Source organism: Crocinitomix algicola (assembly GCF_001661595.2).
Classification (GTDB): Bacteria; Bacteroidota; Bacteroidia; order Flavobacteriales_D; family Crocinitomicaceae; genus Crocinitomix; species Crocinitomix algicola.
Window position 1 is genome coordinate 1 of the sequence record NZ_LYPF02000029.1, and the last position, 57671, is coordinate 57671.

49 protein-coding genes (1 of these 49 running past the window's edge) are annotated in these 57671 nt (G+C 35.7%); 20 read left to right on the plus strand and 29 right to left on the minus strand.

Going from position 1 to position 57671, the window contains the following annotated elements:
- Positions 1-109: 109 nt before the first annotated feature.
- The 3 genes from A8143_RS15485 to A8143_RS15495 all read right to left on the minus strand — a co-directional run bounded on the left by A8143_RS15485 (position 110) and on the right by A8143_RS15495 (position 2950).
- Positions 110-964 (minus strand): choice-of-anchor V domain-containing protein, encoded by an 855-nt coding sequence (locus tag A8143_RS15485; RefSeq protein ID WP_139134395.1) that lies wholly within the window; start codon positions 962-964, stop codon positions 110-112.
- A gap of 82 nt (positions 965-1046) precedes the next feature.
- A complete protein-coding gene (locus tag A8143_RS15490) occupies positions 1047-1922 on the minus strand; it encodes a DUF5777 family beta-barrel protein (protein ID WP_070138525.1) in 876 nt (291 codons plus the stop codon).
- Complete coding sequence (locus A8143_RS15495) at positions 1919-2950, minus strand: c-type cytochrome (RefSeq protein WP_070138526.1); 1032 nt, start codon at positions 2948-2950, stop codon at positions 1919-1921. The genes A8143_RS15490 and A8143_RS15495 overlap by 4 nt, the downstream gene beginning before the upstream one ends.
- Before the next feature lie 48 nt (positions 2951-2998).
- On the opposite strand from A8143_RS15495, the gene recG reads away from it, so the two are divergent.
- The gene (gene recG / locus A8143_RS15500; RefSeq protein WP_070138527.1) at positions 2999-5098 is read left to right on the plus strand and encodes an ATP-dependent DNA helicase RecG; all 2100 of its coding nucleotides are present in this window, start codon (positions 2999-3001) and stop codon (positions 5096-5098) included.
- A gap of 36 nt (positions 5099-5134) precedes the next feature.
- Entirely contained in the window at positions 5135-5467 is a 333-nt protein-coding gene (locus A8143_RS15505; protein WP_070138528.1) for a hypothetical protein, read from the plus strand.
- A gap of 1 nt (position 5468) precedes the next feature.
- On the opposite strand, the gene A8143_RS15510 is transcribed toward A8143_RS15505, so the two are convergent.
- Positions 5469-6089, minus strand: a complete 621-nt coding sequence (locus A8143_RS15510) for a DUF4956 domain-containing protein (RefSeq protein ID WP_070138572.1) — start codon at positions 6087-6089, stop codon at positions 5469-5471.
- A gap of 4 nt (positions 6090-6093) precedes the next feature.
- The gene (locus A8143_RS15515; protein WP_070138529.1) at positions 6094-6852 is read right to left on the minus strand and encodes a polyphosphate polymerase domain-containing protein; all 759 of its coding nucleotides are present in this window, start codon (positions 6850-6852) and stop codon (positions 6094-6096) included.
- 509 nt (positions 6853-7361) lie between these two features.
- Between A8143_RS15515 and A8143_RS15520 the strand changes: the two genes are divergently transcribed.
- On the plus strand, positions 7362-7841 hold the full coding sequence (locus A8143_RS15520; protein WP_070138530.1) for a cytidine deaminase: 480 nt from the start codon (positions 7362-7364) through the stop codon (positions 7839-7841).
- Between the two features lies 1 nt (position 7842).
- Here the strand turns inward: A8143_RS15520 and A8143_RS15525 are convergent, their stop codons facing one another.
- On the minus strand, positions 7843-8562 hold the full coding sequence (locus A8143_RS15525; protein WP_083261418.1) for a DUF4919 domain-containing protein: 720 nt from the start codon (positions 8560-8562) through the stop codon (positions 7843-7845).
- A 239-nt stretch (positions 8563-8801) separates the two neighbouring features.
- On the opposite strand from A8143_RS15525, the gene pdhA reads away from it, so the two are divergent.
- Positions 8802-9857 carry a pyruvate dehydrogenase (acetyl-transferring) E1 component subunit alpha gene (pdhA, locus tag A8143_RS15530; RefSeq protein WP_083261419.1) on the plus strand — a complete coding sequence of 352 codons (1056 nt, stop codon included), beginning with the start codon at positions 8802-8804 and terminating at the stop codon, positions 9855-9857.
- A gap of 79 nt (positions 9858-9936) precedes the next feature.
- The gene (locus tag A8143_RS15535) at positions 9937-11190 is read left to right on the plus strand and encodes a pyruvate dehydrogenase complex dihydrolipoamide acetyltransferase (protein WP_070138532.1); all 1254 of its coding nucleotides are present in this window, start codon (positions 9937-9939) and stop codon (positions 11188-11190) included.
- Positions 11191-11245: 55 nt separating this feature from the next.
- Here A8143_RS15535 and A8143_RS15540 read toward each other — a convergent pair whose 3' ends face one another.
- Together A8143_RS15540 and fabD are read right to left on the minus strand one after the other, a co-directional pair.
- Positions 11246-11917, minus strand: a complete 672-nt coding sequence (locus A8143_RS15540) for an OmpA family protein (protein WP_083261420.1) — start codon at positions 11915-11917, stop codon at positions 11246-11248.
- 587 nt (positions 11918-12504) lie between these two features.
- Complete coding sequence (fabD, locus tag A8143_RS15545; protein ID WP_070138534.1) at positions 12505-13386, minus strand: ACP S-malonyltransferase; 882 nt, start codon at positions 13384-13386, stop codon at positions 12505-12507.
- Between the two features lie 378 nt (positions 13387-13764).
- Here fabD and A8143_RS15550 point away from each other — a divergent pair, with 378 nt between their 5' ends.
- Both A8143_RS15550 and A8143_RS15555 read left to right on the plus strand, forming a co-directional pair.
- Positions 13765-14715 (plus strand): SPFH domain-containing protein, encoded by a 951-nt coding sequence (locus A8143_RS15550; RefSeq protein ID WP_070138535.1) that lies wholly within the window; start codon positions 13765-13767, stop codon positions 14713-14715.
- 27 nt (positions 14716-14742) lie between these two features.
- Positions 14743-15798, plus strand: coding sequence for an endonuclease/exonuclease/phosphatase family protein (locus tag A8143_RS15555; protein ID WP_139134396.1), 1056 nt, complete (start codon positions 14743-14745; stop codon positions 15796-15798).
- A 52-nt stretch (positions 15799-15850) separates the two neighbouring features.
- Here A8143_RS15555 and A8143_RS15560 read toward each other — a convergent pair whose 3' ends face one another.
- Positions 15851-16273, minus strand: a complete 423-nt coding sequence (locus A8143_RS15560) for a hypothetical protein (protein WP_070138537.1) — start codon at positions 16271-16273, stop codon at positions 15851-15853.
- Between the two features lie 113 nt (positions 16274-16386).
- Between A8143_RS15560 and lpcA the strand changes: the two genes are divergently transcribed.
- Complete coding sequence (lpcA, locus tag A8143_RS15565) at positions 16387-16962, plus strand: D-sedoheptulose 7-phosphate isomerase (protein ID WP_070138538.1); 576 nt, start codon at positions 16387-16389, stop codon at positions 16960-16962.
- Here the strand turns inward: lpcA and A8143_RS15570 are convergent, their stop codons facing one another.
- Entirely contained in the window at positions 16963-17247 is a 285-nt protein-coding gene (locus A8143_RS15570) for a LapA family protein (RefSeq protein WP_139134397.1), read from the minus strand.
- A gap of 161 nt (positions 17248-17408) precedes the next feature.
- Between A8143_RS15570 and A8143_RS15575 the strand changes: the two genes are divergently transcribed.
- The 3 genes from A8143_RS15575 (at position 17409) to A8143_RS15585 (ending at position 20973) form a co-directional block, all read left to right on the plus strand.
- Entirely contained in the window at positions 17409-18944 is a 1536-nt protein-coding gene (locus tag A8143_RS15575; protein ID WP_070138540.1) for a YifB family Mg chelatase-like AAA ATPase, read from the plus strand.
- Between the two features lie 60 nt (positions 18945-19004).
- Positions 19005-19895, plus strand: a complete 891-nt coding sequence (locus A8143_RS15580; protein ID WP_070138541.1) for an IS1595 family transposase — start codon at positions 19005-19007, stop codon at positions 19893-19895.
- Positions 19896-20163: 268 nt separating this feature from the next.
- On the plus strand, positions 20164-20973 hold the full coding sequence (locus A8143_RS15585) for a universal stress protein (protein ID WP_070138542.1): 810 nt from the start codon (positions 20164-20166) through the stop codon (positions 20971-20973).
- Positions 20974-21052: 79 nt separating this feature from the next.
- Here the strand turns inward: A8143_RS15585 and dnaJ are convergent, their stop codons facing one another.
- From dnaJ to lnt, 3 genes are all read right to left on the minus strand, one after another.
- Positions 21053-22174 (minus strand): molecular chaperone DnaJ, encoded by a 1122-nt coding sequence (gene dnaJ / locus A8143_RS15590; protein ID WP_070138543.1) that lies wholly within the window; start codon positions 22172-22174, stop codon positions 21053-21055.
- Between the two features lie 18 nt (positions 22175-22192).
- Complete coding sequence (locus A8143_RS15595) at positions 22193-22765, minus strand: nucleotide exchange factor GrpE (protein WP_083261421.1); 573 nt, start codon at positions 22763-22765, stop codon at positions 22193-22195.
- 130 nt (positions 22766-22895) lie between these two features.
- Entirely contained in the window at positions 22896-24521 is a 1626-nt protein-coding gene (gene lnt, locus A8143_RS15600; RefSeq protein WP_070138544.1) for an apolipoprotein N-acyltransferase, read from the minus strand.
- Positions 24522-25131: 610 nt separating this feature from the next.
- On the opposite strand from lnt, the gene A8143_RS15605 reads away from it, so the two are divergent.
- Positions 25132-26250, plus strand: coding sequence for an acyltransferase family protein (locus A8143_RS15605; RefSeq protein ID WP_070138545.1), 1119 nt, complete (start codon positions 25132-25134; stop codon positions 26248-26250).
- Here the strand turns inward: A8143_RS15605 and A8143_RS15610 are convergent, their stop codons facing one another.
- The 10 genes from A8143_RS15610 to topA all read right to left on the minus strand — a co-directional run bounded on the left by A8143_RS15610 (position 26251) and on the right by topA (position 41316).
- On the minus strand, positions 26251-28179 hold the full coding sequence (locus tag A8143_RS15610) for an ABC-F family ATP-binding cassette domain-containing protein (protein WP_070138546.1): 1929 nt from the start codon (positions 28177-28179) through the stop codon (positions 26251-26253).
- 98 nt (positions 28180-28277) lie between these two features.
- Positions 28278-29996: a type IX secretion system motor protein PorM/GldM gene (gene porM, locus A8143_RS15615; protein ID WP_070138547.1), complete on the minus strand. Its 1719-nt coding sequence runs from the start codon at positions 29994-29996 to the stop codon at positions 28278-28280.
- A 128-nt stretch (positions 29997-30124) separates the two neighbouring features.
- A complete protein-coding gene (gene porN, locus A8143_RS15620; RefSeq protein ID WP_070138548.1) occupies positions 30125-31120 on the minus strand; it encodes a type IX secretion system ring subunit PorN/GldN in 996 nt (331 codons plus the stop codon).
- A gap of 109 nt (positions 31121-31229) precedes the next feature.
- Positions 31230-32234, minus strand: coding sequence for a type IX secretion system ring subunit PorN/GldN (porN, locus tag A8143_RS15625; RefSeq protein WP_070138549.1), 1005 nt, complete (start codon positions 32232-32234; stop codon positions 31230-31232).
- 89 nt (positions 32235-32323) lie between these two features.
- On the minus strand, positions 32324-34048 hold the full coding sequence (gene porM / locus A8143_RS15630; RefSeq protein ID WP_070138550.1) for a type IX secretion system motor protein PorM/GldM: 1725 nt from the start codon (positions 34046-34048) through the stop codon (positions 32324-32326).
- Between the two features lie 56 nt (positions 34049-34104).
- Positions 34105-34956, minus strand: coding sequence for a type IX secretion system motor protein PorL/GldL (porL, locus tag A8143_RS15635; protein ID WP_070138551.1), 852 nt, complete (start codon positions 34954-34956; stop codon positions 34105-34107).
- A 53-nt stretch (positions 34957-35009) separates the two neighbouring features.
- Entirely contained in the window at positions 35010-36587 is a 1578-nt protein-coding gene (porK, locus tag A8143_RS15640; RefSeq protein ID WP_070138552.1) for a T9SS ring complex lipoprotein PorK/GldK, read from the minus strand.
- A gap of 109 nt (positions 36588-36696) precedes the next feature.
- Entirely contained in the window at positions 36697-37686 is a 990-nt protein-coding gene (locus A8143_RS15645; RefSeq protein WP_083261422.1) for a PorP/SprF family type IX secretion system membrane protein, read from the minus strand.
- A 125-nt stretch (positions 37687-37811) separates the two neighbouring features.
- On the minus strand, positions 37812-38975 hold the full coding sequence (locus A8143_RS15650) for a formimidoylglutamase (protein ID WP_070138554.1): 1164 nt from the start codon (positions 38973-38975) through the stop codon (positions 37812-37814).
- A gap of 34 nt (positions 38976-39009) precedes the next feature.
- Positions 39010-41316 (minus strand): type I DNA topoisomerase, encoded by a 2307-nt coding sequence (gene topA, locus A8143_RS15655; RefSeq protein WP_070138555.1) that lies wholly within the window; start codon positions 41314-41316, stop codon positions 39010-39012.
- 241 nt (positions 41317-41557) lie between these two features.
- On the opposite strand from topA, the gene miaB reads away from it, so the two are divergent.
- From miaB to groL, 7 genes are all read left to right on the plus strand, one after another.
- A complete protein-coding gene (miaB, locus tag A8143_RS15660) occupies positions 41558-42985 on the plus strand; it encodes a tRNA (N6-isopentenyl adenosine(37)-C2)-methylthiotransferase MiaB (protein ID WP_070138575.1) in 1428 nt (475 codons plus the stop codon).
- Between the two features lie 3 nt (positions 42986-42988).
- Positions 42989-44236, plus strand: coding sequence for a sigma-54 interaction domain-containing protein (locus tag A8143_RS15665; RefSeq protein ID WP_070138556.1), 1248 nt, complete (start codon positions 42989-42991; stop codon positions 44234-44236).
- A gap of 26 nt (positions 44237-44262) precedes the next feature.
- The gene (gene lptE / locus A8143_RS15670; protein ID WP_139134398.1) at positions 44263-44760 is read left to right on the plus strand and encodes an LPS assembly lipoprotein LptE; all 498 of its coding nucleotides are present in this window, start codon (positions 44263-44265) and stop codon (positions 44758-44760) included.
- Entirely contained in the window at positions 44754-45866 is a 1113-nt protein-coding gene (locus A8143_RS15675) for a tetratricopeptide repeat protein (RefSeq protein WP_217494824.1), read from the plus strand. Before lptE ends, A8143_RS15675 begins: the two co-directional genes overlap by 7 nt.
- A gap of 1 nt (position 45867) precedes the next feature.
- Positions 45868-46206 carry a preprotein translocase subunit SecG gene (gene secG, locus A8143_RS15680; RefSeq protein WP_070138559.1) on the plus strand — a complete coding sequence of 113 codons (339 nt, stop codon included), beginning with the start codon at positions 45868-45870 and terminating at the stop codon, positions 46204-46206.
- A 175-nt stretch (positions 46207-46381) separates the two neighbouring features.
- Entirely contained in the window at positions 46382-46648 is a 267-nt protein-coding gene (locus A8143_RS15685; protein WP_070138560.1) for a co-chaperone GroES, read from the plus strand.
- 35 nt (positions 46649-46683) lie between these two features.
- Positions 46684-48318 carry a chaperonin GroEL gene (gene groL, locus A8143_RS15690; protein ID WP_070138561.1) on the plus strand — a complete coding sequence of 545 codons (1635 nt, stop codon included), beginning with the start codon at positions 46684-46686 and terminating at the stop codon, positions 48316-48318.
- A 270-nt stretch (positions 48319-48588) separates the two neighbouring features.
- Here the strand turns inward: groL and A8143_RS15695 are convergent, their stop codons facing one another.
- The 6 genes from A8143_RS15695 to A8143_RS15720 form a co-directional block, all read right to left on the minus strand.
- A complete protein-coding gene (locus tag A8143_RS15695) occupies positions 48589-51789 on the minus strand; it encodes a T9SS type A sorting domain-containing protein (protein WP_083261423.1) in 3201 nt (1066 codons plus the stop codon).
- A 197-nt stretch (positions 51790-51986) separates the two neighbouring features.
- Positions 51987-52400: a response regulator gene (locus A8143_RS15700; protein WP_070138563.1), complete on the minus strand. Its 414-nt coding sequence runs from the start codon at positions 52398-52400 to the stop codon at positions 51987-51989.
- Positions 52401-52489: 89 nt separating this feature from the next.
- Complete coding sequence (locus A8143_RS15705) at positions 52490-53086, minus strand: sugar transferase (protein WP_070138564.1); 597 nt, start codon at positions 53084-53086, stop codon at positions 52490-52492.
- A complete protein-coding gene (locus A8143_RS15710) occupies positions 53086-54303 on the minus strand; it encodes a DegT/DnrJ/EryC1/StrS family aminotransferase (RefSeq protein WP_070138565.1) in 1218 nt (405 codons plus the stop codon). Before A8143_RS15710 ends, A8143_RS15705 begins: the two co-directional genes overlap by 1 nt.
- An 18-nt stretch (positions 54304-54321) precedes the next feature.
- Positions 54322-55551, minus strand: coding sequence for a glycosyltransferase family 4 protein (locus A8143_RS15715; RefSeq protein ID WP_070138566.1), 1230 nt, complete (start codon positions 55549-55551; stop codon positions 54322-54324).
- A complete protein-coding gene (locus A8143_RS15720) occupies positions 55548-56813 on the minus strand; it encodes an O-antigen ligase family protein (RefSeq protein ID WP_070138567.1) in 1266 nt (421 codons plus the stop codon). Before A8143_RS15720 ends, A8143_RS15715 begins: the two co-directional genes overlap by 4 nt.
- A 559-nt stretch (positions 56814-57372) precedes the next feature.
- Here A8143_RS15720 and A8143_RS15725 point away from each other — a divergent pair.
- Positions 57373-57671: the beginning of a DUF2891 domain-containing protein gene (locus A8143_RS15725; RefSeq protein WP_070138568.1), read on the plus strand. It continues 781 nt past the right edge of the window; only the first 299 of its 1080 coding nucleotides appear in the window; its start codon is at positions 57373-57375; its stop codon lies beyond the right edge, outside the window.

The window sequence follows — 57671 nt, forward strand, 5'->3', positions numbered from 1 at the left end:
TGGTAAGATTGCGGACAACCCTATAAATCACCATATGTCACGCAAAATAAATCTTGTCTTATTTACTCGATTATAATAATCTCCTTAGAGTTTTATAAAATCAACTCTATTATTTGCGATAGACCACTTTCTTATTATAGACTCTATTCCCAACAAACAGCGCAATTATATACGTTCCATTAACTAAATCATGGGAAAGTGACACCTCTTTATTGTAGCTCCCCTCTAACTCTTTCCCATAATCTTTTTGTAATATCAACCTTCCTGTCATATCCTGAATATTCAACACAATTTTATCTGCTGAAGACAACACATAGTTTACATGAACAATATTTGCTTCTTCATTAATATAAGCGGATAAAGGAGAAGGTTTATCCCGTTCAAAAACACTCGCTTCTGCATCCGCGCTGATATCTTTGGAACCTAAAAATATTTCGTCCCCAGAACTTGCCCCATTATTATTCGCTTTATTTATTGCAAAATACGCCGTAACGGTGCCCATATCAATTTCTGGCGCAACCCATTGAAAAGACCAAGTTTCCATCCCAAGCGAAGCTGAGTGCCGAACATATTCCCGACCACCAAAAGCCGTTACACTGGTATTTTCGCCGGCAATAAATTCTCCTGCTTTTTCATCATCCTCATTCAAAATTGTTAGTTCAAAACCATTTTTTGGTCCTTCAGGCGTTGTTATTGTAGCATTATAGGTTTGCCCTGGTATATAATTAGGTTCACCTTCAAAATTTAAAAAAGCTAATCCTTCTGCTGACATGGTTGACCCAGAATGGCAGGATGTACAATTTGATTCACCTGGCGCACCTGTTCTTCCTGCAGGAGGATTTGCAGAACTCTGCACAAGTTCAAAACCATCAACATGATATTTTTGAATGGAATTAGTTTTAGATAAAAAGGAGTAAAATGCAATGGTTAAGCCCATTGCTGCAAATAAGTAGATTTTTTTCATATTCAGCGTTTTATATATTATTTAACGCTCTACGATTAAAAAGGTTTGGTAACACAATAAATCGTCATTGACAATCAATGCTTTACAATTTAAACTTTCGATTAATTGAAAAACCAAATCGCCATTGTCCATCTAACCAATTAGAAGTGGTGTAGGGAATAAATAAATTTTCATTCAAAGCTCTTGCGTTTGAAAAATTTAAAATAAACGAATGACCACCTGTTAAAATCTCTAATCCAAAACTCAATGGATCCTGGTAGACCTCATCTAACTGTGAAGGTCTATTAATTACGTAATTATATTCAGCTAGAAATCCAAATGTTTTAGTCACTCTCAACCGACCACTTAAACCAGCAAAAAATAAACCATTAACATCAACAAAATCAACGAAATTACGGTGATTATATCCTCCATTCAACTGAACAGTAAATCGTTCTCCGAATTTTCTAGTCAATAATAATTGGTTGGTGAATGATAGCCGATGTATGAATGTTGGATAAGATAGAATTGAACTTTCATCATCAATTGCCTTTTTATAGGGGAGCATGAGAGAGCTTACAAAAACTGCGGTTAAGGGACTCCCTTCATTAGCTTGCTGGACAATTCTATATTTAGCATAACCATCCACAACTCCACTTATTAAACCAACCCCTTTGTTCCGACCGACACCTATGTCCAATTGTTCCAACAGCCCATACTCAAATGCTATTCTAACATCTGCCAAATCATCAAAACCATAAAAATTTTCTAATCCACCTGAAGCACCCGCAATATCACCAAATTTATGTGCAATAATGACCTCTAGAGATCTGTACGGAATCATCTCAACGGAATGATTCGACAAGACTCGTGTACCTGAAAAGTTCTCGGTGACAAAATCTCTATCCTGTCCAAAACCATTATTTCCTATAAACGATATGCCCCCTAAAAAAATAAAGAAGTAGATAATTAGTTTCATTTTTTAATTCCCGTTTTTATGTAATAGAGCAAGTCTAGCATTTGCTCTTCACTTAATTTTTCAAAACTGTACATTGGCATATATTGCTTTCGTCCACTCATTGCATAAGTCCCGTATCTTGTTATATGTGGAACCGCCAAATTATTATACTTATCTTTTTTACGGTGTAAATAATTAAGAGAAAGATTAGAATTGCTCAATGTAAAGTTTGTAATTCCCTTTTCTGCATCATGGCAATGCAAGCAACCTTTTGTGTAAACATATCTACCATTCTCATAGTTTGGAGTATAACCTGGAATTTCAGGAATTTTATTTGTCCCAAAATGCGCTCTATTTGCCTGATTATATTTACCTTTTAACTGTGCCAAGGCTTTATGTTTATCCGTATCTAAATGCTTTAAAAACTGTTTTAATTCAATTGCTGTAAAATTCAAATCTTCTATTTTCAATTGAATTGACTTATAATAATGTAAAACAGACCTAATTTCCCAGCTCTCCATTGGTCTACCTTGAGAGCATTGGGTTGCACATAGTTGAATTGCGTTAACCAGAGAATCTCTGGCAGGATATACCAAATCTCCATATTTTTTCAAATAATCATCATTGTACCAAGTTGACTTATTGTACATACCATAAAAAGTAGAAGCTGGCAAATACGGAATATCATGCAATTTTCCATATTTCAAAACAGCATCCGGCGATTCGTCCGACGGATCTTCGCTTTCCATGACTAAATTATGGCAATCAGTACAAACAAAATACTTCGAAATCCTTGTATTGGAACCATCCAATAGAGCTCCATAACGTATCATCTCCTCTCCCATTCGCGCTGAATCTAAGTCTAATTTTTCAATGTAATGATTGGGATATTCGGAACCACTCAACAATAACGCATCCTCAACGGTTTGGGGAAGACGAACATTATTCGATACTTGATAAGAACCAATGCGACCTTCTTCTTTTATAAAACTGAATCCGGTAACGAGGATCAAAAAAAATAAAGTAAATTGCAAAAAAATCTTCGACATTGTCACGATAAATATTCTCTTAAATTAATTATTTTTTTCAATCTGAGAATGGCAGAACTACTTTCCACCCCCATAGAATACCTCAAAGGAATTGGTCCTAAACGTGGCGCAACACTTAGAAAAGAGCTGAATATCAGTAAATATGGGGACTTACTTTATTATTTCCCCTTTCGATACATTGACCGATCAACCTTTCACGAAATAAAGGAAATTCCTTATTTAAAAGGAGCTGTTCAATTAAAAGGCAAAATAATTTCCGGAAGAGAAATTGGTAGTGGTAGAGGAAAAAGGTATGAAGCCGTGTTTACTGACGGAACGGGTAGAATAAATTTAGTTTGGTTTAAAGGAATCAATTGGATTAAATCAAAAATAACACCTAATTCAACGATCATTGTTTGGGGAAAGCCCACACAATATGGAAGTAAGCTAAATATTTCACATCCCGAACTAGAGTTCATTGATCCAGCTAAACCTATTGAAAAAGGACTTCAACCGGTATATCATAGTGGAGAAAAACTGCAAAAAGCTGGATTTAACTCCAAAGGAATTGAACGAGTAATAAGCAATTTATTACCCACAATAAAAAATCAAATAAAGGAAGATTTACCTCAATGGATTATTCATGACCTCGGTTTAATGAAAAAGGAAGAGGCCGTTTACAAAATACATCTGCCAGATAATGAAGATGAGGCAAAGCGCGCTTCATTTAGATTGAAATTTCAAGAGTTATTCTACCTTCAATTGGAATTATTAATAAGAAAACAGATCGTTCAAAAAAAAATAAAGGGGTTTACTTTTGGTGAGATTGGAGCACCATTCAATACGTTCTATGAAAACCACATTCCTTTTGAATTGACAAACGCTCAAAAAAGAGTAATCAGAGAAATTAGAAAAGACTTAAGTTCAGGCATTCATATGAACCGGTTACTACAAGGTGATGTAGGCAGCGGTAAAACACTTGTCGCACTGATGGTAATGTTAATTGCGATTGGCAACGGATATCAAACCTGTATTATGGCTCCAACCGCCATCCTAGCGACCCAGCATTTTCAGACAATAAACGATATGTTAAGTGAAATGGACATTAAGGTATCTTTATTGATTGGCGCTACAAAAAAATCCGAACGGAATGTCTTGCACGAGCAATTGCAGCAAGGTGAAATTGATATTTTGGTCGGTACCCATGCTTTGTTAGAAGATAATGTGGTTTACAAAAACCTTGGGTTAGCAATAATAGATGAGCAACATCGTTTTGGAGTTGCGCAACGATCAAAACTTTGGAAAAAAAACCTCTTGCCACCTCATCAACTTGTGATGACAGCAACCCCAATTCCTCGGACCCTTGCACTTACCTTTTATGGAGATCTCGACGTCTCAGTAATTGACGAATTACCGCCGGGTAGGAAAGAAATTCAAACAAGTCATCGTTACGAATCTTCTCGCCTACGTGTGTTTAAATTTATTGAAGAACAAATTAAAATTGGTCGACAGATTTACATCGTCTACCCGTTGATTGACGAATCTGAAAAACTAGATTACAAAAATTTGATGGACGGTTATGAAGCAATAACAAAACGATTTCCATTGCCCGAATATAAGGTAAGTATCGTTCATGGTAAAATGACTCCTGAAGATAAAGATTATGAAATGCAATTATTTGCTGCAGGAAAAACAAATATAATGGTAGCCACCACTGTAATTGAAGTTGGTGTTAATGTTCCAAACGCCAGTGTAATGATAATTGAGAGTGCTGAAAAGTTCGGTTTATCTCAGCTACATCAGTTGAGGGGGAGAGTTGGTCGTGGAGCCGACCAGTCCTATTGTATTCTTATGAGTGGATACAAGCTCAGTGAAAATGCAAAAAAAAGATTAAATACGATGTGTGAGACCAACGATGGTTTTAAAATTTCTGAAGTTGACCTTAAACTAAGAGGACCTGGAGATATAATGGGCACACAGCAAAGTGGAATTCTTAATTTAAAAATTTCAGATTTAGCGAAGGACAATCAAATTGTACAAATTGCAAGAGACAAAGCAATAGCATTATTGGAAAAAGATCCTAAATTTGAAAATGAAGAACATCAGTATCTAGGCAAAAAATTAAAAGCTATTATCCAATCAAAACCTAACTGGAGTCGAATTAGTTAAACTACTCAGCCTAAAATTAAATAAAAAAGGAAGTTGATGAATAAAATATTAACACTCGCTGTTTTGCTATTCTCTAGTGGATGGGCCCTAAGCCAGGTTGAAGGACCAGTAATGGATGATCAACGCATAGTCACTGATAGTATTTCATATCAAATAAAGGCGAGTTCAGCCGGCATTCTTGTTTTTGACATTGCCGTGGATAACAATGGCAATGTAACATCATGCACCCTAAACAGAGATTCTTCAACTCATAAGAGTATGAAGTCGGCATATGAAGCAAAAAACAGAATTTTAATGAATTTAAAATTTGAAAAAGGAACAAAATTCCCAGTTCATCACCAAGGAAGAGTCATTATAACTGCACAATAGGTTATTCAGTACCCATCAAATCCTCGTAATAGATTTTTATTTCTGCCGTGTCTCTCAAAAAGTCTACCTTTCCTATTTCTATTCTATGGATTTCCAACCCTGTTCGATCTTGCAAATCAGCCAATAAAATTTCATAGTTCTCTGGTTTAATATTCTGAATTTTCTCGTATGTAATCGTTTTATCCACTTCATTGCTTTGTAACCACCAATTTTCCATAACAAAAACGATAAACCAAACAATACCATTAATAAACAGGAGCTCTATATAACTCAGCTTCCCTGCTAATGCATTTATAACTGCCAACCCAATCACAAGGAAGAGATATGTCATCTCCCTAATCCTCATAGGATTAGTTCGATACCTTATAATGCCAAAAATTGCAAATAAACCAAGCCCCATTCCGACTTCCATTTCGAATTTTTTAAGTGCGAAGCAAATAAAAAATGAAATAACGGAAATCATATAAAAAGTGAATAGGTAGTTTTTACGGGGGGTTTTTTTGTAATAAACATACCTGATAATCACAGTTAAAAAGAGAAAATTTATTGTAAACCGTATCATTAATTTCCAAAGGTCATCATCAAAAACCTTCATTCCTAAAAATGAGAAATCACTATCCATATAATTATTCAATTAATTTTTCTATTGTTCTAATTTTGTCCTTAAAGTTGTTGTATTTCAAATTGGGGTATATTCCTAATGCGCCGATACAGTATTTACTCATACTGTGCTCACGGATCAGATTCTCTTTCATTAAGTTATAAAAAACACTATTCCTATTTGCATATTCTTGTTTAAGTTCGGCAACAACAATATCCGAATAGTTAATAACCTTCTTTTCCCATTTAAAGTTTAAGTCTAAGTCTAATGTCAGTCGTTCATTGTCTGAATTACTCACTAAGGTAATACGTCTAAACTTGTTCCAAAGTTTCGCTTCCAGTGGTATTGCTTCACCGATAGCCGCTTCTATATAAGCATTTGATTTTTCACTAAGTTCGAGTTGAAAATCTGAAAGGCTTATTCTGTTTTTCAACGTTCGACCTTTGTATTTATTTTTAATTTCCAAGAAAAATAGGTCAGACTCTTGGTAATTTCTAATTCTTACTTTATATCTATTGCCCTTACCGTTATGATGGTCTAGATAGAACTGAAAGTTCTGTGTATCAAAATAAAGGGTATTGTAGGTAGAAGCCGAGACCCCTTCAATTGTTAAAACTCTATAGCTAGGCGATAATTTTTTTAAAAAAACAGCTAAATCCGACCGTTTAAACACGAACTTGGTATCGTTCCTATTCATCAATCGTACCTCATCCATTTCAGCCAAAGAAATTGGCTTAAAACCCTTTAACGCATTTAAATCAAGGTATGAAGACTGGTTTATCATCAGGGGTCAAAAGTAATTTATTTTATTGAGAATTGTTATACATTAACAGATTATGAAAGATGAAATAAATAGTTGTCCATAATAAAAAAAAGAGCAAAATAGAATAAGCAAAATATTGCGTTAGGGATTGGCGCAATTGTTTAAGCTCTCCTCTTGTTTGCCGTCTGACACGGACAGACAAGAGGAAGCGAGTGCAGAAAGCCCGACCACCGCACCAATATGTTCTTCAAATTTCACTGAAGTTATAGCGGTGGGAACGCCCAGAAATAAACACATTGTATTATTTAATAAATCAACCTAATTTATGGTTGTCCGCAATTGTACCACCAAATTCTAGCAAACAAAATGCCTTATGCATCTGGGACTTGTTTTAAAAAAATCTGACTGTTATTAATATTGCCTATCTTAAAATATTAAAAAAGTCATACTTTTATGGTTGTCCGTAATCGTACCACAAAGCATTGCGACCACATTAATGATTTAGACCTTCAATAAACGAAACTTCAACTATGGGCTCAAACCGAATAGAAATTTTTTATGATTCATATCATTTAGATGATATTGTGGAAGAAGATTTAAGATCTCAAATTCTATCAACCATTGCTTTTGCTGATAATGCCTATGCCCCTTATTCTAAATTTAAAGTTAGTGCCATTATTCGTCTTGAAAATGGACTATTAGTTAAAGGTGCAAATGTTGAAAATGCCTCCTACCCAGTTTCTAATTGCGCTGAAAGGAATGTGTTATCCCATACTACAACAAATTACCCCAAAGAAACTATAGCATCCATTTGTATTTACGCCGACAAAAACTTAAAAAAACCGGTACCGCCCTGTGGCCTGTGTCGGCAAACCTTGTTAGAAATTGAAAATAGACAAGATTCTCCGATTAAAGTTTATCTCGTAACCAAGTCTAAAAAGATTGTGGAATTTCATCAAGCAAAAGATTTATTACCTTTTAGTTTTGACGCTACTTTTTTAGCTGAATAACTTATTCATCTTCATCGGGCAAAGGTTCTGCTCTAGGTAATTCAGATTGATTAAACGACTTGGACAAATTAGAAAGGGGCATTCGTGCATTAAAATAGAGCTCTTTTATTCTGGTTTTACGCGGCTGCTCGCTTTTTGAAAAAACAAGTAAATCACACACCCCTATTAAATCTTGATGCACCACTTTTAAACCCAGGTCTTTTGCAATTAAATACTCATCATCAACAGACACAACAACAAACCCAGATTCGCAATTATGTCCTGTACCACTGGCATAGATTACTTCTAAAAATGAAACATAAATGTTTGCAAACACAATTGCTTTTTCCGTTTGTCCATTTTTACCATAGAGATAAGTTAATTGAAGTATAACGTCTAGATTAATTGGATTTTCATAAAAAACAGCTAATCCTATATTTAACAAAGAATCACCCGTTTTTTCAGCATCTAGGGCATTATTAAATTGAACCTCTTTTTCTGTTGCTCCATAAGGATGATAATTCTCTTGAAAAACACTACCATAGTATAAGTATCTGAATTCATCAGCGGTTAAATTCGTATCCAACTTTAACAATCGATTAATTAAGTTGGGGTAGAAATACCGTGAATTTGAATCATTGATTGAGTCATTTATTACGTCAAAGTCAATTTTTGATAGCTGTTGAGAAAACGATATACCTCTTGTTGTGAGCATAAGTAAACAAAGAATTAGCTTTGACATTTCAGCAATTTTAAAGGATTAAAGACACCAATAAAAGTAACAATATACCAAAGAGTTACAGCTATTAAGATAATTTATTTGATATTTCATATCATTATTTCGTTTTTACATCGACCAACTGTGATAATTCAAGCAAAATAAATAAAACAAGATAGATACTTATCGATTAAATTTAATCATCGAAAATATTTCAAAATAATCATTTATATTTGTCCATTAAATTAAGTAAAAACGGGATTATGGCGACAAAACGTGCTGCAACCAAAAAGACCTCTAGTTCGACAAGAAAAAGTGGAGGAACAAAGTTTTCAAAGGAGACTTATATCAAGTGGTATAAGGACATGCTTTTGATAAGAAAGTTTGAAGAAAAAATCTCACAATTATATATACAACAAAAATTCGGTGGATTTTTGCACGTTTATATTGGACAAGAAGCCGTTGCTGTTGGAGCAGTTTCTGCCACAAAGGAGGGTGACAAACATATCACTGCGTATCGCGATCACGGACACCCTATAGCTTTGGGAACAGACCCTAGAGTATTGGCTGCAGAGTTGTATGGAAAAATTACAGGCTGTTCGAAAGGAAAAGGTGGATCAATGCACTTTTTTGATGTAGAAAAAGGATTCTACGGAGGACATGGGATTGTAGGGGCTCAAATTCCAATGGGAGCAGGATTAGCATTTGCGGAAAAATATAAAGGCACGGATAATGTAGCATTATGTTCGTTTGGTGACGGTGCCGCTCGTCAAGGTGCACTCCATGAAACTTTTAATATGGCGATGACGTGGAAGTTACCATGTATTTTTATTATTGAAAATAATAATTATGCGATGGGAACGTCTGTAGAGCGTACTACTAATGTGACAGATATGTCAAAAATAGGAGCGTCGTATGAAATGCCTTCGTTTGTTGTGGATGGCATGAAACCAGAAAATGTTCATGAAGCGATTGAAGAAGCTGCTGCAAGAGCAAGAAGAGGTGATGGCCCAACGCTATTAGACATAAGAACCTATCGATACAAAGGGCACTCAATGTCAGATCCACAAAAATATAGAACGAAAGACGAAGTCGCAGAATGGCAAGCTAAAGATCCTATTGAACATGTTCTTGGTGTAATTAAGGAAAATAAATTCTTAAGTGAAAAAGAAATTAAGGAAATTGATGAATGGGTGAAAAAGGAAGTTGCCGAATCAATTAAATTCGCAGAAGAATCACCATTACCTGAACCAGAAGAATTATACAAAGACGTTTATAAACAAGATGACTACCCTTACGTAAAGGAATTTTTAGCATAAGAATTAATAAATGGACTGTATCGTCCGAAAACAAATTAACATCCAAATTAGTGCAGGCTAATTAAAGAAATAAGAAATTATGGCTGAAATCGTAAGAATGCCCAAATTATCAGACACCATGACAGAAGGTGTTGTTGCAGAATGGCATAAAAAAGTTGGTGACACAGTTTCAGAAGGAGACTTACTCGCAGACATTGAGACTGATAAAGCGACCATGGAATTTGAATCGTTTTATGACGGTGTATTATTACACATTGGTGTTGAAAAAGGAGCTGCAGCTCCCGTGAATGATATCCTTGCCGTAATAGGAGAAAAGGGCGAAGATATTGAGAGTATTTTAAATGATGCTGCCAGTGAAACTACTCAACAAGAAGACAAAAAAGTTGAAGAAAGCAAACCCGCTAAAGAAACGTCGGCTCCAGAACCCGTGACCGATACAAAGCCTTCAACAAAAGAAACAACAACATCAGTTTCAACAACTGGCGGAAGAATTTTTGCATCTCCTTTAGCGAAAAGCATGGCTGAAGAAAAAGGCATTGACCTCGCCATGGTAAAAGGAACAGGAGAAAACAATCGCATTGTTAAAAAGGATATAGAAAACTATACACCTGGAGCCTCTGTTAGTCCAGGTAGTGTTATAACTGCTGGTGTTGAATCATATCGTGACGAGCCATTATCTCAAATGAGGAAAGCAATTGCTCGAACCTTGACGGCATCAAAGTTTTCAGCACCACACTTCTACTTAAAAATGGAAGTTGATATGGATAATGCCATCGCAGCTAGAAAAGCAATTAATGAAGATGAAGGAGTAAAAATATCCTTCAATGATATGGTTGTAAAAGCAGTTGCCAGTGCCTTACGTAAAAATCCTAAAGTAAATGCCGATTGGATTGGTGATGCAATTCGTTACAACGACCATATCCATATTGGAGTTGCAGTCGCTGTAGACGAAGGACTTTTGGTTCCTGTTGTTAAGCATACAGATACTAAAGGTTTTGCACAAATTGGAGCTGAAATAAAAGAGCTCGCTCAGAAGGCTAGAACTAAAAAAATTCAACCTCAAGAAATGGAAGGCGGTACATTTGCAATTTCAAACTTGGGAATGTATGGTATTGAAGATTTTACTTCAATTATCAATCCTCCAAATGGCTGTATTCTTTCTGTAGGCCAAATCAAACAAACTCCGGTAATCAAAAATGGTCAAATAGTTCCAGGAAACATCATGAAACTTAGTCTTTCGTGTGATCATCGTGTTGTTGATGGAGCTGTTGGATCCGCGTTTTTACAAGATGTTAAAAAGCTTTTAGAGAATCCAGTTAAAATGATTGTCTAAACAAAACTTATTTATATTAAACGTACCCAGTCAATTCCGACTGGGTATTTTTTTTTTAATCTAGCACAACAACCTCAGTCCGTCTATTTAAAGCCCTACCCTCTATTGTATTATTCGATGCTATTGGTTTTTCCTCTCCGAATCCTTTTGCCTGTAACCTCTCTTTAGCAATTCCTGAAATTATCAAATATTCAACAACAGCCTCAGCTCGACTTTGAGAAAGAGCTAGGTTATCAGATTCCAGACCAACATTATCTGTATGTCCTCCAATTTCAATTTTTAAATGAGGCTTTAAATTGAGGAAGCTAACCAAATCTTCTAGAACTAAATAAGAATCGCTCGTTATTACAGACTCTCCAGTTTGAAAATGTAAATCACTCAATGTAAATGACGATTCCTCTTCAAATTGAATGATAATGTTTACATTATTATAAACTTCATTCTTCGTCAATCTCGGGATTTCGATTGAACTATAATCTTTAACTAAACCAACACTACGTAATCGAATATTATAAACCCCTGGCGGTAAACCCACCTTAAACTTTCCCAATGAATTAGAAATACCGTTATACAATTCGCCGGACGTGGTATTGAAAAACTGTACTTGTGCCCCGCGAATTGGGTTATCTTCAAAATCAGAGACAAAAACATTCGCTTCAGCCTTGTCTTGCGCGCGAATCGACAATAAGATACCTAAACAAAACATAGTTATAAAATATTTAAACATTGTAATCAAATTTTGGTTTAACTAATACATGTAAAATTGTAGAAAAGGTAACTAAACATCCAAGCTATTTCTTGATTGTCCGCAATCTTACCAGTAAAGTTATATTGGTTGATCTGATATAATAGGTATGCTACCTTAAACTGGAAAAATATGATTGTCCGCAATCGTACCACTAAAATTGTTTTATGCCTATTAAGTGTCGATTTGATTTCCTTTTGGTATTTTTTGGAAGATTGGTTTTCACCAACTTGACCATTAAAATAGTATCAGTTAGAATGATAGGGGTACCATAGGTTGGGAAAATACGGTTGTCCGCAATGATACCACTAAACCATCAATGTGCATGTATAAGTCGCGTTAGGGATTGACGCAATTGTTTGAGCTCTCCGATTTTCCGCCCGACACAAACGGGAAGGAAAGAGGAAGCGAGTGCAAAAAGCCCGGCCCTGTCTACAATCAATATAAAAAACTGGAAAACGATGAACAGGGCAACGCCCAAAAAAACAAAATTAAAATCTAGGGTTTGAAGTAAAAACAAAAAACTCAAGCCCATAAGAACTTGAGTTTTTAAGAATTTATTAAGTATTTTAAATTGTTGCGCTTGATGTAGTAAATTTACGATCTATCTTTTTAAACAAACCTTGTAAAACTTTACCCGGTCCAACTTCTACAATCTCTTCACACCCATCAGTTATCATGTTTCGCATTGTTTGCGTCCATTTAACAGGCGCGGTTAATTGTGCTATTAAATTCTCTTTTATTTCATTCGGATCGATAACGGCCGTGGCCGGTACATTTTGATAAACTGGACAAATTGGTTGGTTAAACTCCGTCGAAGCAATAGCCGCGGCTAATTCTTCTCTTGCAGGCTCCATTAACGGAGAATGGAATGCTCCACCAACAGGTAACTTCAATGCTCTTCTTGCTCCGGCTTCTGTTAGTTTTTCGCATGCTATATCAATTGCTTCAATAGCCCCAGAAATCACTAATTGTCCTGGGCAATTATAGTTTGCTGCCACAACTACACCTTCCACTTCTTGGCAAACCTTTTCAACTACCTCATCATCTAGTCCTAGTATTGCAGCCATCGTTGACGGCTCTTTTTCACAGGCCTTTTGCATCGCCAGAGCTCTTTGAGAAACAAGTTTTAAACCATCTTCAAAAGTCAAGACATTATTTGCGACTAATGCAGATAATTCTCCTAACGAATGACCAGCAACCATCTTGGGAGTAAAATTATCCCCTAATACCTTAGCAAGAATTACAGAATGTAAGAATATCGCTGGTTGAGTTACTTTTGTTTGTTTCAGATCTTCTTCGGTACCTTCAAACATTATATCAGTAATTCTAAACCCTAAAATTTCGTTTGCTCTTTCAAATAATTCTTTTGCCAATTCGGAATTTTCATAGAGATCCTTACCCATTCCTACAAATTGTGCTCCTTGTCCAGGAAAAACATACGCCTTCATAATTCAATTTTTTGCTAGTTTTCAGCCAAAGTTAATGTAAAAAATAAATATCCCTATTCAAAACAAGTTCCCTATCAATAACCATGTGATAGTGAATGTAATAAAGGGAAATTTTAAATCCATGCTGAATTTCTCTAAAACATCGTATGAAAAAATCATACGAAAGTATTGCTTTAGAACATCTATTTTCAACTTATTAAAATGCTGCGCTTATCGATTGGTAAAATTGCGGACAACCATAAATTTGTTTAGCAATTAATTAAAACACTTGTCTGCTAAGTAATTTAGTAGAGATATTAACTTTTTTAGTATATTTAGTTCTATGTTGTAAATGCAACTTACTATGTTTAACTCGAGTCATACTCACAAAATCAAATTATGGAAGAGAATTTAATTCCTATAGCTATAATAGCGGGCTTAACACTATTACTTCTCATTAAATCAATAATTCTTGTCCCTGAGAAAAAAATATTTGTAATTCAACGATTAGGTAAATTTCAGCGCATGGCCATGCCTGGGTTTGGAATGATTATTCCTTTTATTGACCAAAAGGTGGGTGTTATTAATATGCGGGTACAGCAATTAGATGTTGATGTTGAAACTAAAACTAGGGATGATGTTTTTGTGCATTTAAGAGTATCAGTGCAGTTTCAGGTTATGAATGATAAAATTTTCGAAGCGCATTATTCTCTGGATAATCATAGACATCAAATTGCGTCATACATTTTTGATGATGTTCGAGCAGAGGTTCCAAAAATGGAATTAGACGATGTTTTTGCTAAAAAAGATGACATTGCACGCGCGGTTCGTCAAAACCTGTCTGACTCAATGTTAGAATATGGATATAGCATAGTAAAGGCACTTATTACAGATATTGATCCTGATGCGAAGGTTAAAGAATCGATGAATAGAATTAACGCAGCGAAACGCGATAAAGAAGCCACTATGGAAAATGCTGAAGCGAATAAAATCACGGTTGTCAAGGCTGCCGAAGCTGATGCGGAGTCAAAACGATTATCTGGTGAAGGTATTGCACAACAAAGATTAGAAATAGTGAGAGGTTTTAAAGAGTCTGTAGAAGATTTTCAAAAGTCACTTAAAAACATTACACATGAAGAAGTGATGCAATTTGTTTTGTTAACTCAATACTTTGATACCTTAAATAATATTGGACAAAACGGTAAAAACACTTCAATTTTAATTCCTCATTCGCCAAGTGCGATGGCTGACTTTCAACAGCAAATAATCAATGGTACATTAATCGGTAAGAAATTAGAAGAGGCAAGTGATGATGATGATGATACCACATCTTCTAGCAGCCTAAAATAATCAGTCTAACACTCAACACCTTGTTTTATGCAAGGTGTTTTTTTATCCTCTATGCCCCAACAGCTGAACCTTATATTATATATTTTGCTCATCTCTCAAGTTGGTATTACCCAGAATCCGCAAGAAAATAACAGTGGTATAAGGATCATGTTTTACAACGTAGAGAATTTATTTTACCCAATAGATGACCCAAACAAAGCTGACGATGAATTCACACAAGAAGGTTTGCGTTATTGGTCCTTTAAAAGATACAATGAAAAGATTAACAATATTGGTAAGGTAGCTCTAGCCATAGGAGAATGGGATCCTCCTGCTGTTATTGGATTATGTGAAATAGAAAATATTGAATGTCTGGAGGACCTTATATACCAGTCGCCCTTAAAAAAATACGAATATGAGATAGCATTTTTTGAGTCGGATGATAATAGAGGGATAGATGTCGCGATGTTATATCGACCTAAACTATTTCAACTCATATATTCGGAACCCATTAAACTAAAGTTTCCTGATCAAGACAGTAGGCCTACAAGAGATATTTTATACGTAAAAGGAATTGCCAACTATGACACTTTGCATCTATTTGTAAACCATTGGCCTTCGAGATATGGCGGTCATCTTGCAACGCTCCCAAAAAGGAACTTTGCTGCTCAAGTCTTACGCTCTAAAATCGACTCAATTTCACAGTCAAATAAAAACTCAAATATTCTTGCTATGGGAGACTTTAATGATCATCCTACAGATGAAAGTATGTCACAAATTTTACATGCAAGAAAACTCACTTCAGAAATTACTAACGACGATTTATTGAATACAATTTGGCAATATGAATTTAAAAAAGGAACGCACAAATACCAGTACGAATGGGGAATTTTAGATCAATTTCTAATCAATCAAACGTTATTAGACTCAACGAATAAACTTTACACTACCTTGACAGACTCACGAATATTTGAGTCAGATTTTTTGTTAGAAGATGACAAAGATGGCATAGGGAAACGCCCAAAAAGAACCTATATTGGATTCAAGTATTACGGAGGTTATTCCGACCATCTTCCCATATACATAGACCTACATTATAAATAAAAAACGCCTCAATATTGAAGCGTTTTTCTAATCAAAATTTTATTAAAATTAATTAGAAATCTCCAGGGCCACCAACCGTTTTATACTTCTTTTGTTCGGGCTTCAATTTCTCAACGAAAATCACATAAAAATGTTGATTTTCTTCATTAATAATTTCTTCTGAAATACCATTTCTCACTCCCGGTGATCGACCTTGTGTATTAACCAGTTTCATGTCCATTAATTCATATGTACCATCTTCATATTGCAAGAATACAGACACAACTCTCCCATTTTCAACTCTTGCTTTACCAGACACACACCAAGACTCACCATTTTCGATGAAACTCACATAAACTTTTCGATGCATATCATCAGAAACTGCAAATGATCCTCTTTTTTCAAATGCTGCTTGCCACTGTTCTAAACAACCTGTTTGTGCGTACATATTTGCATAGAATAATGAGAAAAATAGAAGTAAAATTGTTCTTTTCATAAAATAAATATTGTTATTACTGACAATCAATCTCCCAAATATAAGAGAAGTTTAACAAATGAAGGGAAATTGATCAATACATTTTTGTTACATTTGGTGAAACTTCAATACAGATGAGTAGTAAACAAATAGCAGACCATTTTTTAGAGGCCCAGGATATACTGAAGCAATTCATTGAAAATCAAGACAATTTTATTAAAATCAAAGAAGCCGGCGACCGAATAATTTCGGCGATTAAAAATGGGGGAAAAGTTATATCTTGTGGAAATGGAGGGTCGATGAGTGATGCTATGCATTTTGCAGAAGAAATGACAGGTAGATTTAGAGAAAATCGATCACCATTACCGGCAATTGCCATTTCTGACCCTTCTCATATTTCATGTATTTCTAATGACTATGGATATGATTTCATTTTTTCCCGTTTTGTGGAAAGTATTGGTTCTTCATCAGATGTATTGCTGGCTATTTCAACCAGTGGAAACTCTCAAAATGTTATCAACGCTATTGAGAAGGCTCGTGATAAGGGAATGTTTGTTGTAGGGTTAACTGGAAAAGACGGTGGCAAATTAGCAAAATTAGTCGATATAGAGTTAAGAGCACCTATGAGTAAATGGGCCGATAGAGTTCAAGAAATACACATCAAGATTATTCATTCGCTAATCCACTATATTGAAGAAAACATTGGCTAATTATTTACTTTTTTTCTTTTTTGCTGCTCTAATCTTCAACAATAAAACACCTAAAATTCCACCAATTATTGCAGAGGATAAAATGACGTAAATTATCCTAACTCGAAAATTCATGTTTAAAAATTCTATCTCAATTCGATTAGAATTTTGAACAACAAATGTAATCAACAATATAGCTAATAAGGTTAGGAAAATAATTCTCAAACGTTGTTTGAGTGTAATCTTACCTTGTCCAGATGAATCTTTTTTTTCATCTTTAATCTGTTCCGATTTTTGTGATTCCATCATTTGTTCTTTAGATTAACTAATGTATGAAAAAACTTCGTTATGGTGTTCAGTTTAAAAGAAATGATTATTTTTCACGATTATTTTATCGTCATTATTTTGATTAAAAAATAATCTTACCTATATTTGTAATTCAACCCCAAAACTTAAATTAATCTTTTATGTTGGTCAAGACATACGGTTTCGCCGTTTATGGGATTGAAGCAATTCCAATCACCATCGAAACAAATATTAGTAATGGGATTAACTTTTTCTTGGTTGGATTACCAGATAGTGCTGTTAAAGAAAGTCATCAACGAATTAAAGCTGCGTTTGCAAATACAGGTTTAAAATTTCCTCGTAAAGAGATAACCATCAACATGGCTCCAGCAGACATTCGTAAAGAGGGATCTTCATACGATCTATCAATAGCTATGGGAATCTTGGCGGCGAGTAAACAAATTAATATAGAAAACATTGAAAAATATGTTATCATGGGCGAATTATCTCTCGATGGTGGATTGCGACCAATAAAAGGTGTATTATCAATGGCTATAAGAGCTAAAGAGATGGGGTTTAAAGGTTTTATTTTACCCAAACAAAACGAGCAAGAAGCCTCAATTGTTGAAGGTATTAAGATATTTGGTGTTGAAACAATACAAGAAGTTGTATCCTATATCAACGGAGATATACAATTAGTTCCTGCAACTTTTAAATCAGATGAGAGTGCAATACATACCGAAGAATTTGCAATTGATTTTTCGGATGTTAAAGGACAAGAGAATGTAAAAAGAGCGCTAGAAATTGCTGCATGTGGCGGGCATAACATTTTGTTAGTAGGGCCTCCGGGATCAGGTAAAACAATGTTAGCGAAACGACTACCTTCAATTCTTCCTCCTTTAACGATTGATGAAGCCTTAGAAACCACCAAGATTCATTCTGTCGCCGGTCTAGTAGGTGAGAACAATGGGTTATTAACCACAAGACCTTTTAGAAGTCCGCATCATACAGCATCCGATGTGGCATTAGTTGGTGGAGGACCAAACCCAAAACCTGGGGAAATTTCACTTGCTCATAATGGCATCTTATTTTTAGATGAGTTACCTGAATACAAACGTCAAGCGCTCGAGGTTATGCGGCAACCACTTGAAGACCGTGTTGTATCCATTTCGAGAGCAAAAATGACCGTTGACTATCCAGCTGGCTTTATGCTTGTTGCTTCAATGAACCCTTCACCCTCCGGAAATTTTTATGATCCAAATGATCCCAAATCAGACCCTGAATATATCGTCAAAAGGTATATGAATAAAATTTCCGGACCTTTAATGGATAGAATTGATTTACACATTGAGGTTCCTGCTGTTCCCTTTGAGCAACTTTCCTGTAAATCAAAAGGAGAAACAAGCGAAACGATTAGGAATAGAGTCGTTAAAACCAGAAAAATTCAGGAGCTACGCTTTAGTAAAATTCCGTCAATTCATTACAATGCACAACTGTTGCCAAAACAAATTGAAAACTACTGTCAAATAGATCAAACTAGTCATGAAATCCTAAAAAAGGCGATGGAAAAAATGGGATTAAGCGCAAGATCTTATGCTAGAATTTTAAAAGTCTCACGAACAATTGCAGACATGGAAAACTCAGAGCAAATAAATGCTAAACATATCGCAGAAGCAATTCAGTTTAGAAGTTTAGATCGAGGTTTGAATATAGAGTGATACTAAGTAGGGACTTAGGAAAAATTGGCTTAGAAATTTTGAACTATTAATTTTCCAACGATGCTTTTAAAAGAATTTTATAAAAAATATTGCGATGAACGCACATGTAAGCTTCATTACAAAAGATTGAGAGAACAAAACGGAATTTATTGCAAAAGATGTTCAGGAACTAAACATTATTGGCTTAAATCAAAAGAGCAGTGGCAATGCAAATCATGTAAATTTAGAACTACACTGCGGAGTGGAACTGTCATGGAAAGCAGTAATTTACCTTTTCATTTATGGTATCAAACATTCTACTTATTAACCACAACTAAAAAATCTATATCAACCTGTGAAATACAACGTAAATTAGGGTTAAAAAGGTATGAGCCAGCCTGGTATATGGTGCATAAAATCCGAAGAATAATGTCTAAAATTAATGAAATAGAACAATATTCTAGCGATCAACCTTATGATGAGTTATATCTTACGCGTTTTAATCAACCGGAGAAATCAGGAGTCCAAAACAATCAATTTAGAAGGAAGAAGGGACATTATGGAATTTTAATGACGAGCTGTCTGAATGAAAGATCTAAAACCAACATTTTGGATAAAATTAGATTGTTAGCAGTAGATCAACCCAACGAATATTCCATAAAAAAGGTAAGTATTGGTAAAGTCTACCAAACAGAAAATTACCGAAATTTCAAAATTTTGAATCCATTAGAAAACAATATTAATTTTGGAACCTTCCCAAAGTCGCCGAGGAAGTCACCTTGGATAAACACTATAATACGTAACTTCAAAATTATTTTAAGAGGAATTCACCACCATATATCACCCAAATTGAGTCAATTATATTATGATGAATATTGCTTTAAATATAATCATAGGCATACTTCCGAGCCTTTGAAAACTGTGATGCGATTTGGTGTACTAACATACTGGTACGATTGCGGACAACCATGAAGTATCTCTTTAAGAAATCTTAAAAAGATTATCGAAAATAAGGTTACTTTTGCATTCAAAAAACATAAACATATAAAGGTAAAATGTAGAATGGTATCAAATTTGCCACCATACATAAATCGTACAAAGGCTATTAGATTTTTAACAGAATCTCTTTGTTTTGATGTAGATTAAACTATCTTTATTGACTATTGATTGTGAATTATTCGAAGAATTGATGTCAACATAGATTTTACTTTTTTGTATATTTACTAGTAAACCAACATTTATGGATAAAAGATCGGTACTTGTACCTCACGATTTTACAGCAGTTGCTGACAATGCTGTTTCATACGCGATTAAACTTGCAAAATCAATTCGGGCGAATGTCGATTTATTGCACGTCATAAAGGATAAAAAAGAGCGGGCTAAAGCTGAGTCTAAATTTCAGTCTATCATATCTAATATATCTGAGAAGCCGCAAGATGTCGATATTAATTACCACATTAAAACAGGATCTATTTATACAGACATAGCTGATACGGCAGCCGGTTTAAAATCTACATTAATCATCATGGGGACTCATGGTCCTAAGGGAATGCAAAAATTATTTGGAAGTTTTGCCCTAAAAGTGATTACCAGTACGCACGTTCCTTTTTTAATTGTGCAAGAAGAGTTTACGGGTATTGATATGAGCAAAATTGTGGTTCCGATTGACGAATCTCAAGAGAGTTTACAAATAGAACAAGTAGCTACGGGTCTGGCTGAAATTCTTAAATCAGAGGTTCATGTAGTTTCTGAGAAGAAAATTGATAGTAATTTGAAGTTAAAGGTGGCTGTTCATAGCGGGCTAATTACTAAACAACTTAAAGCAAAAAATATACCATATCAAACTAAAATTCTTGACAAGAAAAAAGGTTATGCGCAAGATATAGTTCGATATACCACAGGAATTGGAGCTAATTTAATTGCTTTTGCATATCATTCTGATCGTTTAATACCTCAATTAGATACGTTTGCGCAGAGTTTAATCACTAACAAAGACGGTGTACCTGTATTAGTACTTAATTCTAAAGAAGCTGGTAATTATTTCTTTTAAGAATTTAATCCATATTTGAACACAAAAAAACCATGGCTTGAACCATGGTTTTTTTGTATAATTAATCAACGTGTTCGGATTAACTATTGAAAAAGTTTTTCATTTTATCAAAAAACCCCTCTTCTTTCCCACCAGGGTTAGGCTTAAAGTTATCTGAGTCCCTTAATTTTTCCAACAAATCCTTTTCATCCCCTGAAACTTTTTTAGGAGTCCAAACATTTAAATGAACGAGTAAGTCTCCGCTACCATATCCTTGAACACTCGGCAATCCTTTACCTCTTAAACGAAGCATTTTTCCACTTTGCGTTCCAGGTTCAATTTTAATTTTTGCTTTACCTTCAACTAACGGAACCTCAATAGATGCACCAAGAACAGCATCAATAAAGCTCACGTAGGCTTCGTAATGCAAATTATTCCCTTCTCTCTGTAATTGATCGTGTTTTTCCTCCTCAATTACAACTAATAAATCTCCTGGAACTCCCTCAAAAGGACCTGCATTCCCTTTTCCACTCACTTTCAATTGCATCCCTTCTTCTACTCCAGCAGGAATTTTAATTTCAACTACTTCTTCACTTCGTTTCAATCCCTGTGAATCCGCCCCAGCCGGTTTTTTATCAATTATTTTACCTGTTCCATGACATGTATGACAAGTTGATTGCGTTTGCATGGCTCCCAGCATTGTCTGTGTAACACGCATAACCCGACCTTGGCCATTACAAGTTGAGCAAGTACTGTAAGTTACGCCTTCCGCATTAACTAGTTTATTAACTTTTATTTTCTTTGTAACACCGTTTGCCACTTCCTTAAGACCGAGCTTAATTTTGATTCGCAAATCGGACCCTCGAGCGACTCTAGACCCACCAGAACCTCTGCGTCCACCTCCGAAGGAACTACCAAAGATATCTCCGAACTGATCAAAAATATCTTCCATATTCATCCCTCCGAATCCGCCTCCTCTTCCTTGTGAAGCTCCGCCTACGCCTTGGTGTCCAAATTGGTCGTATCTTGCCCTTTTATTTTGATCACTCAGGACCTCGTATGCTTCAGCAGCTTCTTTAAACTTTTCCTCAGCAACTTTATCATCTGGGTTTTTATCTGGATGGAATTTTAAGGCAATTTTTCTATAAGCCTTTTTAATTTCCTTTTCATCAGCATTTCTCTCAACCCCTAGTATATCGTAATAATCTCTTTTTTCACTCATTCCAATACTCTTTCAATCTTATTGTCCTACTACTACTTTTGCGTATCTCAACACTTTCCCTCGCAGATTATAACCTCTTTCAATTACATCAACAATTTTCCCTTTATCCTCCTCATTTTCAACGGGAATATTCGTAATTGCCTCATGTTTATCCGCATCAAAAATATCTCCTTTACAATCCATAGCTTCGAGTCCTTTATTCTTTAAAGTTGAAGAGAATTTATTGTAGATGAGTTTAAACCCTTCTCTTAAACTATCGATATCATCAACTTTTTCATTATTGGAGATGGCACGTTCAAAATCATCTAAGGTCCCAATTAAATCAGTCATCAAAGCACCATTCGCTGTACTAATAATATCGGCCTTTTCTTTAATCGTTCTCTTTCTAAAGTTATCGAAATCCGAATAAAGTCTCACGTATTTATTATTTAACTCAGCAAACTTTTCCTCCAAACTAGGCTCCGCTTTCTCTTCATGGTTATTATCAGTGCTCTCACCAGCATTATCTAGTTCTTCTTGAGTTGCTTCATTATTTAAATCCTCTTGCAGCTCTTCGTTAGTTGCATTTGTTGTATTTTCCTTTTCAGACATTCTTCTAATCTTTTTTTATCCCTCAGCAAAAAAACTGCCATTTTAATTTGTAGGACATTCTGTCACTAAACATTAGAAATTCTTTTAAGTATGAGTGGCAAATTGTCTAAAACATGACAAGATTTACAGATTATCGATTCAATTTCATTTTATCCGTGATTCCTTTGCTTTTAGCATAGGTAGTTAAACTATAAATGAACATTGCAATTGCTAAGAACATAGAGATCCTACCTATTACGTCACCATATCTCACAAAAAAAGTTATTTCATTATTCTTCTGTAATGTAATGTTCAACGCTCCTTCAACATCCCATTTGAGTTCATCGATTATATCACCCTTCTGATCAATTCCGCAAGATATACCTGTATTTGCGGAACGGGCCACACTTCTTCTATTTTCGATCGCCCTAATTTGGGAGAAGGATCGATGTTGCTTATAGCCAGGCGTATCTCCCCACCACCCGTCATTTGTTATAACGCATAGAATTTCAGCTCCTCTTGCGGTGAAATATGACACGTAGTCTCCATAAACAGATTCGTAACAAATTAGCGGTGCATACATCGTTTCATTTGCAGTAAAATTGATAGGTTCTTCCCCTAATCCAATCATCGCAGATGTTCCTCCTAATTCAACCGAATACTGTTTTAACCCAGGGAACCAAGATAGAAACGGAACTTTTTCTGCTCCTAGAACAGGTTTAGCCTTATGATAAATTTGTGTTTTTTCATTTGGATCAATTAAAAACGCTGAATTATAGGATTCGAACCATATATCTTGTCCATTTAACTTACGTGCTGCCAAAGAATTTTCATGCGAAAACAATTGATAAGAATCAGCGCCTATCAACATTTTCAAATTTGGAAACTCCCCCAAAAAACGTTTAATTTCATGCATTATTGGCTCTTGTTCCAATTTAGTCTCGTCAACACGTGCCGAAATTGCAGTTTCCGGACAAAGGATCAAATCAGTATGCTTGTCAATTTTACTTTCAGCTAACGAAAGCATCAATGAAAGTTGTTCTGGAAAAGGTGTGAAAAACTTCTCTGTATAAGCATCTAGATTTGGTTGAACTATAACAATATCCACCGGTTCACCTTTTTCGGTATGCGAGTAGTACATAATTATTGAACTAACAATTGGCAAAAATAAAACCAGGCCTCCAATTAAAAAGATTGGTGCTTGTATTCTCCAAGACTCACCACGCAAAAAACGATTTCGAATTAGAAAATAAAAGGAAATATTTGCGAGTAGCACCCATAAAGAACCTCCTGTTACTCCAAAAAACTCATACCATTGGATGAGCCACGGCTGGCTTCCAAATATATGCCCAAAACTTAGCCAAGGCCAAGAAAGTTCCCAAAAGTAATGCGCATATTCAAAGGACAACCAAAAAACAACCAATGCCAACAATCCTTTGTTTTCTCCTAAAAATCGAGCTATAAAACCAAAAAAGAAGAAAGGAATTGTCATTAGTAATGAATTACTAAAAACCGCCATATACATGCCTCCTTCAGAAGCCTTATAAATCCACCAAGTAGTAATAAAATTAAATAAAACGAAGTAAAGGTAGTTTAGTCCAAAACGTTTAAAAAAACGAAATTTATTCGGTTTATTTAGCTCTAAGTTTATTATGATTAAGGGCACAAAACCTATAAATGACAGAAAGAAAAGGCCTCCCGTAAAAGGGAAACTTACCCCCATTAGAGTTCCTCCAATTACAGCTAATAGCGAAAGGTGAAGAGTTTTTAGTTCCATTCGGTAAAGTTAATTCTTTTTCAAGAAGAAAGATTGCAAACAATTACTGTAGCGTGAATTTAATGTAAAATTGATTTAAAGCATAGATTCACAATTAAATGAACATTAATTTTTGCGGTTGTCCGCAATCATACCACCAACGATTATAAAACTATATATACATCACTAAGAGTGATAAAAAATTCACTATAAAGTATAAGCACCTGTACTTAAAGAACAAGGATTTTATGGTTATCCGTTATATTACCATTGACTTATTAGGTTTAAATCTTGTTTCTTGTGCGTTAGGGATTGGCGCGATTGTTTGAGCTCTCTGTTTGTCCGTCTCAGACGGCCGAATAGAAGCGAGTGCAGAAAGCCCGCCCCATAATTTTCTATCTGTTATTCAAGTTCGAAAAAATTATGGGGAACGCCCTTAGTTTTCATAAATATTTAATCAGTAAGCATTTTTTACGACTTTAAACGGTCTGTATTCACCTTTTAAAATGGTTTAATTATTTAAAAATCAACCTTATTTATATCGCAAAGTTTGTTGTGGTATGATTGCGGACAACCAATTTTTTTTATATTTGCTTGAATAGACGACTAGTTTATCCACCGAAACCTACTTATGCCCCGCAGTAAAAGACTACATTTTAAGGATATTAACGCGATTAAAGCGTTGGCCTTTATTCCTGTTTACCTTTTTAGTATCTTATTTTTAATTAATTCTCCTGAACGAGGTGTTTTGTATGATGCTGTAATGATCTTAAAAAACATGGTTTTTGGCAGTATAGATTTATTTTTCTTTATTTCGGCTTTTTTGATTACGTCTCATGCGCTTAGGGAATATAAATACCTGGATAAATTTTCTTTTAGGAATTTCATTATTCGTAGGGTGTTCAGAATAGCCATTGTGCTCATTATTGCTTTATCTTTTGCCTATTTTGTTCATCCCTGGCTTATTGAAGTTCTAGATCTGAAAATGCCTAACCTTACATTCCCTTCTATTGAGCCTTTTTTACTCCTAGTTCCAAACTATTTTGCTGAATTTAACGGCGATCATTTATTGTATATATTGATTATTAGTTCGATTTACATGTTTGTGCAATTTTTCATTGTTTGGGGCCTTGTGCTGCGATTTTTTAAGAAGCAACTCGTGCTGTTAGCATGTGCATTAATTGTAATAGGTCTTATTGCAAGAATCATACACTTTTTTAATGGATCAGCCTTTTTCTTAGACACCTTTTCATATGGCGTAATGATGGGGTTTGGTTCTTTAACCGCAAATATTGTTCGAAATGAAACCCCAATTTTTCATAAAATCAAAGAGCTTTCAAAACGTACAAACACAGTAGTGTATGTTGCAGGATTAGTATTGTTTTTGGGCACCTATATTCTTTGTGCAAACACAATTTTTATGGTATTTACGCCCCTATTACTTGCGCCATTCTTTTGTTTTTTAATCGTAGATCAAACTTTTGGGAAAAATTCGGTGATTCAGTTTAAGAACATGAAAATACTTTCTCACATGGGAAAATTAAGTTATGGATTTATTGTTTACCAAGGGATTGTTGGTGTTCTGATAGTATTAGGAGTATTATCGTTAGATTATCAACTCAATTCGATATTAATCGTTACTGTAATTGTAATTGGTGGATTTATAGCCTCTCTAATTGTCGCTGATATCAGCTTTAAGCTTTTTGAGAAACCGTTACAACGATTTAGACGTGAATTTAAAAAAGTATAACTAAGACTTATAATCTTCTAGCTCTAATAAAGCGTTTTCCCAATTGGCCATAGTTACTTCGAGCTCTTTCTCTAGCTCTTCAAATTCTTTAAGCATTTTTTTATATTCAGGCGTGTCTTCGTATGGCGTGACTTCAATTACTTTAGATTGATTTTTAATTTTATGCTCAAGATCTTCAATACTTCTTTCATACTTCTTCACTTTATTGTTCAGCTTTTTTAGTTTTTGCTGTTCTTCTCTTGAAAGGTTTTGAGACGTTTCTTCTTTTTTCACTTCTTTCACAGCGACTTTTACAGCTGATTTTTTTTGCGCTTGAAGTTCTTCTTGGTTGATGCGCTCTAAAAACTCGTTCACTCCAAAATAGTGCGTCTTTATTCTACCATTTTGAATTTCCCAAATTTTATTACTTAAGCCGTCTAAAAATTCACGGTCATGCGATACTAAAAGTAAGGTACCTTCATAATTTTTAAGAGCTTCTTTTAATATGTCTTTACTTTGAATATCGAGGTGATTAGTAGGCTCATCCATGATCAAAAAGTTAAATTCTTGGAAAAGCAGTTTACAAATCGCTAATCTTGTTCGTTCCCCACCACTTAAAACTTTTACTTTCTTTTCGGAATCCTCTCCTGAAAATAAAAATGCGCCAAGTATTGAGCGAATATCTTTACGCTTTTCACCTTTCGCAATATCATCAATCGTTTTAAAAACCGTTTTTTCACCATCTAATTTTTCGGCAGAATCTTGAGCAAAATAGCCAATTGAAACATTATGACCGTACTCAATTGCACCCTCATATTTTGTCTCATTAGTGATACATTTTATAAGAGTTGATTTCCCGACACCATTTGGACCTAACAGAGCAATTTTTTCACCTCTTCCGAGTACAACTTCTAGATTTTCAAAGATTTTCTTGTCTCCAAAAGACTTGTTTAAACCATTTAAATCGAGCACCCTTTTTCCTGAAGGAGTTTCTAAAGTAAATCGTAAATTAAAAGCTCGACGTTCAATTGTATCTATTTCAATTCGGTCAACTTTATCTAATTTTTTGATCAAACTTTGAGCAAATGAAGCCTTATTCGCTTTTGCTCGGTATTTATTTATTAGATCTTCTGTTCTTTTGATTTCTTTATCTTGATTCTTTTTAGCCTGAAGAGTTCGTTCCATTTCTTCGGCATGTAGTACTAGATACTTCGAGTAATTACATTTATAATCATACAAACGTTGATTGGCAATTTCGACAGTTCGATTGGTTACATTGTCCAAAAATCGTCTATCATGAGATATAAGGACTAATCCACCTTTAAAATTTTTCAAATAATTCTCCAACCACTGAATCGACACAATATCTAGGTGATTGGTCGGTTCATCAATTAATAAAACTTCAGGATCATTCACAAGCAACTTTGCTAACTCAACTCTCATTTGCCATCCTCCACTAAAACTTCCTATTTCATTATCAAATTCCTTTTGTTTAAAGCCAAGACCTTTTAGTACTAATTCAATTCTCTCAGCAAAAGAGTGAGCATCAAGTACCATTAATCGATCATTAATTTCGGTCACTTCTTCAACTAAACTCAAATACGCTTCAGATTCATAATCTGTTCGTGTCGTCAGTTCATTGTTCACAAAGTCTAGCCGCTCGTTTAACCGAGTAATCTCTTGGTTGGAATTTTCAATGTAGGTTCTGACAGAGATGTCCTTTCTAATTTCAATATCCTGTGTGAGGTACCCCACTCTTACCTCTTTTTCAATTATAACAGTTCCTTCAGAAGGTTGAATTTGTTTAGAAATCAAACCCAATAATGTTGATTTACCGACACCATTTTTACCAGTAAGACCAATTTTATCGCCGCGATCAATAAATAATGAAATGTCTTTGTATAAAAATCCTTGCGGCAAATGATACGATAATCCTCCTAATCTGACCATGATAAAATAAATTGAAGCTGCAAAGGTAAAAGATTAACCCGAATTAACGTTGGCAAATTTGCTCTTAACGTAATTCGGGTCTCCTGGTCTAATTTTATTTATCGCACATTGAACACGAGTGGTGAAGCATTTTTTGTAACGCGAGACGGGTCTTTATATTTACAGGTTATGGTCACTCGTTTACCACAAGATTGTCTAAGAATTTGTAAGGCATCCTCATCTAAGCGCCCGCCATTTAAGACTTTTCCTTTCCTATACATCCCTTCAACTTCGACTTTTCCATCTATAATATCAAATACGACGCCTGCAATAGGTACCCCTGGATCGTATTTAAGAACAATTCTATTTTGAACACCAACACTAGAACACCCAGGACGTTGACCATTAGAAATTCCTCCTAAAAATATTTCCGGTCGTGGTAATGGCCTTACATCAAAAGAATTAGTTGCGATTGTCACGATTGAACCATCTTTCTTTTCTCCTTTAACACTTATTGTAGCTTGACGAATCCCTGCGCCAACCTTAACAAAGAACTTACCATTCCGCTTGATAATCTGACAACCACTACTAGCTGATATTGAGATTTTATCTTGAGAAAATCCTGATGCTGCCGCTTCAATTTCATTCTCATACCCACGATATAATAACCTAAGATTTGGTTGTGAAATCACTCCCATTGGCTGACCAACTGTATAATCAAAACTCCAAGGTTTCCATATAGTCTGATTACGTTCTTTTACACCAATTGCGCCTTTTACTCTATGAATTCCTGGAGCCGCCCCGGATAGATTAATTTTTCCACTTGCTGTTTGCCAGTTCTCTGGTAACGTATCTTCATCCATGCCCCATTTTAATGTATACACTTGATTAGAATCATAGGCTGCGATGAGCACTTTTAAGTCCATTGAATCACCCTGATTAATATAACCACTTGGAGCAACGGCCATTGGTTCTATTTTATTGATTACATATATAGGCTCTTTTATCTTATTTAATAAATATTCAACCGCTAGTGCTTCTCCATTTTTAACATCAACTTTTAAACTGGTGAACATGGCTGCTGCCGCAACTAAAGGCGCATGGTTAAAAGTTGCTGACACCCAAGGCATTTCACGTTCTTCACCCACATCATATAATTTATCTGGAATTGTTAAACTCCTATAAAAATGTGCAATTTTCGCAGTATCAATTGGGTTAGATGATTGAAGAGATTTAGATAGATCAGTGTAGTTTTTAGGTGGATCAAATCTGTATTGTTTTCCGTTCTCACTGTAGTTAGCCATGATTGAGGCGATAGTGTCCCGGTAATTATGAATCTTATCTCTAATCAAACGCCCCCTTTCTTTAGGGTTCAAAGGATCTGATCCTATAAATAGTTGAGTTGGGACATCATAATTGTCTTTTATCAGGATATCCTTTAAAGGCTTCAAGGTAACCTGATCATTGGACTTTTTTCCTTCAGGTCGTATAATCCAATCTTCCCCTTCTGCCGTTTTTATCATTTCATTGCACTCAGTCAGTAAGTAGTTAATGAGATTATTTGTTTTACTTTCAACAATCTTCGACTTATCCTGCCAAATTTGAAAGAATGAAATATCTCCCTTTTTCGCTTCAATTGACATTCGTTTTAAGTCAAACGAAGAATAGTCCTCTTGAATCTTATTGTTGATAATAGTCGCGCTACCATCCAATTTATCGTTTATTGTCACAAATGCATTCACCACTTCTTTGGTTACATTTAATGCTAGTAAAGCTGTTAAGACAAGGTACATCATTCCGATCATTTTTTGCCTTGAAGTTTCCTTTCCTCCTGCCATAATTTTTTGAGATTAATTAAGTCAACACTATTGTTGGTTCTTAATCAATCAATTCAGAATGTTGTGAATAGTAACAAAAAAAGAGACACCTTTTCAGTATCTCTTTTAACAATAGCTTTATCGCATCTTTAATAAGCCCATAAATCGTGTTCAAATCTAGAAATTTCACTTTTAATTCGACCGGCCTCAATAAGGGCATCTACTCCCGCTTTATATTCGTCAACTTGCCTATTATAAATATTAGATTCCTTAATCGCGTAAGAATGAAACATCCGTTTCATGAACAGATCATCGAGAGACATCCGTTGTGCATCGTTCTTGCTATTCGCAACGAAATAATTTTGAAAAATGTACCTACATTGAGGAAAATACAACCAAAATAACTCCCTTGTACCCGTTATATTACCATTTACATCTTTTTGATATACTACTGGTGCAATACCGATAATTCTTTTCTCCACCATTGACTTTTCTTTGTCGAAATACCAATCTTCCTTTAAAGTGTAGCTTATTATATCTTGAGAGTTAAACCAAGATGTGTCATTGGGCGGATAAATCACTTTCCATGAACCATCGTCTAATTGAATCATGCTATCAATTGTTGGGTCAAGCATCGAAGTAAGGGGAATAGCTTCTGGATCTACTATTTCATTACCTAAATATAGGAATATTGATTCTTTAAAACTTTCATCAGAATAAAAGGTACCATCCGGAGTGGTAGGATATATTGGATATTTAAACGAATCACCATCTTTCCAACTTTCCCAATTAGGATTAAAAGGTGAATATAAAGTAAGATCTCCCGCTAAGACATGATGACGTATAATTGTCCAAAGACTCCAAATGCTTGTATACCTATTCCAACCAGCATAATCAACTTTATCTAATGGATAATACAGGGAGTGATTTATTTTTTGCCTTAAGTCTATCGAACTCCACATTCTTTTACTCCAAGTAACATCAGCTGCTCTAACATACTCATGTGGGATAACTTTTTTCGTTGGAATGTGTTCATCGATATAAACACCATCCAATACACCGTTATTAATGTAAATAGGGCCTCGCACGAATTGTGCTTCTGAAAGGAACGGCAAAAGCCCTAAGAATAGAATTAATTTTTTCATGGTTTGAGGTTTTATTAATCATTGTTTATAAATAAAATACCAAACCATAGAATTGGTTACAAAAAAAGGTCAACCGTTCTGGTTGACCTTTATATGATTTATAGTTTCTCTAATAACTCCAGAGATCGTGTTCGAAATTAAATATTTTCTCCTTTATTCTTTCTGACTCCAGTAGTGCATCCACACCTGCTTTGTAGCTCTCCACATCTCTGTCGTACAAATTAGATTCTTTTACGACATAAGAATGGAACATTCGCTTCCAAAACAAATCATCAAATGACATTCTTTGAGCATCGTTATTTCGACTTTGAACAAAGAAATTTTGGAATACATATCTACATTGTGGGAAATATAACCAGAAAAGCTCTCTGAAACCATCTATATTACCGTTTCTATCTTTCCGATAAATTACTGGGGCAATACCAATTATTCTTCGATCGAGTACAGATCTTTCTTTATCAAAAAACCAATCTTCTTTGATTCTGTACTGCACAATATCCTTAGAAGTAAACCATGAAGTATCGTTAGGAGGATAAACAGCTACATAATCACCTGTTGCAGGGTCAATGACAACACTATCTTCCTCTGGATACAACCAGCTTTTTAATGGTAAAGCTTCTGGATCAATATTTTCCGTACCGATGTAGATGAACATTTTTTCACGGAACTCCTTATCATTGAAATAATTTCCAGAAGGTGTTGTTGGTTCGATAGGATATTTAAACATATCACCATCCTTCCAGCTTTCCCAATCCGGATTAAAAGGTGAATACATTGTCAAATCACCTGACATCACATGATGTCTAATAATTGTCCATAAACTCCATCTTGTGGTATTCTTTTGCCACATACCCAATTGAAGCTCATCCATTGGGTAGTAAAGTGGGTGATTAAATTTTTCGCGTAAATCAATAACGCTCCAAACCCTTTTACTCCAAGTCACATCTGCCTCACGAACATACTCATAAGGAACAACTTTCTTGGTAGGGACGTGTTCTTTAATGTAAACTCCATCCAAAACACCTTTTGCAGGACTAGCAATTGGCCCTCTAATATCTTGAGCAAATCCAACCCCTACACCTAACATCACTAAAGAAAAAAATAATCTTTTCATCACCTTACAGTTTATATTACACCATTATTTCCAATAAAAACCGTGACTCAAAAATTAATCATTGCCACGGTTTTAATTTATACTTTTATTTATCGTGTGGTAAATACTAATGAAGTACGTTTAGTTACATTATCTGGCCCTTTGTAATTTACCATAATTGTAACTTGCTTACCAGACGATTGAGCTAAAATTTGTTTAGCATTCGCATCTAGGTTACCACCTCTCGTAATTTTACCTTTTCTCATAATTCCGTCAACACTAACAGTACCACTAACAATTGTAAAGGTTACCCCAGTTAACGGTACACTTTCATCGTATCGACAACTTAATCTACCTTGTGCTCTAACACTTGATAAACCTGGATTTGCACCATTACTAATTCCTCCTAAATATAGAGCCGGTGTAGGTAACGCTTTAACTTTAAATTTAAACGATCCTAAGTTTACCGAACCTCCATCATCTTTCTTACCATTTACGCTAATTGTCGCTTCTCTAACACCAGCACCAACTTTCGCGATATATTGGTTACCGCTTTTACTTATAGAACAACCGCTACCCGATAAGGTTACACGATCTGCAGGAAAACCTGAAGCTGTACCTTCGACTATATTGTTGTAACCACGGTAAAGAACACGCATTTCAGGTAAAGCTACAACACCCATTGGTTGTCCAACTGTATAGTCAAATTCCCACGGTTTAGGGACTTTAACACCACGTTGTTTTACATAAATTACACCTTTCACTTTGTGTAATCCAGGTTTCTCACCAATTAAGCTAATAGAACCATCAGCATTTGTTGCTGGTTTCCAACCATCTTGATTTGACGTATCTGCATCTTGACCCCATTTCACATCAGGAGTTTCAGTTGAATCATAAGCCGCAATCATAACTCTTAAATTTAATGAGTCACCTTGGTTTATATAACCAGTGCTAGCAAATGCAAGTGGTTCAATTTTATTAAAATCAAATTCTTGAACATCAACTTTACTCAACAAAAATTCAGTTGCCATTGACTCAGAGTTCTTTACATCCAATTTAAGCGCTGTAAGCATCGCTGCTGCCGCAACAATTGGTGCATGATCAAACATCACTGCTGGCCATTTGTGCGTTTCCTCTTCACCATGAATCTTTTGTGTGATTTCCTCTGGTAAATCTAATGAACGCATGAAAGCTTTAATTTGAGCTGTATCCTGTGGATTAGCAGTCAATAAGGCTTCATCTAAATTAGCCAAATCTTCTGGCGCATCAAACGTATAATCTCCTTTTGGAGTTTTATATGTCGCCATAATTTTAGCCACTGCATTACGATATTCAATTACTTTTAATCGAATATCTAAACCTCTTTGCGCTGGTTTATCCGGGTTACCACCTATAAATAGGTTTGTTGGAATGTCATAATTATCCATTCCCGTAATATCACTCAAAGGTTTTAATTTAGTTATATTTCCCTCTTCATCTTTTTCTTCTACCCAGTCCGCACCTTCAGAAATCTTAATCATTTCATTCGCTTCACCTAAAAGGTAACTTACTACTTCTGTAGTTAGCTTTTGAACTTCATAAGCTCTTTCTTGCCATACTTGTACTGTTTTAACATCACCACCCTGTGCTTTAACAGTTGTGATTTTTTTGTCAAAAGAAGAATAGTTCGATTGATTATTGTTATTAATAATCTGTGCACTTCTATCTAATTTATCGTTGATCGTTACGAATGCAGCGATCACCTCTTTAGAAACGTTCAGTGCTAGAAGGGCAGTCAGTACGAGGTACATCATACCGATCATCTTTTGTCTAGGGGTTTCTTTTCCTCCTGCCATGATTTATCTATTTTTTTGATTTAACATTAATTAATTTTGCATTATGGAAATGAAAACTAATCTCTAGATATACTCATAGCTTTTAGCATATTACCGTAAACTTGGTTCAAATCAGTCAAGTTTTTAGATAACATTGCCATATTCTCTTTGTACAATTTCGTATCTTCAACTGAATCACTTAAGTTAGACATCATTTCAGACACCTGACTTTGGAATTTCTCAGTAGTTTCTAAGTGTGCACTTGAACCTTTTAACTGCAATTCATATACATTATTTAATGCAGCCAAATTAGTCGATACTTTCGCCATTTGCTCTCCAAAAGAAGCACCTTCATCAGCAGTATTTGTTAATCCTAAGATAGACTCTGATGCTCTTTCGTAGGTTTGAGATAATCCTTTTACTTGTTCAGAAGCAGACTCCAAACTAGAAACATAATTATCTGTTGCTGCAGCAGCTCCAGAAACAGCTTTTAAACCTTCAGCGTTATCGCTTAATGTTCTAATACCATCTCCTAAACGATTCAATAAATCTGCATCAATTTTAGCTTCTTGTAGAAGGTCATCAAATTTTTCTGTAATTCCAGTCACGGTGCCGCCACCGCCACCGCCGCCACCGCCGTGGACTAATCCTGATTCACCTTTCTCATCTAAGTAAGCATGTAAATCAAAATCTTCATCATGTGCCAAAGCTAGTTCTGGATATACCAACTCCCACTTTGGATCTTCGTGTAATGGTTCGAATGCTGAGAAAACGAAAATTATTGCCTCTGTTCCTAGACCTACAACTAGCATTGGTCCTGCACCTGGCCAGTGCATAATTTTAAAAAGGGCTCCGACGATTACTACTGCTGCACCAATACCGTACAACTTCGCCATAAATAATTTCCATTTTTTAGTTCCTGGTCTCATAGTTTCCTTGCTTTTAGTTTAACATTTATTTATTTGGTTATTTATTTGATTGCTTACTGTAATTCGATATCCGAACGTAGCTCTTCGCCACCTTCATTTTCGAATGGATCACCGCCTCGTCCAATGTGTGTTTGTACACATCTGAAACCTACATAAGACTTAGCTGTATCTTGATACTCGTAAGTTCTTGTTCCTGTTTGCAGATAATACCCGATATCTTTCCAAGATCCTCCTCGTATAACTTTTCGTTTCATTGAAGGTGGATCCCAATCCATAGCGTGGTATCTATATTCCGGACTTAAATCATGTGTAAACTCATAGACTGATTCGTCAAATGCAGTCTCTGTCCATTCAGCTACATTTCCAGCCATACAATAAAGACCATATCCATTAGGATTGTAAGAATAAGCTTTTACCGTATAAAAACCACCATCGTCAAAATATCTACCTCGCATGGGTTTAAAGTTCCCTAACATACATCCACCTGAGTTTCTGATATAAGGACCTCCCCAAGGATAAGGGCTATGTTTTAGATTTCCTCGAGCAGCGTATTCCCACTCCCCTTCGTTTGGCAATCTAAAATCTTGTACCCATAGTGAACCGACATTGTGTAACCAGCTGTTCAACTTTTGCGTTCTCCAAATCGCGAATGCTTTTGCTTGCACCCAAGTTACACCTACCACAGGGTAATTGTCATAAGCTGGATGCCAGAAATACATATTCGTCATTGGATCGTTAAATGAATAAGTAAAATCTCTTACCCAGCAAAGTGTATCTGGATAAACATTAATCACTTCATCAATAATAAAACGACTTCGATCTTCATGTGAACGTAAAGCATTGTTTTGACCTTTTTTATTGAAGTATCCTAAGTCTAAATCCTGTCCTACAGGCTCACCAGTGAACGGGTGTTCAGGATTCTTTAATGCTCTATGCTGAGGATCTAAAGATGGATTAGTTAAGTTACCTGCCGGCGTATAACCATTTCGAACGATATTTGGACGACCTTTACGGGCAGCTTCCTGTAGATCAATCCAATAATATCTAAACTTCAATTTTCGTGTATCTATCTCTCTTCTTTTGTAAAAACGCTCATTAGGACGTAAATACATGTCTGAAATTAGTGGAATGATTTGCTCATCATCGATTCCTTTAACACGCCATGAAAGTGAGAATAACTCTCTATTGATATAAGGTTCTGACGGGTCGAATTCTTTCCATTCCAGATTTACTTCATCATAGTAAATATCTGGATGATTTAACATGTCTCCAATAACCTCCTCATCAATACCATTACTTCCTGTAGGATCGGTATTCTCATATACTTTTTCTAAAAAGATTGAATCTCTTACCCAGTATACAAACTCACGATATTCATTATTCGTAATCTCAGTTTGATCCATATACATTGCGTGAATTGACACAACGTGCGAACGTGACTGATGCAAGAATGGAACATCTTCATCGCTACTTCCCATAGTGTAAGATCCCGAAGGGATATACACCATTCCTAGAGGAATCTCTGGAAAAAAGACTTTTCTTCCCTGCACTCCGAGCAAGTGCCCAGATCCCGAATTACAACTTGAAAACAAGAGCGTAATTCCAACTACAAAAACCATTAATTTTTTCATGCTACCTTTGTTTTTTCTACCAATCTTTACCTTTCGACTATCAGGACTTAATAAGGGTTAGGTCTTCTATTAACGAGAGTAATTTAATTAGGTTACATTTTTTTTTGAACTATTGTAAAATAAACGGGTTACCATGTCTAGGCACTACCGGCTCTGGAGGGAACATACAATAATTCAACATTAACTCATGTGTTCCTTTACCGTAAGTATTTAATGGGTTAGTCATGATATCAAAAGAGTATCCAAACTTCAACATATCTTGATTAACATTTGCTTTTGGCGAGAAACCATATCCAACCATTAAAGCAATTGCATCAGAATAACGATAAGTTGCTCCACCCCAGAAATAAGAAGCGTTATTCATCCAATAATTAGCCAATACGTTTACATCAAAAACCATTGAAGCTCCATCGGCTTTTAACAACACACTTGGTTTTAAATCAAACTGATTTCTTGTACCAATCAACTCCTGCATATCCACAGTATAACCAGCCAAAACATAGTAATGACGAGCGACGCTAAAACTTACTTTAGATAAATCAGCAGGCGCTAAGTGAGTAGTTGATAAACCCACATAATACGGCAAGTTTTTTCCGTACCAAAACAAACCGAAGTTCATATCAAATCCTGTTGCTGCAACTTGGTTATTAATAGAACTAATTGCTGGATCCGCATCTGCAGGGGTCTGAGGAGGAACCCAATTCGGACTAAAACCAACATTAATTAAGCCTAATCCAACACCACCACTTAATGTTCCATAATCAGTTGGATAATGATAAGCTCCATTCACTGTTAAGTTATTGCTTCTAGAAAACCCAATAGCATCATTCATGAAAGACAAACCTACACCTATCGCACCTGGCCCCAACTGCACTTGCTGCAAATTCCCTTGAGCATTGAACAAGGTTGTATTCGGCGCGTCTTGTACTCGATCCCACTGATTTCTGTAAATCAACGTTCCGCAATATCCTCGCGTACCTGTTGTAGCAGGATTATACGACATGCGATCGAACATGTAATGTGTAAATTGTTTATCCTGCTGACCGTAAGCAAAACCTACTGACAAGCAACACAATACAAAAGATAAAACTCTCTTCATAAATTAGTTTTTTCTATACCATTTAATGCCGGAACACTCCAACAAGTGGCTAAAATAAATAAAAATTATTGAAAATTAGATTTTTTTCACAAAGTATTTTAAAATTATTTAACACTCTAAATATATTACACCAATTTTTTATAAGTTCTTAACCACAGATTAGGTAGTTCATTCTTTAAGGCGTTCTCATAATCCTCGTAATTACAAGGAACAAGCAGGTGTCTTTGCAACTTCATTCCTTCTAATTTGGGGTAAGGAACTTCGAGCCACCAACGATTACTTTTGTTGCTTTTGTAAAAAATAATCTCATCACGAAAATCATCTATATTCACACGATATTTTAAATATGCTGATTTAGAACCTATTGGGTAATCCTCTTTTCTCAAGTTATAACCCTCTATGAAATACCACAACATTTGTGACATTAAATTAATGTCGCTGTTATAATTCTGATCGTTTGGACTAAAATTAAACAAACCTAGACTGGTTAATTTATCACTTAAACCTGCATACCTTAAAATGCGGCATGCATCTTCACCATAGAAACCGTTAGGAAGATGACTACTATTACTTTTATAATCAGAAGAGCGAATTGCATTCATATCAAAACTTAAGATATCAGCATTTCGAAGGAGTGGTTCAACCATTTTCTCATTGGTATAAAATTCACCCAAACGATAAGCATCGAAATACAATTCTTCTAAGAGATCGAGTTCTTTTGTGTTCACGAGGTAAGATTGATATCCTAACAATGAAAAATTGAATAGATAATTTGGTTTATGAAGAACAATTTTATTGATCCAACTATCAGCGTAAATCCCTTCATCTGGATCTCCTAAATCGAGTGCGGCGTCTACAGCAATCAAATTAATCGTTTGCTCCAATTTTTCATAAGCCTGATAAACCGCATAGTTTAAATCTTGACTTCCACCGACAACAATTGGAAAAACCTCATGTTTGACCAGCTCGGTTACAACATCCTTTAAAGCAACATATGTATCTTGTACAGATTGACCTGGTTTAATAACCCCCAAATCATAAATAGGAACATGCCAATGTCCCGGATAAAGTTGATAGAATGAGTTTTTAAACCCATCAATCCACTGGGTGTTTTCTTGATTTAAATCCGAGTTTCTATATTCAGGCACAGTGATAATAGCGATACTTTTGGACGCTATTGATTCAAATCCTGCAGTTTTACAATCTATGATTTGATGGCCCAACTGTCCATCTTTAAAAACTATTTCTCTTTGGTCTGAATTGTTAAAGTAAATCCCCAAATCTTTCATTGGCACAATCTATTCGTTTAAATTGATTGTGAATTTACTTCTTTTTTGTTTTACGACGTGGTTTTGGTTGATTTTTTGAAATTTCTATGCACTCTTCGTAAGACAACTGTGCTGGCTCAACGTCTTTTGGTAATTTAAAATTTTTCTTACCAATTTTAAGGTACGCCCCATATCTTCCGTTTAACAGCTGCATCGTTTCATCCTCCGGAAATGTTTTTATCAACTTATTTCTGTCTTCTTCCCTTTTCTGCTCAATTAATTCTATGGCTCTATCAATCGTCATATTTTCAAGCGTATCACCATTCGCCTCTTTAATCGAAACAAACAATTTTTGCAACTGAACATAAGGACCGAATCGACCTTTGTTAATTTTCACATCTTGACCTTCGTACTCACCAATAACTTTTGGAAACTTAAACAACTCCATTGCTTCTTCTAGAGAAATAGTTTGGATGGATTGATCTTTTTGCAACGAAGCAAATTTTGGCTTTTCCTCATCATCCGACTCTCCTATTTGAACCATTGGACCAAAGCGACCAATTCTTGCATAAACATTCTTTCCAGACTTGGGATCAAGTCCTAACAACCTTTCTCCTGATGCCCTTTCTGAATTCTCGATAGTATCTTCAACTTTATCATGAAAAGGCCCATAAAATTCTGAAATCATTTTAGTCCATTGAACTAGACCGTTAGCAATATCATCAAATTCCTTTTCGACACTTGCGGTAAAGTTATAGTTCATCACTTGATCAAAATGTTCCATTAAGAACTCTGTCACAACCCGACCAATGTCTGTTGGCACCAATTTACCCTTATCACTACCCGTTTTTTCTTTTTTATTCAGCTCCTTAACACCATTTTTACCGAGTTCTACTACGCGATATTTTCTTTCTGTTCCTTCACGTTCTCCACGCTCAACATACCCTCTTTTCTGAATTGTAGAAATTGTAGGGGCATAAGTAGATGGTCGTCCAATGCCTAGCTCTTCCAATTTTTTAACCAAACTTGCCTCAACATAACGTGCTGGTGGACGAGAAAAACGTTCTGTGGAACTTATTAATTTCCGCACTAATACATCTCCTTCTGACATTGGCGGTAAAAGCCCTTCCATTTCATCTTCTTCTTCATCTATTTTTGATTCTAAATAAACTTTTAGAAAACCATCAAACAGTACAATTTCACCATTTGCTGAAAATTCTTTTCCTTGCGGAGCATCTATTTTAATCGCCGTTCGTTCCAATTTCGCTTCTGCCATTTGCGAAGCAATTGAACGTTTCCAAATTAATTGATACAGTCGCGCTTCATCTGAATCTGCATTTACTTCATGCAAGCTAAAATCAGTAGGCCTAATTGCCTCGTGCGCTTCTTGAGCAGAATTTGATTTATTTTTAAACTGTCTAAATTTAAAATACTCATTACCATATGCTGATTGAATCTCTTTCTTAGCTCCTTCTATAGCAGTTTCAGATAAATTCACTGAATCCGTTCTCATGTAAGTAATATGTCCGGCTTCATATAACCTCTGAGCTACCGACATTGTTCTTGATACTGAAAACCCCAATTTTAAACTAGCCTCCTGTTGCAAAGTTGAAGTTGTAAAAGGAGCGGCAGGATTCTTTTTAGCCGGTTTTTTGGTAATACTGTTTACCTTAAATGAATAACCATCACAATCCTCAACAAAGTTTTTGGCTTCTTCTATCGTTTGAAATTGGGCATTCAATTTTGCTTTAAGTGGAGATTTATCCACTAGAAACTCTGCATCCGTTCGGTAAAAACTTTCTGATTTAAACTTTTCAATTTCTTGCTCTCTTTCAACCACTAGACGAACTGCAACGGATTGAACTCGACCAGCTGAAAGTGAGGGCTTCACTTTTCGCCATAAAACTGGAGACAATTCAAAACCTACCAATCGATCTAACACACGTCTTGCTTGTTGTGCGTTCACCAAATCAACATCAATTTCGCGAGGATTTTCAATTGCGTTCAAAACCGCATTTTTAGTAATCTCATTAAAAGTAATTCGCTTGTAACCCTTTTTTTCTAGACCAAGAGCTTCTTTTAAATGCCATGAAATAGCCTCTCCTTCCCGGTCTTCATCGGACGCTAGCCAAACCGTTTCCACAGATTTAACCATTTTCTTTAGTTCCGTTATTACTTTTTTCTTATCTGGAGAAACAATATACTTCGGTTCGAATCCATTCTCGATATCAATCGACCCATCACCTTTTGCTAAGTCTCTTACATGCCCATAACTTGACATTACAACAAAATCTTTCCCTAAATATTTTTCAATTGTCTTTGCTTTTGCGGGTGACTCGACAATAACCAGATTCTTACTCATAACAGTTTCGGTGTTCTTGAATTCAATAAAATATAAAAGCTTGGTTTGCGGTGGTAAAATTAGGAATGATATTTAAATTTTTATTCAGTTTTTAACTTAAAATTGTTTTTGACACGTCTTATTATGAAATAATAAAAAAAATTAAAATCAAAAAAAATAGCGCTCTGCCATATTGTCAGCGTTCTTTTTATAGCTAGATTTGCATAAAAATTCAGCAATTAATTACGTGAAAGAATTGAAAATGGAAGAAAAGATAATTGAAGAATCGAAGCAGGGAACAGCAACTATGTTAGATAATGCTGTTGAGAATTCAGCGGGCAAAAAGCTTTATTTAGAAAGTTATGGATGCCAAATGAATTTTTCAGACAGTGAAATAGTTGCTTCAATTCTATCAGAGGAAGGTTATACAACTACCCGAAATTCAGAAGATGCTGATGTCATTTTGATGAACACATGTTCGATTCGAGAAAATGCTGAACAAAGAGTACGAAATAAATTAAGCCAATACAATAAACGTAAGAAACAAAACCCTTCGCTTGTGATTGGAGTGTTAGGCTGCATGGCAGAAAGACTTAAGAAAGATTTATTGGAGCAAGAAAAATTAGTTGATCTTGTTGCAGGTCCAGACGCATACCGTGACTTACCGAACTTGATTGACGATGTTGTTGGAGGTCAAAAGGCCGTAAATGTTTTATTATCACGCGAAGAGACCTATGCTGATATTGCTCCTGTAAGACTAGGAGAAGGAGGTGTCACAGCATTTATCTCAATTATGAGAGGGTGTGACAATATGTGTTCTTTCTGCGTTGTACCGTTTACAAGAGGTAGAGAAAGAAGTCGCGACCCAGAATCAATCGTTGCGGAGGCACAAGAACTATTTGATAAAGGTTATAGAGAAGTCACACTATTAGGCCAAAATGTTGATAGTTATAAATGGAACATTACCAAAAAAGGTGAAGTTATTGATGAAAGCAAGCCTGTGGTGACATTTGCAGGGTTATTAGAGAAAGTCGCTTTAGTCAACTCTGATTTACGTGTTAGGTTTTCGACATCACATCCAAAAGATATGACTGACGATGTTTTGCATACCATGGCGAAATATGAAAACCTTTGTAAATACATCCATTTACCCGTGCAATCTGGAAGTACCGATGTCTTAAAAAGAATGAACAGAGGGTATACGAGAGAATGGTATATGAATCGAATTAATGCCATTAAAACAATTCTACCGGGCACCTTTATCTCAACCGATATAATTACAGGATTTTGCGGTGAAACGGACGAAGACCATAAGGAAACATTAAGCTTAATGGAAGAGGTAGGATACGAATTCGCTTATATGTTCTTTTACTCGGAACGTCCTAAAACTTTGGCCGAGCGTAAATTTGAAGATGACATTCCTGAGGAAACTAAAAAACAACGATTATACGAAGTGCAAGAACTTCAATCCAAATTATCTTATGCTGCAAATGAAAAGTTAGTAGGACAAGTGTGTAAAGTTTTGGTTGAAGGGACTTCGAAACGTTCGGAAGACTATGTATACGGTAGAAATTCGCAGAACGTGACCACTATCTTCCCTAAAAACAACTATAAACCTGGCGACTATGTAAATGTAAAAATCACAGATTTTACTAGCGCAACAATAAAAGGAGTGCCAGTAGTCGAGTAAATTATGGACATTCAACAAATAAAACAACGTTTTGGGATAATCGGCAATTCATCTGCCTTAAATCAAGCATTGAATATTGCGACACAAGTTGCCCCCACTGACATAAGTGTTTTAATAACTGGTGAAAGCGGAACTGGTAAAGAAGTGATGCCTAAAGTTATCCATCAGTTGAGTGCGCGGAAACATGGCTCGTACATTGCTGTAAACTGCGGAGCAATTCCCGAAGGAACTATTGACAGTGAGCTTTTTGGACATGAAAAAGGATCATTTACAGGCGCCCATGACCAGCGTAAAGGTTATTTTGAAGTTGCTGACAACGGTACAATTTTTTTAGATGAAGTTGCAGAATTACCGTTAACCACTCAAGTCCGTTTACTACGCGTATTAGAGACAGGTGAATTCATTCGCGTTGGTTCATCAAAACCTATTAAAACGAATGTTAGAATTATAGCTGCAACAAATGAAAATATGTTTGAAGCGATTCAAAACGGAAAGTTCAGAGAAGATTTGTTCTATCGATTGAGTACAGTACCAATCAACCTTCCCCCATTAAGGCAACGCAAGGATGATATCCATTTACTCTTTCGCAAATTTGCATCAGATTTTGCTGAAAAATATCGGATGCCTGCAATACGATTAACAGATGAAGCTATTCATATGTTGAACAATTATACTTGGCCAGGGAATATTCGACAGTTAAAAAACGTAACAGAGCAAATTTCGGTTGTGGAAAACACGCGTGATATTGATGCAGTTGTATTAAGAAATTATTTACCTGATTATAGTGCTACTAATTTGCCAGTACTTTCAAAACAAGATAAGAACAATGGTGATTTTAGCGAGCGTGACCTTTTGTACAAGGTACTTTTTGACATGAAAAATGACTTGAGTGAGTTAAAGAAAATGGTCATAAACATGTTAAAAACTGGAACAGACGAAATGAGTTCCGCTGAAAAGAACGAAATGATCGCCAAGCTATACGACACTAATTCCACCGCTTCAACAGCTAAGTTATTAAGTGAACCTATCAGTTTTGAAGAAGACCCGGTAATCCATGACTCTAGCACATATGAAAATAGTTATGAAGAGCATGTAGAGGTTGAAGAGTCATTATCTCTTGAAGATCGAGAAAAAGAACTTATTCAGAAAGCACTTGAAAAGCATCGTGGTAAAAGAAAATATGCTGCGCAAGACCTAGGTATTTCTGAAAGAACCTTATACAGGAAAATTAAAGAGTATGATTTAAAATAAGGATTTGATTAATTCGTTTTAAAGCCATGAAGATAAAATCGTTATACCTAATAGTATTCAGCTTTATAGTTTCTTGCGCATCGGTTGATTACGGCATGCTAGATGGAAGTATTGATGCCGAAACCTTTTCTGTTGAATTATTCGAAGAACAAGCTGCAAACGCACCAGCCGGTTACGGTGCAACCTTCACGGATTTCTTGAAGGACTATATGATATCTAGAACAAAGCTAAATCTCTTAAATAAAGGCGCTGATATCGAAATTTATGGTAAAATATCCTATTATAATACTTCCCCTGTTTCCGTTCAATCAGACAATGTTGCCGCAGTCAATCGGTTAACGGTGAAAATAGATGTAACTGTAATAAACAATGTCAATGAAAATCAAAGTTTTGAATCTGTTTTCAGTCAAATATCAGACTTCGATTCAAATCAAGACTTGGCAAGTGTTCAGGATGAACTACTCGAAGATATTAATGGAAAACTATCACAAGACATCATTAACAAACTAACAAGTAATTGGTGATTTCAGGAGAAGACATAGCAAAATATATTTCAAATCCGGCTGCAATTTCAGCCGCTCATGTACTTGAATTAGAAAAGCTACTCATTAAACACCCTTATTCGAGCAGTTTACATTTATTGTATTTGAAAGGACTGGCCTTGCACAATCACTTGAATTTTGAAGAGAAATTAAAGTCAACCGCCATTCATAGTGCAGATCGTGCACATTTGTATCAACTGATTCATTCGGGCGAAGGCGATGTAAACGACAACGAAACACCAATCGTTGAGAACACGTCAACAAATCTTCAAGAAAAAGAGCCAGAAACAATTATTGAAGCAACACGAGTTAAGGAATCGGTGATTCAACCTAACGAACAAACTGATGAACCGACTAGTCAACAACCTTCTGAGAACTTAATCCAAGAGAATGAAAAAACTGAAGATGAGCCTGAGCAACGAAATGAAGCTCACGTATCGATTGAACAAACTGTTGTTCCAGAAGAAAAGAATTTTGACGAACTAGATGTAGACATAATCAATGCAGCCATAGATCAAGCGTATTTTGAAGAGCATCAATTGTCCGAAGAAGATGAAACCGATGCTGAAGAAAAAATCGCTACACATGTCTCAACTGAACAATCACCAGACAATGAAACAGGATTAGCAGATAAAAACTCTACCAAAACGAATGAAAAAGAAATTTCTACTGAAAATCTATCGTTCACTGCTTGGCTAAAATACAAACAGAATAATCCTACAGCAAGTGCTGAACCTTCTGAAAAAGAACTTAAAACGGCACCATCTCACGAAAAAGTAAGTGAGGAGCCGCAAAAAAATAAAAAAACTAAATCTGAGATTGACGCACTATTGGACAAGTTTATGAAGGAAGAACCAAGAATATCCAAGCCCATTAAAGAGTTCTACAACCCCGTTGATCACGCTAAAAAAAGCATAGAAGAAACAGACAATCTGGTAACAGAAACATTGGCAAAAATTCATGTCATGCAAAAGAATTATTCAAAAGCAATTACGGCTTATGAAAAATTAATTTTGCTATATCCAGAAAAAAAGACTTTCTTTGCAAGTCAAATTGAAAAAATTAGAGAAGAAATAAAAAATAAATAAAATGGGAGGAATATTAACTGTAGTTATTCTAATAGCTTGTATCGCATTAATCTTATTTGTTTTGGTTCAAAACCCAAAAGGAGGAGGTTTAAACGCTGAATTTGGTTCGGCAGTTCAATTAGGAGGAGCCAAAAGAGCCACAGACATATTAGAAAAAGGAACATGGGGTATTGCCATTGCTATTGGTCTATTCTGCTTAATTTTAGCAGCTGGAGGAAATAGCGTAATAGAATCAAGTGCAGAGGGAGGAATAAAAACCGAAGCAGGAGCAATTGAAACTACTGCACCTGAGACTGCTCCTGGAGCAAATCCGTTACCGGAACCAGTACAGCAGCCATAAGATTCCTAAAAACACATTCTATAAAATGTCAGTATGTCACAACATGCTGACATTTTTTTTTACAACAACAATAAAATTCCGCAAAATTGACACAAAATTTGCCATGTTATTAATTGGCATAAAATATGACTAATTGGAGTGAAATAAAATAAAATTAATCGTAAAAAATATAATTATGTTAAAACCATTAGCAGATAGAGTTCTTATCGAAGCTGCGCCAGCAGAAGAGAAGACGGCTAGCGGAATTATAATTCCCGACACAGCCAAAGAAAAACCGTTAAAAGGTAAAGTAATAGCAGTTGGACCTGGAAAAACGGACGAGCCGATGACGCTAAAAGTAGGTGACACAGTATTGTATGGACAATATTCTGGTACTGAAATCAAACTAGATGGTTCGAACTATTTAATTATGCGCGAGTCTGACGTATACGGAGTGCTTTAATTAACGAGTATTAACACAATTAAACAAAATTAAAAATGGCAAAAGAAATTATATTTGATATTGATGCAAGAGACCGCTTAAAAAAAGGTGTAGATGCATTAGCTAACGCAGTAAAAATCACATTAGGGCCAAAAGGTCGAAATGTTATTATTGATAAAAAATTTGGTGCCCCTCATATCACAAAAGACGGTGTTTCAGTAGCAAAAGAAGTGGAACTGAGCGACAGCGTTGAGAACATGGGAGCTCAAATGGTTAAAGAAGTTGCTTCAAAAACAGCTGATATTGCTGGAGACGGAACGACAACGGCAACGGTTTTAGCACAAGCTATTATCTCTGCTGGTTTGAAAAACGTTGCAGCCGGAGCAAATCCGATGGATTTAAAAAGAGGTATTGACAAAGCTGTTGACGCTATTGTTGAAAACCTAAGAGCACAATCACAAGAAGTGGGTTCTGATAACGGCAAAATCGAGCAAGTTGCTACCATTTCGGCAAACAATGACAACTCAATCGGAAAGTTAATTGCTGAAGCAATGAAAGTTGTTGGCAACGAAGGCGTAATTACTGTTGAAGAGGCAAAAGGAACTGAAACAGAAGTAAAAACTGTTGAAGGAATGCAATTTGACAGAGGATATTTATCGCCATATTTTGTAACAAATGCCGACAAAATGATTGCGGAATTAGAAAACCCGTACATCTTAATTTACGATAAAAAGATTTCTAATATTCAAGAGATTTTACCAATATTAGAGCCTGTTGCTCAGTCTGGTAAACCATTATTAATTATCGCGGAGGATATTGATGGAACAGCATTGTCTACATTGGTAATAAACCGTTTGAAAGCAGGTTTGAAAATTGCTGCTGTGAAAGCTCCAGGCTTTGGTGACAGAAGAAAAGCGATGCTAGAGGATATTGCAACATTAACCGGAGGAATTGTAATTTCTGAAGAACAAGGGTTAAAATTAGAAAACGCGACAATTGAAAACCTAGGAACTGCGGAGAAAGTTGATATTGACAAAGACAATACAACTATTGTAAACGGTCAAGGAGACAAAGCGCTAATCGATGCACGTGTCAACCAAATTAAAGCACAAATTGAAACAACCACTTCTGATTACGATCGTGAAAAATTACAAGAACGATTAGCTAAACTATCTGGAGGTGTTGCAGTATTATATGTTGGTGCCGCAACTGAGGTTGAGATGAAAGAGAAAAAAGATCGTGTTGACGATGCTTTATCAGCAACTCGAGCAGCTGTTGAAGAAGGAATTGTACCTGGAGGTGGAGTTGCTTTAATTCGTGCCATTTCAGCTTTAGACAATTTAGCAGGTGACAATGCAGACGAAACTACAGGTATTGCAATTGTAAAAAGAGCAGTTGAAGAGCCATTACGTCAAATTGTTATCAACGCAGGTGTTGAAGGCGCTGTAATTGTTCAAAAGGTAAGAGAAGGAAAAGGGGATTTCGGATACAATGCTAGAACAGAAGTGTTTGAAAACCTTTTAGATGCTGGTGTAATTGACCCAACAAAAGTTACGCGTATTGCAATTGAAAATGCAGCGTCAATTTCTTCTATGCTATTGACTACCGAATGTGTCATCGCTGACATTCCAGAAGAGGAGCCAGCAGGACATATGGGCGGAGGAATGCCAGGAGGAATGCCGATGATGTAAAACTAGAATTGTTTTCTAGACGGTCCGTTTTTCCCACCTCAGCTGTGGATAGAACGGAACGGCAATATATAATGATCCCGTCTCAAAATTATGAGGCGGGATTTTTCTTTTCTGGGCGTTCCCATGTTTCCAGTAAGCTGTCAAAATATTGTATTGAAAACATGGTCAGGCTTTCCGCACTCGCTTCTGTCTGTCCGTCTGAGACGGACGAACAAACAGAGAGCTCAAACAATTACTTCAATCCTTAACGCAACTTCAAATTGCCTCAGGTTAGAAAATAACCTTGAACACATGTAACGTTTCCTCTTCTCCGCTCAACCTCACAAAATATAAACCGTTTGATAAACCAAGATTCATATCGACCGATAAATTAGTTGAATTGTTAATCACTTGTTCTGTAATCAAACGTCCATTCGCATCAATTATCTGTGCTGATACAACGCTTTGGTTTAACGAATTTGAGATGTAGAACACATTGCTCATACGATCCAAATACCCCTCGAAATTAGACATATTATCCTCTTCTATAGACAACACAGTTGGAGAAACAATAAAAGTTGTATCCAATAAACAATCGTTTGCATCTTTAATTTCAACACTGTAATCACCTGCATCTAATCCAGTTAAACTACTTGTATTCTCACCACAATCCCATGTATAATCATAAGGTTCAACACCACCGGTCACAGCTACTTCAATTGCACCATCAGTTCCATCAAACTCATCAATAATCATTGCATCTACGGCGAGAGCACTCGGTTGATTAATCAAAATGCCAAACTCCGTTTGTCCACACAAATCATCATAATCTATCAATTCCAAAACATAAGCTCCTGAAGACAAACTATCAATTATTAGCGGATTAGCAGCGTCAAAATCACTAACCGTTTCACCCTCATAGGTAAGACTATAAACCACCATTTCTTCTCCTAAATCAATTTCTATCGAACCATTCTCTCCATTATGGCAAGTTACATTTTCTTTAAACGGGTACAATTCCCTTCCAATATGTAAATTGAAACGAGGGGCATAAGTTGAATCAACCATGTAAAACGTGAGCGGAGCCCCTTCTTCGACAGAATAGAATTCTCCAGTATACACATCTTCAACCATCATGCACGGTACACCCAATTCAAAGATTTGATGAAAAGACAACTCATATTCTCCCGATTCAAAAACGATAACACGCATAGGTAAAACCCAAGTTTCATTACCCTTATCAAAAGATTGTATTGCAAAATCTTGACCATCCTCATTCATTAATGACAATTGAGGTTGCGATCCCCAACCACCGAACAAATCAAGCGCATCATAAGCATATTCCATTTCCAAACTAGCACCGTCAACATGTCTTAAAACAGCTTGATCTTCCTTATCAAAACCATTAATTTTAACAGTCATACCAGCACTTAATTCGGTTGGTTCATAAAAAACTGCATCAACATTTGACTTAACTCCTTCCTTAACTGACAATTCTGGATCAGCTGCAATAGCTTGCACCCAAAATGACTGCTGAGACGCAATATATTTACTACCACCATTAACACCTGCTCCCGCTACATAAGCTGCGTATAGTTTTGTATCTGGATCCTGAATATAAATAGCGTTTGCCATATTTGTTTTTACCCAATCAGCATCATCCCAGTTTATAGTGGAAGCGTAAGGATTTCCGACCAAATTCCATCCATCTTCACTTGGCGTACCGGAAAAAGTATAAGTTACAGGAAGCGCGATATTTCCTTGATTTGCCGGTCCTGTTAAATCCACTTTAAAGGCATCCGTACCGGTGATTGTATCCCCTGACCAAACTTGATAACCTTGTCCTACTTCAATAATCTGTTCAACACTTTCGCAAAACACGTATCCTTCACCTGGCGGGAGAGATTCATCATAAGAAGCAATTGAATTGAAGGGAAAAGAAGGATAATGAGCACCTTCAAATCCAGAAGTAGTAAAATCATCGAGGTACTGTTGAACTTTAGGGTTTTCAACTGCACTAGCAAAATATCTCCAATACGTTTCTCCCGCATCGATATAGCGTTCCATGGTAATATCACCTTCAATACTATTTTCAAAAGAACAACCCGTTGCAATACTAGTATAAACAACTCCTGTAGTTGGATTTGGTCCATCTTCAAACAAAACATCCCCATCCTCATCTATAAGTGAGTAAGAGTTTTCATTCTCATAAGACCCGCTAATATATTCCAACATCAACTCCCGGTCTTTCGAAATATGAAATGTTGCTGAAGAAGCTTCATCGTGGCAACGAATTTCAGTTAGTAACTCTCCGTCCTCATATATATTTAAACTTGCTCCATTCCAACCGTCACCATAGGTATCTTCCATATTAACCGTATAAACACAAGTCGTTTTAATCTCATCAATTCTTCCAGTTTGAATCGCCGAAGAAGCGATTGTCAAACTATCATTTGTATATACAGTTCCTTTTTCTATTCTTAATGCGTTATTAATTGAAACCATACGATTCGTTATTGAAAAACCTGAGGACGAATTTGATTTTAAATTGTAGAAACTAGTTGGCTCTGTCGCATTAATTTCATGTAAACCGGTACCATTAAAACTTACTTCTCCTCCCAAATCTGTGAAAGAACCGGAAACATTTAAATCGCCATAAATTTTTAATTCACTCCATTCAAGCATCACTAAGTCCCCTACTACACTTACATTCTTTCCTACCGCTATACCATTCACTTCTGGATAATTTAACAAGCCGCTAGGAATAAGCACATCCATTTCATTATTTGGCACACCAGCCGACCAATTATCAGCATTAAACCAGTTAGAATTATCAGCGCCAGTCCAAACCGTTTCGTCTTGAAAAACAAATCGAATATGCGGCTTATAATTAACATTAAAAACAGGATTTAAACTACATCCAGAGCCATACGCAAACCATCCACCATAATATTTATAACCTCTGCTAGATGAAAAGATCCTCACCTGACCAGAGTTGTCTGAACCCTCAGGGATGGATGACCAACAAATTCTAATCACAATATTTTGACTTCCATTCCACTCAAATGGAGAGTCAAGCGTTAACATATCCCACCCACCAGCATTTGGATGGTAACTATCAATAGTTTTAACAGTTGTAAACCCACCTGCAGAAACACCATTTGCATTAGCTGCAGAAGTATGTTTAATTTGAATTTCGTAATCAGGTAAATTGTACACAGGTGCATTGGTCACAAAGAACCCCAATTGCGAGATTTCTCCTGCCCCTATTGCTCCAGCTGCTGTTAATTCCGCAGCGGTATATACAATATAGGAAGCATTTCGTCGCTCACCGATATTTATTGGTGAGCTTTGCGTGATTGTGTTTGTAGCGGTGCCAGTTCCGATATCAACAATTTGCCCCATAGAGGGTGCGGAAAAGAACATTATAAATAGAACTAAACTAAAGTTAAAACATTTGTCAACTTCTATATTTAAGCTTCTAATTTTCATGACGTTAGTTTTTCGTTTGTACTAATCTAGGTATATGTACCTACGAAGTACGTCATTATTCTTAGATGAATTTTATCAATTCGATTAAGCGACAAAAATGTTAGATTACAGGTAAATCCGATAGAACTTGTACGAACAAGTACGAATACACAAATCTGGCAGACAGTTTAATAAAAGAAACAAATCATATAAAACACTTAGAACTTAAGTGCTGGAAAATATTTGAGAACTTTTTGTTTGAAGAGCTCTAACTCAATCGGTTTTTTCAAGAATTCGGAGGCCGTATATTGTTTATCAAAACTTTCGTAATCTCTCATTTGTTGCGAACTTGTTACCACAAAAACCACAGGTTCAAAACCATCATCATATTCATCAGCAACAGAATCGATGAACTCAAAACCATCAATAACGGGCATATTAATATCAAGCAAGATTAAATCCGGTAAACTTTGACTATCAGATGTGTTTAGGATGAAATTTAATGCCTCGGAAGAATTATCATAAATATCAATGCGATCAAATAGATTGGAAGATTTTAACACTTCCTCTACTAAGAAAGCATCTACTTCAGAATCATCAACTAACATCACTGATATTTGTTCCTTACCCATTTTAACTTTTGTTTTTAAATTCCCGCAAATTTACTGACAATTTGAAACTTTCTTAAAAAAGTAAACGAAAGATTTAATTAAAAACAGTATTAATTTAGAATTCTTAAGAGTGTATTAATAATTAATTTACAATCCGTTAACACACTCCTTTCTTCTATATACTTTCGATTGAGCGCTAATTTTGCTGGCATTATTTCTTTAATATACGTATTATTTGGATCATTGGATTGGCCAAGAATTTTCTGTTCATCTATATATTCAAGAGAGGCATAATCTGTCAAACCAGGTTTTACGCGTAATACTTCTCGCTGTTCTGTTGAATAAAGCGCGACATATTTTGGAACTTCTGGTCGGGGACCTACAACAGACATATCCCCCTTTAAAATATTAAATAATTGAGGGATTTCATCAATTTTATATTTACGAATAAAACGTCCTACTGAAGTTACACGATTATCGTTACCGATTGTAATTTGACCTTGTTTATCTGCATTAACGCGCATGGACCGGAACTTATACAATTTAAATTCTACTCCATTTAAACCAACACGAATTTGTTTATAGAAAGGCCCTCCCTTACTATCAATTGAAATCCATAGCGCAATTATTAGCAAAATAGGACTCAATACTAGAAGTGCTATCAGCGAAGCTATAAAATCAAATATTCTTTTAAGAATGCTATACATCAATTTAAAACTGTTTCAACGGCTTCAACTACTGCGCTTGTAACTTTAACCAAATCAGAATTTGAAAGTGAGAAATAAACTGGTAGTGTAATTTCATTCGAATATTTTGCATACGCTATTGGATAATCCTCCATTTTATACCCTCTCGATTTGTATGCTGTGAGTAACGGTAATGGTTGGAAATGAACATTTACTGATACCATCCGGTCAAAAACTCCTTTTATAATTTCATCTCGCTGTTCTTCGCTAATATTTTTAATCCGAAGCATATAGAGATGGTAAGACGATTCTGAATTCTCGACTTTAAAAGTTGGTCGGATAGCCCAGCTGTATTTTTCAAAAACGGATTCATAGTGTTTAAAAATAGCTTTTCTTCTTTCAAGGTTAGAGGCATAACGTTCAAGCTCAACCAATCCAATGGCTGCTTGGATGTCCATCATATTGCATTTAAACCCTGGTTCAATTACATCATAGCGCCAATTTCCGCCGCCTGCTTTTGATTTCGCTAACGCATCTTTAGACTGACCGTGTAACGATTTTATGTTCAGTTCTTGATAGATTTGTTCAACATCAAAACAAGCTCCTAAATTCATTGCGACTGCGCCTCCTTCGGCAGTAGTTAAATTCTTTACCGCATGAAATGAAAAGACGGCGACGTCAGTGACAGCTCCAACCTGCCGCCCTTTGTATTTTGCTCCAATACTGTGCGCTGCATCAGCCATAACCAAAATTCGTCCAAGTTTAGTTTGATTTTCTGTTCTTGGCTGGAACATATTTAAAACAGACTCTTCCTTTACAAACTTCATCAGTTCGTCATAATCACAAGGCCATCCTCCTATATCAACGGGAATAATTGCTTTTGTTTTAGGGCTTACTGCAGCTTTGATTTTCTCCAAAGAAATGTTGAAGTCATCTTCATTGATATCCACCATGACAGGTGTTGCTCCACAATGCATTACCACATTTGCCGTCGCACAATAAGTATAGGCAGGTATAATTACTTCGTCACCCGGTTGAATTCCAAACCAACGCAACACGAGTTCCATTCCTGCGGTTGCCGAGTTTAGGCATATCACTTTTTCACATGTCAAATAGGTTGCCAGTTCATTTTCGAATTGTTTAGTTTTCGGTCCTGTAGTGATCCAACCTGACAATAACACTTCAGCGACTTTATCTACAATTTTTTGATCAATCCGAGGTGGAGAAAACGGTATCATAAACAAGTTTAAATAAAATTAATTTTTGGTCTCTTTTTTCAGCAAATATTGGTAAAATTCTTCTACTATCGTAGAACGATTAAAATTAGCCGAAACGTAATTGCGCCCATTTTTGCCTTTTGCAACAACTTCACTTTTTTGATTGAGGATTGTATTGATTTGGGAAACTAAATCATCGACATTTTCAGGTTCGAAATACCAACCACAATTACCTTGATCAATAAATAACTCTTTTGCCTCCCCGTTCACCCCCAATAAAATAGGTTTTTCCATTGCTAAAATTTCAAAGATTTTTGATGGAATTGCACCTTTAAACAACTCTAAATTCCTGAGTGGAACAATTGACACATCTATATCTTTAATTATACCAGCGATTTCTGTTCTACCAACAGCATCAGCAAAAATAACGTTATTGCAATTTAACGTCTTTTTTAGCCTTAGAAGTTCATCTTTTTGCGGACCGGAACCCATCAGCACAAATGAAATTTCTCTATTTTTCAGCTTTTCAGCAGCTTTAATAATAACTTCTAATCCTTGGGCATGCCCTAAAATCCCTCCATAAAAAAACAAAAGGTGATTTGAAGGAATTTGATATTTTTCTCGAAAGCCAACAGAAGAAATTTGAGTTGGTTGGTACCGATTTAAATCGACACCATTGGGTAACCAGAATACATCCCGATCGGGGAATCTTGTTTTTATACTCTTGACAATTCCTTGCGTTTGACCAGTAATCAGATAAGAGTTTTTATAAATTTTCGCTTCTAGATTGTACGCTAGTTTAAGAAAAAACTTATTTGAAACCAAACCCATTTTCTCAGCACTTTCAGGCCATAAATCAGAAACATTAAAGATTAATTTTGCTGAAAGCTTTCGACTTAATCGCATAGCTGTGTATCCTAAAAAAAGAGGTGGTGATTCACAGAGAATATAATCATAATTTCCCAATTTTTTACCAAGGGAATAAGCTGAAAAAACAAATGAAAAATAGTTTAACAACCTTTTAAAAATGCCTTTACTTTTGGTAACATAGATATTTGAACGGTAAATCTTTAGCCCTTCAATCATTTCTACCATTTTTTTCTTGCCTTCGTACTCTTTAAAAACCTCCATTTTAGGGTAGTTAGGCATTGCCGTAAGCACTTCTACATCCACGTTTTTATTTTTTAGTTGTAGAGCTAACTCAAACAACCTATTTTGAGGTGCACCTGTTTCGGGAGGAAAATATTGTGTTAAGATTAGTAATTTCATTTGGTGTTTTCAGTTGTAGGTTTATTGTTATTCATTTGATCTAGCCAAACCGTGGAAATAAACATGAAAAATACTATACCCCATTGACGTTCTAGGACTGATTCAAACAAACAAGCAAATGAAAAAAGTGCGATAATGGCAAGTAAGGAAAAATTATTTGACTTAAACCCCAAGTATCCCCAATAAAACAAAGAAGCAATCAAAAATAAACCACCTATAATTCCAATTGCAATAGACGTTTGCAGGTATTGGCAATGCGGGTTTAGTTGACGTTCCGCATAAACATCCATCCCTTTATCGCGATAAGTTTGCATTAAAACGTCTCTCATATCCCCTGTTCCTACGCCGAATGGATGCTTTTTTATAACTTCGGTACTTGTCATCCAAATTAGAATTCGTGAATCAATACTATTAATTTCATTTTTGGTTTTCTCGAAAAACTCTTCTGGGTTATTGAAATAGGAAGTCAGCTTTTCTTTCACTCCTTCATAGTCTGATTTTAAAAATGGCAAGGAATTAAAACTAATTAAAATTACACCCAATAAGCCAAGCGATCCGAACAAAGCAAGTTTATATTTTTTTCTTTGAATAGTATGTGCTAAAATAAGTACTGCGATCATGCCGATAAATCCAATCCACGGTCCTAATGAATAAAAGCGGTAAACCATGAAGAGTAGAACAAATGAAACAAATACCATCCCTATTTTACTCCATATTCCAGCGCTTATAAATGAAAAATTATACCACATTAAAACAATTGCTGAAATCATGTAAAGCGCAAGGTAAGTTGGGTGCATATTAAATGCTAAACGCACCCCTTGATAACATTGGGGATAACCAAATTCTTGAAAACAAATATTAGCATAATAATAGCAGCAAGGAATGGCAACTAAGCAGCCTAAAACAAGGCTAAATGAAATTAATTTAAGTGGTAAACCTGAGCTTCGTTTGGTACTTCCGTATATCAAAGGAAATAAGAAAAAGGTCATTCTAGTTTCTATATCATGTCCGCCATAATTAAAATTAGAAGTAAAAAAGAGACCAATTAAATAAAGACCAAACAAAATAGGCATTGGCCAATATTTTTTCTCAGGTAACTTTATTCCCACTTTAACCCAACTAAAAATAGCCACTAAACCAGACAAAAGAATGAGTAGTACAACTACCTTTTGATTTAAAGGCAAGAAAAAGGCTATAAGTGCCGCCAAAACACCCAAAAAGCCCTCAAAATTTTTCTCTATTTTATTTCCAAATATTAACACGGGGGTAAAAATAAGCTATATCAGCGGAACTAACGAATTAAAATTGGATTCGTGGGAATAATTCCTTCAGTTTTGATGACTATCGAAATTCAAATTGGCCTTTTGAAACAGTCGTAATAAATGGAATATGTAGTTGTCCGTAATTGTACCACTAAATTTTTTGACGATTGAATCTATGAAGTTTGAGTGTACTTATAGTATGGTAACTAATGGTTATCCGCAAAGATACCACTATATGTAAAATGGTATTTTATTTTAAAATCTGCGCGTTAGGGATTGGAGCAATTGTTTGAGCTCTTTGTCCGTCCGTCTGAGACGGACGGAGGAACAAAAGCGAGTGTGTAAAGCCCGCCCCATTCGAAAAGCAATTTCGAATGGGGAACGCCCTACAAAACCCATCGAACGCATCAAAACTACCCTTACAGACTCACAAACAATCACTTACAAATATTTTTCTTTTTCTCTTCCTGTAAAACCCTTATTAAATTTCCGAATTAATTTTCGGGATTTATAGGAGTGTGATAGTGATTTCTCTATCTTTATTAGAAAATAATTCGTTTTGAAAAAAATTATACTCATTCTTTTTGTTTTTGTGAGTTGTGTCAGTATCTCACAAGAAAATCAGCTGAAGTTAGATTATGCAACATTTGAAAAGTTTTCTGCTTTACCCCTTCATTGCATTCCAACAGAGTATCCTTATAAATTAGGGCAAGTTATTTCAAGCGACGAAGACTTACGTTCACCAAGGGATTTACACCCTATTTTTTATGGTTGTTTTGATTGGCACTCGGCCGTTCATGGCCATTGGTTATTGGCAAAAGCTAAATCAAAATTTCCGGATTCGGACTTGAGTAAAAG

Coding starts and splice junctions, on each gene's coding strand:
- A8143_RS15485 (WP_139134395.1), bottom strand. CDS start 964: ATGAAAAAAATCTACTTATTTGCAGCAATGGGCTTAACCATTGCATTT.
- A8143_RS15490 (WP_070138525.1), bottom strand. CDS start 1,922: ATGAAACTAATTATCTACTTCTTTATTTTTTTAGGGGGCATATCGTTT.
- A8143_RS15495 (WP_070138526.1), bottom strand. CDS start 2,950: ATGTCGAAGATTTTTTTGCAATTTACTTTATTTTTTTTGATCCTCGTT.
- recG (WP_070138527.1), top strand. CDS start 2,999: ATGGCAGAACTACTTTCCACCCCCATAGAATACCTCAAAGGAATTGGT.
- A8143_RS15505 (WP_070138528.1), top strand. CDS start 5,135: ATGAATAAAATATTAACACTCGCTGTTTTGCTATTCTCTAGTGGATGG.
- A8143_RS15510 (WP_070138572.1), bottom strand. CDS start 6,089: ATGGATAGTGATTTCTCATTTTTAGGAATGAAGGTTTTTGATGATGAC.
- A8143_RS15515 (WP_070138529.1), bottom strand. CDS start 6,852: ATGATAAACCAGTCTTCATACCTTGATTTAAATGCGTTAAAGGGTTTT.
- A8143_RS15520 (WP_070138530.1), top strand. CDS start 7,362: ATGGGCTCAAACCGAATAGAAATTTTTTATGATTCATATCATTTAGAT.
- A8143_RS15525 (WP_083261418.1), bottom strand. CDS start 8,562: ATGTCAAAGCTAATTCTTTGTTTACTTATGCTCACAACAAGAGGTATA.
- pdhA (WP_083261419.1), top strand. CDS start 8,802: ATGGCGACAAAACGTGCTGCAACCAAAAAGACCTCTAGTTCGACAAGA.
- A8143_RS15535 (WP_070138532.1), top strand. CDS start 9,937: ATGGCTGAAATCGTAAGAATGCCCAAATTATCAGACACCATGACAGAA.
- A8143_RS15540 (WP_083261420.1), bottom strand. CDS start 11,917: ATGTTTAAATATTTTATAACTATGTTTTGTTTAGGTATCTTATTGTCG.
- fabD (WP_070138534.1), bottom strand. CDS start 13,386: ATGAAGGCGTATGTTTTTCCTGGACAAGGAGCACAATTTGTAGGAATG.
- A8143_RS15550 (WP_070138535.1), top strand. CDS start 13,765: ATGGAAGAGAATTTAATTCCTATAGCTATAATAGCGGGCTTAACACTA.
- A8143_RS15555 (WP_139134396.1), top strand. CDS start 14,743: ATGCAAGGTGTTTTTTTATCCTCTATGCCCCAACAGCTGAACCTTATA.
- A8143_RS15560 (WP_070138537.1), bottom strand. CDS start 16,273: ATGAAAAGAACAATTTTACTTCTATTTTTCTCATTATTCTATGCAAAT.
- lpcA (WP_070138538.1), top strand. CDS start 16,387: ATGAGTAGTAAACAAATAGCAGACCATTTTTTAGAGGCCCAGGATATA.
- A8143_RS15570 (WP_139134397.1), bottom strand. CDS start 17,247: ATGGAATCACAAAAATCGGAACAGATTAAAGATGAAAAAAAAGATTCA.
- A8143_RS15575 (WP_070138540.1), top strand. CDS start 17,409: ATGTTGGTCAAGACATACGGTTTCGCCGTTTATGGGATTGAAGCAATT.
- A8143_RS15580 (WP_070138541.1), top strand. CDS start 19,005: ATGCTTTTAAAAGAATTTTATAAAAAATATTGCGATGAACGCACATGT.
- A8143_RS15585 (WP_070138542.1), top strand. CDS start 20,164: ATGGATAAAAGATCGGTACTTGTACCTCACGATTTTACAGCAGTTGCT.
- dnaJ (WP_070138543.1), bottom strand. CDS start 22,174: ATGAGTGAAAAAAGAGATTATTACGATATACTAGGGGTTGAGAGAAAT.
- A8143_RS15595 (WP_083261421.1), bottom strand. CDS start 22,765: ATGTCTGAAAAGGAAAATACAACAAATGCAACTAACGAAGAGCTGCAA.
- lnt (WP_070138544.1), bottom strand. CDS start 24,521: ATGGAACTAAAAACTCTTCACCTTTCGCTATTAGCTGTAATTGGAGGA.
- A8143_RS15605 (WP_070138545.1), top strand. CDS start 25,132: ATGCCCCGCAGTAAAAGACTACATTTTAAGGATATTAACGCGATTAAA.
- A8143_RS15610 (WP_070138546.1), bottom strand. CDS start 28,179: ATGGTCAGATTAGGAGGATTATCGTATCATTTGCCGCAAGGATTTTTA.
- porM (WP_070138547.1), bottom strand. CDS start 29,996: ATGGCAGGAGGAAAGGAAACTTCAAGGCAAAAAATGATCGGAATGATG.
- porN (WP_070138548.1), bottom strand. CDS start 31,120: ATGAAAAAATTAATTCTATTCTTAGGGCTTTTGCCGTTCCTTTCAGAA.
- porN (WP_070138549.1), bottom strand. CDS start 32,234: ATGAAAAGATTATTTTTTTCTTTAGTGATGTTAGGTGTAGGGGTTGGA.
- porM (WP_070138550.1), bottom strand. CDS start 34,048: ATGGCAGGAGGAAAAGAAACCCCTAGACAAAAGATGATCGGTATGATG.
- porL (WP_070138551.1), bottom strand. CDS start 34,956: ATGAGACCAGGAACTAAAAAATGGAAATTATTTATGGCGAAGTTGTAC.
- porK (WP_070138552.1), bottom strand. CDS start 36,587: ATGAAAAAATTAATGGTTTTTGTAGTTGGAATTACGCTCTTGTTTTCA.
- A8143_RS15645 (WP_083261422.1), bottom strand. CDS start 37,686: ATGAAGAGAGTTTTATCTTTTGTATTGTGTTGCTTGTCAGTAGGTTTT.
- A8143_RS15650 (WP_070138554.1), bottom strand. CDS start 38,975: ATGAAAGATTTGGGGATTTACTTTAACAATTCAGACCAAAGAGAAATA.
- topA (WP_070138555.1), bottom strand. CDS start 41,316: ATGAGTAAGAATCTGGTTATTGTCGAGTCACCCGCAAAAGCAAAGACA.
- miaB (WP_070138575.1), top strand. CDS start 41,558: ATGGAAGAAAAGATAATTGAAGAATCGAAGCAGGGAACAGCAACTATG.
- A8143_RS15665 (WP_070138556.1), top strand. CDS start 42,989: ATGGACATTCAACAAATAAAACAACGTTTTGGGATAATCGGCAATTCA.
- lptE (WP_139134398.1), top strand. CDS start 44,263: ATGAAGATAAAATCGTTATACCTAATAGTATTCAGCTTTATAGTTTCT.
- secG (WP_070138559.1), top strand. CDS start 45,868: ATGGGAGGAATATTAACTGTAGTTATTCTAATAGCTTGTATCGCATTA.
- A8143_RS15685 (WP_070138560.1), top strand. CDS start 46,382: ATGTTAAAACCATTAGCAGATAGAGTTCTTATCGAAGCTGCGCCAGCA.
- groL (WP_070138561.1), top strand. CDS start 46,684: ATGGCAAAAGAAATTATATTTGATATTGATGCAAGAGACCGCTTAAAA.
- A8143_RS15695 (WP_083261423.1), bottom strand. CDS start 51,789: ATGAAAATTAGAAGCTTAAATATAGAAGTTGACAAATGTTTTAACTTT.
- A8143_RS15700 (WP_070138563.1), bottom strand. CDS start 52,400: ATGGGTAAGGAACAAATATCAGTGATGTTAGTTGATGATTCTGAAGTA.
- A8143_RS15705 (WP_070138564.1), bottom strand. CDS start 53,086: ATGTATAGCATTCTTAAAAGAATATTTGATTTTATAGCTTCGCTGATA.
- A8143_RS15710 (WP_070138565.1), bottom strand. CDS start 54,303: ATGATACCGTTTTCTCCACCTCGGATTGATCAAAAAATTGTAGATAAA.
- A8143_RS15715 (WP_070138566.1), bottom strand. CDS start 55,551: ATGAAATTACTAATCTTAACACAATATTTTCCTCCCGAAACAGGTGCA.